Origin of the sequence: Roseovarius litorisediminis, assembly GCF_900172295.1 — a bacterium.
Classification (GTDB): Bacteria; Pseudomonadota; Alphaproteobacteria; order Rhodobacterales; family Rhodobacteraceae; genus Roseovarius; species Roseovarius litorisediminis.
Genome location: NZ_FWFL01000001.1, coordinates 569132 through 625164, shown reverse-complemented (window position 1 = coordinate 625164; position 56033 = coordinate 569132). Strand labels below are relative to the sequence as shown.

Below are 56033 nucleotides of genomic sequence, written 5' to 3'. Positions count from 1 at the left end.
TACGGGCATGTGAAACAGGCGATACGCGGCAGTTGGGACAACGGGTTTGACACCCAGCTGGATTTTGAAGCCAAGCTGCAGGGAGCCTGTGGAAAATCCCGTGATTTCAAAGAGGGCGTCGTTGCTTTTCTGGAAAAGCGCCCCGCGAAATACGAAGGGCGGTAAACCTGCCCTGCTAGCGGCCCGAACTTGGATAAGTATCCGGAACAACAAAGGCCGACCCAATCAGGGCCGGCCTTTGTTCTGCGTAAACTGTGATTCTCAGCGGTTTTCGATATCCACGTAATCGCGCATCGTAGACCCATTATAGAGCTGACGAGGGCGGCCGATTTTCAGTTGTGGATCACCGATCATTTCTTTCCACTGCGAAATCCAGCCGACCGTACGGCTGAGCGCGAAGATGGGCGTGAACATCGAGGTCGGGAAACCCATCGCTTCCAGAATGATGCCGGAATAGAAATCGACATTCGGGAACAGCTTTTTCTCGGAGAAATACGGGTCGGCCAGCGCCTGTTTTTCAAGTTCTTTGGCGACCTGCAGGATCGGGTTGTCATCAATCCCCATCAATTCAAGAACTTCGTCGGCGGACTGTTTCAGCACCGTCGCGCGGGGGTCAAAGTTTTTGTAGACCCGGTGGCCAAAGCCCATCAGGCGGAACGGATCATCCTTGTCCTTGGCACGCGCAATGAATTCGGGAATCCGATCGGGGGTGCCAATTTTCTTGAGCATTTCAAGACAAGCCTGATTTGCGCCCCCATGTGCCGGGCCCCAAAGGCAGGCAATACCAGCGGCGATACAGGCAAACGGGTTTGCCCCCGAACTGGACGCCAGACGGACCGTGGACGTCGACGCATTTTGTTCGTGGTCGGCATGCAGGGTGAAAATCCGGTCCATGGCACGGGCCAGGATCGGATTCACTTCGTAATCCTCGGCCGGGACAGCAAAGCACATCTTGAGGAAGTTCGAGGCATAATCCAGATCATTACGCGGATATTCGAAGGGTTGCCCGATGGTGTATTTATAAGCCATCGCTGCAATGGTTGGCATCTTGGCGATCATCCGGATCGAGGCCACTTCGCGCTGCCAGGGGTCGTTGATGTCTGTTGAGTCGTGATAGAAGGCTGACATTGCACCGACCACACCCACCATGATCGCCATCGGGTGCGCATCACGGCGGAACCCGCGGAAAAGGTACATCATCTGCTCGTGGATCATTGTGTGGCTGGTCACCCGAGATTCAAAATCCTCGAGGTGGGCGGGTGATGGCAGTTCACCGTAAAGCAGCAGATAACAAACTTCGAGATAATGCGATTTGCTTGCCAGTTGATCAATCGGGTAGCCGCGGTGCAGCAGTTCGCCCTTGTCACCGTCGATATAGGTAATGGTGCTGTCACAGGCCGCGGTCGAGGTAAAGCCCGGGTCGTAGGTGAAAACCCCTGCCTGCGCATAGAGCTTGCGGATGTCGACAACATCCGGGCCCGCAGTGGGTGAAAAAATCGGCAATTCGTATTTTTTGCCGTCAATCTCAAGCGTTGCGGATTTCGTGCTGTCTGCCATGAGGCGGTCTCCCTCTCTAAGCCCGCGCATTCAGCGCACTGGGCTACATATTTCAGTTGGCCTTTCGAGAAGGTTAAACATTCTCGCAGGCAGCGTCAGTAAGCCGGGCAATCGTCTCGCCACGTCCGAGAACCAACATCATGTCAAACACACTTGGTGTCGCAGTCCGTCCGGCCAGCGCGGCCCGAAGCGGGCCGGCAAGCTTTCCAAATTTAATACTATTATCTTCAGCGAACTGCATTGCAATCGCTTCTAGATCTTCGCGAGACCAACTAGCATTTTGCAACTGCGGCGTCAATTCCTTCAGTATACCACGGGATACAGAATCAAGCAGGGCTGCGGCTTTCTCATCCGGAACCACTGGTCTGGAAGTGAGGATAAATTCTGCTTTATCAATTAGTTCGGGGAATGTCTTTGCGCGTTCCTTTAGGCAGTACATTCCTTGTTCCAACAGAATAATTTTATCGTCAGACAGCGCAGGTTGGTCCGTTGCGGCAAGGAATCCAACCAGTTCATGCAGCAGTGCAGCATCTTCTGAAGCCGCGATATGCTGGCCGCACAGATTTTCAAGCTTCTTGAAGTCAAACCGTGCCGGGGATTTGCCGATACCCGACAGGTCAAACCATTCCCGGGCCTGTGCGTCGGTAAAAAATTCGTCATCACCATGGCTCCAGCCAAGCCGGGCGAGGTAGTTGCGCATGCCTGCTGCCGGATAGCCCATGTGCTGGTATTCCTCGACGCCAAGCGCGCCGTGGCGTTTGGACAGCTTTTTGCCATCGGGCCCGTGGATCAGCGGGATATGGGCATAGACCGGCAGGGGCCAATCCATTGCTGTGTAGATCATCATTTGTCGCGCGGCGTTGTTCAGGTGATCGTCGCCCCGGATGACATGGGTAACCCCCATATCATGATCATCCACCGCCACGGCAAGCATGTAGACCGGCGTGCCGTCGCTGCGCAAAAGTACCATGTCGTCAAGCTGATCGTTGCGGATGGTGACATCGCCCTGAACCTGATCCCGGATCACCGTGCTGCCATCGCGCGGGGCTTTGATACGGATGACATATGGCGCATCGGGGTGTTGATCTGGTGTGGAATCACGCCAGGGGCTGTGGAACAGGGTCGAGCGGCCTTCGGCGCGGGCGGCATCGCGAAAGGCCTGGATTTCGTCCTGTGTCGAGAAACACTTGTAGGCTTTTCCCTGTGCCAGCAGGTCGCGTGCCACCTCGGCGTGGCGGTCGGCGCGCTGAAACTGGCTGATTGCCTCGCCATCGTGATCCAGTCCCAGCCAGGTCATCCCATCCAGAATTGCCTGGGTTGCCTCAGGCGTTGAACGGGCGCGGTCGGTGTCTTCGATCCGCAGCAGGAATTTTCCACCGCGCCCGCGCGCGTAAAGCCAGTTGAAAAGCGCGGTGCGCGCGCCGCCGATATGCAGATAACCGGTGGGCGAGGGGGCAAAACGGGTCACGACCTGTTGGGACATGGGGTAAATTAACCTTTCGGTAACGATGTGGGGCGTAGCGTTCAGAACTGTCTATCGGCCCGCTGGAGGGGTGACAAGAGTTGGGCGTCTGGCAAAACCTGCTGAGCATCTGGATGGCCCAACGCGGCCATCTGTTTCCCTGGGTGCCGGTATGTCTGGGGTGCGGTGTGGGGCTGTATTTTACCATCAGGTCCGAGCCCTCGGTCGGGCATCTGTTAGGGGGCGCGGCAGCGGCATTGGGGCTGGCCGCGATGGTGCCGCGGACCAACGCGACCGTCACGCCGATTCTATGGGCGCTGGCGCTGTGCGCTGCAGGGTTTTCACTTGCCGGATTTCGCGCCCATAAGATGGCTGAGCCAGTGCTGGGCTGGCGCTATTACGGGCCGGTGGAAGGGCGTATCGTGAATATCGACCGATCAGCATCGGACGCGCTACGCCTGACGCTGGATCGCGTTGTTTTGCGCGATGTCCCACCAGAAAGCAGACCGGAACGGGTGCGGATTGCCCTGCATGGGCCGCAGGGATTCATCACCCCTGAGCCGGGTTTGCGGGTTATCATGACGGCGCATGTGTCCCCACCCGGCGGCCCGGTAGAGCCGGGGGGATTCGATTTTCAGCGCCATGCCTGGTTTCTGAAACTGGGTGGGGTTGGGTACACGCGCACGCCGGTTCTGGCGATTGCCCCCCCCGACGGCACACAGGTTCTGTTCAAGGCAAGGATGGCGCTTTCGGCCCATGTGCAAAGCATTCTGTCGGGGGAAGTTGGGGCCTTTGCCGCTGCCATCATGACCGGTGATCGTGCAGGAATGGGGCAGGACACGCTGGAGACGTTGCGAATTTCCAACCTTGCGCATCTTCTGGCCATTTCCGGCCTTCACATGGGGCTGTTGGCAGGTTTTGTCTTTGCAGCCGTACGTCTGGGATTTGCCGCTGTTCCCTTTGTTGGTCTGCGCGTCCCTGCCAAGAAGATATCGGCCTTTGTGGCACTTGTCGCTGCGGCCGGATACCTTGCCCTGTCAGGGGGAAATGTGGCCACTGAACGGGCCTTTGTCATGGTTGCCGTGGCGCTGATGGCGGTGATGTTCGACCGTCGGGTTTTCAGCCTGCGGGCGGTAGCGGTGGCGGCGGTGATCGTGCTTTGCCTGCGCCCCGAGGCCCTGCTGGGCCCCGGGTTTCAGATGTCATTCGCAGCCACCACGGCGCTTGTCGCCGTGTTTGGCTGGCTGCGGGATCACGAGGTACCGCTTGGGCCGGGATGGATGCGGCCGGTCAGCGCGGTTGTGATCTCGTCTTTCGTGGCAGGGGCGGCCACGGCCCCGGTTGCCGCGGCGCATTTCAACCAGTTTGCGCATTTCGGGTTGATCGCCAATCTTCTGAGCGTGCCGTTGATGGGGGTTCTGGTAATGCCAGCGGCCGTTCTGGCGGCCTGCCTTTTGCCTTTCGGTCTTGATGCGGCCGCGTTGTGGCTGATGGGGTTGGGGCTGCGGTGGATTCTGGGGGTCGCGCACTGGGTGTCCGGGCTGGAGGGGGCGCGCGGCGCCGTTTTCAGCCCCGAACCGCTGGTTCTGCCGGTTTTGGCGCTTGGTATGCTTGTGGTGATCCTTTGGCAGGGCAGGTTACGGATTGCCGGCATGATTCCTGCCACATTGGCGATTGTGCTTTGGACACAAAGCGAACGCCCGGATGTGCTGATTTCCGAAGACGGGTCGCTGGTAGGGGTGATGACCGATCAGGGGCGCGCCCTGAGCAAAGAGCGTGGGACAGGTTTTGTTGCGATGAACTGGCTGGAGAACGACGGGGATGCCGCCCTGCAAAAGGCCGCGGCGGCCCGCTGGCCCAAGCGTGCACCCGGGGCGATACCGGTTACAGCGCTACGTGGCAAACGGGAAGCGGCGGCATTGCTGGTGTGCGACAAGGGTGAATGGGTGGTGTTGAATGTCGATCCCCCCAAAACGGCAGATAAAAATCTGCCTTGTACGGTACTGCACCCGAAAAAACTGCGCCAATCCGGGGCTGTGGCGCTTTTTGACACGCAAAAGGGGGTAAAAGTTGTGACCGCGCGCCAGATCACCGGTGCGCGGCTGTGGAATTCTCAGTAGGTACGGATCAGCCCAACCAGTCGGCCCTGAACCTTGACCTTGTCTTCGGGCAGGAGGCGGGTTTCATAGGCCGGATTCGCGGCCTCAAGCGCGATGACATTGCCCCTGCGGAAAAACCGTTTGAGCGTTGCCTCGTGATCTTCGACAAGGGCCACAACGATATCGCCATTGTCCGCCGCCGATGTTTCGCGGATCACCACCACGTCACCATCGTTAATGCCCGCGTCGATCATGGAATCGCCCTTGACCTCAAGCGCGTAATGTTCGCCTGGGCCACTGATCATTGCGCCGGGTACAGCGACGTTGTGCGACGCATGGGCAATCGCCTCGATCGGGACACCGGCGGCGATCCGGCCCATCATCGGCAGTTCAATCGCATGGGCGGCTTCAACCGGTTGGGCATTGGCAGGCTGTCGTGCAACGGGCCGGTCGCCCTGAATGACGCGCGGGTTGAAGCCGTGGGTCGCTTCGCCGCCAAGGCTTTCGGGTAGTTTGACAATTTCCAGCGCCCGGGCGCGGTGCGCCAGACGGCGGATGAAGCCACGTTCCTCAAGCGCTGTGATCAGCCGGTGAATGCCGGATTTTGAGCGCAAATCCAGCGCTTCTTTCATTTCATCGAAACTGGGTGGAACCCCGTCACGTTTGACGCGTTTGTGAATAAATTCCAGCAAATCCAACTGCTTCTTGGTCAGCATGGGGCACATCCTTTGGTCAATGCGTTTACATTTGTTCTACGCATGTTCCCGTTTTGTGTCAACTGACTTGTGGATAAGTTCAGATTGGAAGGTATTCCACAATCTCGCCGGCCTGGCGTGGTCCGTCTCCCCGCGGCCGGATCAGCAGGGCATTGGCATCGGCCAGCACATTAAGCAGTGCACTGTCTTGTCGCTCATACGCTGTGATGCCTGCATCTGCTACATGCGCACGCATATAATGTTCGCGCGGACCGTTCGGTGGTAGATCGTTGGCGAGAGGCGCCGTCAGGCGCGGGGTGCGGGCCCGGCCCAGACCCAGCATTGCCCGCACGACGGGTGCCAGAAACACATGACCGCAGACCATGGCCGAGACCGGGTTACCCGGCAGACCGACCATAACGGCCCCGTTCATGTGACCCGCCATCAACGGTTTTCCCGGGCGCATGGCGATTTTGTAGAACGCGCGTTCCATTCCCAGACCAACCGCAACGTCACCAACCAGATCATGGTCCCCCACCGAGGCGCCACCGATGGTCACGATCAGATCGGCGTCTTTGGCCAGATCAAAGGCGGTTTCCAGCGAGGCAACCGTATCGCGGGCAATGGGCAGGATTCGCGCCTTTGCGCCGATGCTGTCCAGCATGGCCTTGAGCCCATAGGTGTTGGACGCGATAATCTGATCCGGGCCCGGAGTTTCACCCGGCATCACCAGTTCATCCCCTGTGGAGATCAAAGCAATGTCCGGTTGGCGAAAGACCGAAACCTCGGCAATGTTCATGGAGGCGAGCAAGGCAATGTCAGACGGGCGCAGCAGACGCGGTGCTGCGATTTCGTCGCCACAGCGGAAATCGCTGCCTGCGGGGCGGATGTTGACAGAGTCACCAAGCCCGTCTTTTACCGTAATGCGATCGCCGTCGCGTTCGACATCTTCCTGAATGATAACCCGGTCAGCCCCCAGCGGCAGGGGGGCGCCGGTGAAAATCCGCACCGCCTTGCCTTTGGTCACGCTGCCGTCAAACCTATGGCCTGCGGCGGCCTCTCCTACAACATCAAACCGGGCCCGGGGTTCGACGGTATCGGAGTTGACCGCATAGCCATCCATGGCTGAGGCGGCGAAAGGGGGTTGATCGCGTTTTGCGGTGACAGTCCGGGCCAGAACCCGCCCCGAGGCCTGCGCCAGTGGCACGGTTTCGTGATTCAGCGGGGTGACCATTGAGAAAAGCTGCTGCAGCGCGTCATCAACCGAAATCATTGCGCCTTGTACCGCCCTGATTTTCCACCATCTTTCAGGATCACGTGAATGCCGCCAATCTCCATCGCCTTGTCAACGGCCTTGGTCATGTCATAGACGGTCAACGCGGCGGTGCTGACGGCCGTCAGGGCCTCCATTTCAACGCCGGTCTGGCCGGTGGTTTTGACGGTGCCCTCGATCCGTACGCCGGGCAGATCGGGGTCCAGCGTCAGGTCTACCGCAACCTTGGTGATGGCAAGCGGATGGCACAGCGGAATCAGGTCGGATGTTTTCTTGGCACCCATGATGCCGGCCAGACGGGCCACGGCCAGAACATCCCCCTTCTTGGCGCGACCTTCGGAAATAATATCAAAGGTTTCCCGGGCCATCCTGATGTAGCCGACCGCAACGGCGATACGCGCCGTCGTTGCCTTGTCCGAGACGTCAACCATATGGGCGTCGCCCTTGCCATCGAAATGCGTAAGGCCCGGCATTTACATGCCCCCGGCGGTCAGCGGTGCTGACAGCAGGTCGCGCGTGGCAGCCTCGACGTCATCGGCACGCATCAGCGTTTCGCCAATCAGGAAGCTGCGGGCGCCATAACGCGCCATGTCGGCCAGATCTTCGCGCGTAGACAGGCCGCTTTCGCAGACGATCATCCGGTCCACCGGCACCAGTTTCGACAAATTGCGCGTGGTATCAAGGCTGGTCTCGAAGGTATTGAGGTCACGGTTGTTGATGCCGATCATTTTGGATTTCAGCCGCGCGGCGCGTTCCAGTTCGGCTTTGTCATGCACTTCGATCAGGGCATCCATGCCCCATTCTGTGGCGGCGTTTTCAAGCTCTGCCGCCTGATCGTCGCTGACGCTGGCCATGATAATCAGGATGCAATCGGCGCCCCAGGCGCGGGCCTCGGCAACCTGATAGGTATCATACATGAAATCCTTGCGCAGCACCGGCAGATCACAGGCGGCGCGGGCCTGTTCAAGAAACTCCGGCGCGCCCTGAAAACTGGGGGTGTCGGTCAGCACCGAAAGACAAGTCGCGCCACCCGCAGCATAGGCCTGAGCCAGGTCTGCCGGGTTGAAATCAGCGCGGATCAGGCCCTTGGACGGGCTGGCCTTTTTGATTTCGGCAATCAGACCGTAGCCCTGTTTGCTGGCCTGCAACAGGGTATCGGCGAAATTACGGACAGGGCTGGCCTCGCGGGCGACGGCCTCGACATCGGGCAGGGGGCGCTCTGCCTTGGCCGCGGCGATTTCATCCAGCTTGTAGGCTTTGATTTTTTCCAGAATGGTCGGCGTGCTCATGTGGCCTCCGATGTGATTTTTGCAAGGGCGTTGATCTTGGCCAGGGCTGCGCCACTGTCGATGCTTTCGGCAGCCTGCGCGACGCCGGTTTTCAGATCTTCAGCGTGTTCCGCGACAACCAGAGCGGCGGCGGCATTCAGCAATACAGCATCACGATACGCACCCGGTGCACCATTCAGCAAGGCCCGGAAGGCGGCGCCGTTTTCTTCAGGAGTACCGCCAAGGATGTCTTCAAACGGGTGCACGGGAAGACCAAAATCTTCGGGATGCACCTCGGCCTCGCGAATGCTGCCATCGGTTTCGAGTGAGGCGATCCAGCTGATGCCGGTGATGGTCAGCTCATCCGTGCCGTCGCTGCCATGGACAAGCCAGGCGTGCTCTGACCCCAACTGGCCAAGCGTTTCTGCCATCGGTCGAATAAGATCGCGTGAAAACGCCCCGGTGAGTTGCCGTTTAACACCTGCCGGGTTGGTCAGGGGGCCAAGGATGTTGAAGATTGTCCGGGTGCCCAGTTCGGCACGTACGGGCCCGACATGGGCCATGGCCGGGTGATGCATCGGCGCCATCATGAAGGCGATTCCAACCTCGGCCAACGCCCGTTCGACAACATCTGCGCCGACCATCACATTAATCCCCATCTGACCCAGGGCATCGGCGGCGCCTGATTTCGAGCTGAGGTTGCGGTTGCCATGTTTGGCCACCGGCACCCCGGCACCGGCGACCACAAAGGCCGTCGCGGTTGAGATGTTCAGCGTGCCTTTGCCGTCGCCACCGGTGCCGACAATATCCATGGCCCCGGCAGGGGCTTTCACGGCGTTGCACTTGGAGCGCATCACGGCGGCAGCGGCGGCATATTCATCCACCGTCTCTCCCCTTGTGCGCAGCGCCATCAGCAGCCCGCCGATCTGGCTGGGCGTTGCTTCGCCTGCAAACAGGATTTCAAATGCTGCTCTGGCTTCGTCCCGGGTCAGGGGGCGGTCGGCGGCGGCGTTTATCAGCGGTTTTATTGGGTCACTCATGCGGGGACCTTCATCAGGTCAAGAAAGTTTTTCAACAGGGCATGGCCGTGCTGCGAGGCAATTGATTCGGGGTGGAACTGAACCCCCTGAATGGGAAGTTCGCGGTGTTGCAGACCCATGATCGTTCCATCGTCAAGCTCGGCGGTGATTTCCAGAACATCCGGCAGGCTGTCGCGTTCCACCACCAAAGAATGATAGCGTGTTGCCTCGAACGGCGAGGGCAGCCCGGCAAAAACACCTTTGCCCTGATGATGCACCTGACCCATCTTGCCGTGCACGATCTCGGAATGGCGTACAACCTTGCCACCAAAAGCCTGACCGATCGCCTGATGGCCAAGGCAGACACCCATAAGCGGTGTTTTGGTCTCGGCCGCAGCGAGCGTCAGGGCAAGGCAAATGCCCGCCTGATCCGGGTCGCAGGGACCGGGCGACAACAAAATGCCGGCCGGCTTCATCGCCATTGCCTCTTGCACATTCAGGGCATCGTTGCGTTTAACGACAACGTCGGCCCCCAACTCGCCCACATAATGGACCAGATTGTAGGTGAAACTGTCGTAGTTATCTATCAATAGCAGCATCTTGCCAGTCCTTGGCATTTGGGGGCTGGAGCCCCGGTACATGGTCGCGGTATACATGTTCAGTCTTGTAAGGCACCGTCAAGGGGCGCTAGGCGTTGAAACAGGCAAATTGAGGAGCAATCGCAGTGGCACGCGGAGTTTTTGGCGGCTTTGTCGCAGGCACTTTGGTTTCTGGTGTTGTGTTTGGTACGGTTTCTGTTCTGACCCCTGTACCCGGCGCAGACGCCCCAGAGGCGACCGCTCTGGAGGTTCCTGCGGGGTCCGAATTCAATCAATCGCTTGAGGATACCCAAGCCAGCCTGCCTGCGCTAGAGGTTGTGCCGGAAGGGCCTTCTGTTCCAAGAATTGCAGCGCCTGAACCGGATGATATCAAGTCGTTGCAGATGGCCGATACAGCGCCCGCAGCCCTACCTGAAACGGGGCCGGGTGACGCAACACTTGAATCGCCTGCCGCCGAAGCACGTGAAGGAGGCATCGACGTTTCCGTAGAAAAGCCCGTTCTGCCCAGCCCGCAGGCGGTTGCACCGAAGGCGCCAGCGGATGAGGAAAACCTGTCTATCTCTACCGAACCAGCGCAACCGGTTCAGCCGGAAGTGGCCGAGCAGGACACCGCGTTTTCCACGGTCGATGAGCCAGAGATAACCGAAACCCAGACGCCAGAGACAACAGAGGCCGATACCGCAGAAAACGAGATCGCTGTTTTGACAGAACCTGAGCAACCCGCGTTGCCGGTCATAGAAGAAGAGAGTTCTGCGTTCCCGAAAGAGGACACGCCGGAACCGCAAGCGGTTGAGACTGAATCGTCAGTTGAAGTGCCCGCGACCGGGCCGGAAACCGTAGAGCCGAGCGCGCCGGAAGCTGGCGATGAAGAAAACCTGGTCGTGGTTGATGGAATCGTCGAGGTGCCACCTCAGAATCCGGTCGAAGAGGCCCCCAAGACAGCAACAGAACCCGCTACGGAAGCCGGAGCTGAAGAAGAAACATCCAGTGTTGTCAGTAATTTGGCACCAGACGTTACAACCGACCGGTTGCCGTCGGTCAATAGTGACGCCGAAGCTGAGCCGGCTGCGGTTGAGGATGACATCCGCGGGGAAGAAGAGAAAGATTCAGAGTCGCTTCCGGCAATTGAACGTTTCGCGGCTGAATTTGAAAACCCCGACAATAAACCCATGATGTCGATCATTCTGATTGACAACGGCACCAGCCCCATCGGCCTGGATGCGCTTAAAAGCTTTCCCTACCCGTTGAGTTTTGCAGTGGATTCCGCCTGGCCCGGTGCGGGCGAAGCGGCGAAAAAATACCGTGACGCAGGATTTGAAGTACTTGCGATGGTCAATTTGCCGGAAACAGCCAATGCCCGAGATACAGAAGTGGCGATGCAATCCTACTTTGAAGCATTGCCCGGGGCGGTGGCGGTTATGGAGGGCGAAGGGACGGGCCTTCAATCCTCGCGTGCTGCCAGTGACCAACTGGGACCGATCCTGCTGGAAAGTGGTCACGGGCTGGTGATGTTTCCAAAAGGGTTGAACACGGCGCAAAAACTTATTGCGCGGTTGGGTGTGCCTGCGGCATCGGTCTTTCGGGATTTCGACGCAAGTGGTCAGGATGCGTCGACAATCCGGCGGTTTCTGGATAAGGCCGCGTTCAAGGCCTCGCAGGGGGATGCGGGCATTATAATGGTTGGCCGGTTGCGTGCCGACACGATCAGCGCCTTGTTGCTGTGGGGTCTTCAGGACCGGGCCAACCGCGTGGCGCTTGCACCGGTTTCGGCGGTTCTGCTGGCCCAATGACCTGATGATTTTCAGCAATTTTCCAGTGTTCGGGCCTGATCGCCTGTGCGCGCTCAGGCATCACGCCATTTGCCATTGTCGAGCCCATCCAGCGTCCAGTCGCCAATCCGGTAGCGAATGAGGCGCAAAGTGGGGTGGCCGATATGCGCAGTCATCCGGCGAACCTGGCGATTACGGCCTTCGGTAATGGCGATTTCCAGCCAGCTATCGGCGATGTTCTTGCGGTAACGAATCGGTGGATCACGCTTCCAGACATTTGGCGCGTTCATGCGGCTGACCTGGGCCGGTCTTGTGGGGCCGTCCTTGAGGGTCACCCCCTGCCGCAGGGCGGCAAGCGCTTGTTCGTCCGGGGTGCCTTCGACCTGAACCCAATAGGTTTTGGGTGTTTTAAATCGGGGGTTTGCAATGCGTGCCTGAAGCTTGCCATCGTCAGTCAGCAGCAACAGCCCTTCGCTGTCTCGATCCAGTCGACCAGCGGGATAGACCTGAGGGATATCAATATAGTCGGACAGGGTTGCCCGAGGGCTGTCAGCATTTCCCTGATCGGTGAACTGCGAGAGTACGCCAAATGGTTTGTTGAAAAGGATCAGGCGGGCCATGGTGTGAACCCTTACTGGGCGAAAAAGGGGCTCTGCCCCCGGTTTTCAGCGGTTGCCGTCGCCGTTGAAGCGCGCCGCATCGGCGGCTGCGCGGCGGATGGCGTTGGATTTGTGGACCGTTTCCATATATTCGGACTCGGGGTCGCTGTCATAGACAACACCGCCACCTGCCTGAATATAAAGCTTTTCGTCCTTTACCACAGCGGTGCGCAGGGCGATGCAGACGTCCATATCGCCGTTTGAGCTGAAATAGCCGACGCCGCCGCCATAAACGCCGCGCTTTTCGGGCTCCAACTCGTCGATGATTTCCATCGCGCGCACCTTGGGAGCACCGGATACCGTGCCCGCAGGCAGACCCGCCAACAGGGCACTTAGCGCATCCTGATCTTCGGCCAGTTCGCCGACGACGTTGCTGACGATGTGCATGACATGGCTGTAGCGCTCGATGACAAACTTTTCTGTCGGGTGAACCGTGCCGATCTTTGACACGCGCCCGGTATCATTGCGGCCCAGATCAAGCAGCATCAGATGTTCAGCCAGTTCTTTCTGATCGGCCATCAGATCAGCCTCGTTGGCGCGGTCCTCTTCGGGGGTGGCCCCCCGCGGACGGGTTCCGGCGATGGGGCGTATCGTGACCTCATTGCCAAACACGCGCACCAGAATTTCGGGACTGGCGCCGACAACCTGAAAGCTGCCAAAGTTAAAATAAAACATAAAGGGCGACGGGTTTGTACGCCTCAGGGACCGATAGAGCGAAAACGGCGGTTGGCGGAACGTCTGGGTCCAACGTTGCGAGGGCACCACCTGAAAAATATCACCTGCGCGAATGTAGTCCTTGGCCTTTTCCACGGCGGCTTTGTAGCCGTCACGGGTAAAGTTCGAAACCGGCTTGGCGTCTTCATGGGCCTCGCCCAGATTTCGGCTGGCCTGGGGCAGGGCGCGTTCAAGGTCGCGGACCGCGTCCATCACCCGCTCGGCCGCCTGCGCATAGGCCGCTTTGGCGGACTGGCCTGAACTGACCCAGGCAGGGGCAACCACAGTCACCTCGCCCTTCACGCCGTCCAGAACCGCCACCACCGACGGGCGTAGCATCAGCGCATCCGGCAGACCAAGTGGGTCGGGGTTTACATCCGGCAGATGCTCGACCAGGCGGATCATGTCATATCCCAGATAGCCGAACAGGCCTGCACTGGCGGCGGGCAGGTCATCGGGCAGGTCAATCCGGCTTTCCGCGATCAGAGATCTGAGGTTTTCAAGCGGATGGCCAGGTTCATCTTCGAAGGTTTCAGTGTCATAGCGGGCCTGCCGGTTTATCCGGCTGGTTTCTCCGTGGCATTGCCAGATAAGATCGGGTTTCATTCCGATGATCGAATAGCGACCGCGCACTTCGCCGCCTGTGACCGATTCGAGCACAAAGGCGTCTTTTGCAGCGCCCGTGAGTTTGAGCATCAGGGAAACGGGGGTATCAAGATCAGCCGCCAGACGGGTGTAGACCAGGGCGTTCTGGCCGGCGTCATACCGCTGGGCAAAATCGTCAAAGGAGGGTGTCAGTTCCAACTTTGCCGTCCCTTACTGAAAGTTTGCATGCACGGCGTTCAATGCCTGCTGGTTCAGTTGGATTCCGACACGGCCACGAATATCGTTCGCCATGGCCTGAAACAGATCCTGTGACAGATCGCCTGCGGCCTGATCCTGAAGCGCCTTGCGGAGTTGCTTTACGTCGTCGCTGTTTTCGTCAGGCGGCTGGATGTCATCAAGGCGCAGAATGAATACCCGACCGGTTCCGTCGATGATCCGGGTTGCACCCTTTTCCATACCGAATACGGTTTCGATGAAATCCGCCGGTGTCCCCGGCTGAAACCCTTGTCTGGTCAGGTCCTGAACTTGATTTGTCAGCATGCCCAGATCTTCGAAAGACGACCCTTCGTTGAGTTTCAGCAGATCGGCCTCGGCCTGCGCGTGCAGGGCTTTGACCGTTGCCTGCCTGCGCCAAGCTTCGACCACCTGATCACGTATATCTTCCAACGGGCGCAGGGCGGGTTCTACCACCTCATCAAGGCGCATGGCGAAAATGCCGCCATCATCAAGCTGAACGACTTCGGGGTAATCACTATCGCTGAGTGCCGCCGCGGACGCCTGAAAGGCCTCGTAGGCGCCGATGCCGTCATCCTTGTCGGCGTGCCAGTCGATCTGGCCAAGCTCCAGGTCCGTTTCTTTGCTCAAATCCTCGATTGTGGCGCCCCCGGCGAGCAGATCATCAATGCCGTCGATCTGCGCCTCGATGACCCGGCGGGCGCGGTCGCTGGCCAGTTCATCCCGCAATTGCGGAAGTGCCTCTTCAAAGGTGGTCTTATGCGCCTTCAGAACCGCATTGACCCGAAACAGGGCGGGGCCGACCGGACTGTCTAGCGGTCCGGTGATTTCACCGACTTCGGCAGCAAATACATCTTCACCAGCCGCTTCAAGTTCGGCGATCCCAACGTCGCCCATATCAATGTCGGTCAGGTCCAGTCCGCGCTCAGCTACAATATCTTCGAAACTTTCGCCGCCGTTGATCCGGTCCAGGGCCGCTTTGGCTGCGGCCGCATCGGGAAAGGCAAGGCGCTCCAGAAGGCGACGCTCGGGTTGGCTGAACTCTTCCAGGCGCTCTTCATAGGTCGCGCGCAGAGAATCCTCGTCGACTTCGATGGTGTCGACGATCATCTCCGGCGTCAGCCAGGCATAGGTGATGCGTTTCACCTGGGGGCTGGTGAATTCCGCCTTGTTTGCCTGGTGATAGGCGATCAGGTCTTCGTCGGTGGGGGCTGGCAGGCCGGTCACAAGGTTGTCTCGTTCCAATACCGCCCATGTAATGCTGCGACGCTCTGCCAGGTATGACAGGAGCGCGTCGGTATAGGTGTCGGGTGTGTTGACCCCGGACACAACAGCCGCTTGCAAAAGCGTCCGGGCGGATTGCGCGCGCGTTTCTTCTTCGAATTGCGCTTCGGTCAGGCCGGCCTGTTCAAGCGCGAATGTATAGGCTTCGCGGTCGAATTTGCCATCAAGACCCTTGAATGCAGCGATATCAACGATCTGGCTGCGCAGGTTTTCATCGCCAATGGATATGCCCATCTGATGGGTTTCGTCATCCAGCGCGGCGATGGCTACAAGACGCGACAGAACGTTCTGATCCACGCCTAATTGCTGTGCCTGCGCAAAACTTATTGCCTCGCCACGTTCAGCTTCCAGCGCACGAATTTCAGTTTGCAGCGCTCGGGCATACTGGTTGATGTCGATTTCAGAGTCTCCGACCGAACCGACAGACCGGACCGTGCCTGAAAGGTTTGTCACACCAAAGCCACCAAGCCCGAGAATGAGCATGCCCATCAGGATCCACACCAGAGATTTCGAGATACCTTTGCCCGCCATGTGGCCCCCTGTCTTTCGGGTGAAACTTTTGCTTGCGCGACTGTCTACGCGTTGACACCGGCAGGGGCAAGAGGCCAGCGCAGCGCCTCTAACCGGTCAAAGAGGTCGCCAATCTCGGCACGGTTGACATTGGCGAAAGCAATCCTCAGTTGGCGCGCCCCTGAAGGGTCATTTGCAGGTTGGAACATCGTTCCGGGCAGCAGCAGAATACCGGCCTCGGCCACAAGTTTTTGGGCCAGCTTATCCGATGGCATATCAAACGGATGCTGCATATAGGCAAAATAGGCACCGCAACCCAGCAATTGCCAGCCCTGCGCCGAAAGGCGGGGCATGTTGTCGTGAATGGCGGCGCGTCGATCCAGAATCTCGGCGCGTTCTCCGGCCAGCCACTGGCCAAGGTTCTTCATTCCCCAAAGGGCCGCAATCTGACCCAGTTGATTGGGGCAGATGGTGACCGTATCAAGAAACTTTTCGGCCTCGCCCAGGCGTTCCGGGGCTGCCACCATGGCGCCCACGCGATGACCAGTCAGCCGGTAAGCCTTGGAAAAGGAATAAAGCTGGATCAGGGTGTCGTGCCAGTCAGGATCCTTGAAAAGATCATGCGGAGCACCGGGGCGCGCGTCAAAATCGCGATAGGTTTCATCCACGATCAGAGCGATACCGCGACGGCGGGCAAGTTCAAAGAAGGCATGTACCAGATCGGCAGGGTATTCCACGCCGCCGGGGTTATTTGGGGTAACCAGTGAAATGGCGCGGGTCCGGTCGGTGATCAGGGCTTCGGCCTGACCGGGGTCGGGTAAAAGTTCCGCGCCAGCGGGCAATGGAACGGTCTTGACCCCGACCATGTCCAGCCACATTTTATGGTTGAAGTACCAAGGGGTTGGAAGGATAACCTCATCCCCTTCGGCGCAAAGTGTGCTGATCGCCGCACAAAACGCCTGATTACACCCTGACGTGATTGCAACGTTGCTGGCCGAGATTTCGCCCTCGTAAGCAGCACACCATTGGCTTGCCACTTCTTCGCGCAGAGCGGGCAAACCCAGAACCGGGCCGTAGAGGTGCGCCTCGGGCGTGTTCAGGGCGGCCTCGGCAATCACCTGACGCAATAGTTTTGGCGGCGGATCAACCGGGGCGGCCTGACTGACGTTGATCAGCGGGCGTTCGGGCGGAAATTCTACGCCCTCCAGCCAGCGACGCGCCTCCATGACCGGCGGGAAAAAGGTGGTTGCGGTGCGCGGCAGATGCATTTTCGTCTCCTGAGGCGGGTTTGAATGGCCGCAAACATATGTGTCATTAGCAGGGCTGGTTATCTGCCGGAAAGTTCGAAATTACGTTCCGCGATAGGGTTCGACGTATTGCAGGGCCATATCCCACGGAAAGAATATCCAGGTATCCTGGCTTACTTCGGTGACGAATGTATTGACCTGACTGCGGCCCATCGGTTTGGCATAAACCGTCGCAACATGTGCCTTCGGCATTTTAGCACGAACCACTTCGAGTGTTTTGCCGGTGTCCACAAGGTCATCTACAATCAAAACGCCCTCGCCATCGCCAATGATATCCATATCCGGTGATTTGATCACCCGCGGTTCGCTTTGGGTTTGATGGTCATAGGATTTGACGCTTATCGTATCGACGGTGCGAATATCCAGTTCGCGCGCCACGATCATCGCGGGCGCCATGCCACCCCGGGTGATGGCCACCACGGCGCGCCAACCGCCTTCGGGGGCTACACCCTGAAGGCGCCATGCCAGAGCACGGGCATCCCGATGGATTTGATCCCAACTGACGTGAAAGCCCTTTTCATGAGGGAGTCGATCGTTCATTCGTGTCACCTGTCCAGCAAAAGTTTCAGCCCCAATGCCCCCAAAAGCATTGCGGCCATTCTATCCACAATCGGTTTAGCCCCCAGATAGGCTTGCCGCGCCATCCGTCCGCTTACCAGAAACGCAAAAAGGGCGTAGAAAAGGACCTCAACTGCTATGTGGTTGCCTACGATCAAAGTGATCTCTGCCGCGCTTAATCCCTTGGGGAAGACGACAACCAGCACGGCGGCTGCGAACAGGACCGATTTGGGGTTGCCCAGGTTGATCAGCATACCATCCTTAAAGGCGCGACCGCGGGGTCTGACACTATTGCCGACAGGCTTGCTCGCAGATCGCCAGACGCTCCATGCAATGTAGAGAAGATAAAGGGCGCCGCAAATCTTCATGCTCAGATAAGCCCAGGGAAACTGCAAAAACAGGCTTTCCAATCCCAGCAGCGCCGCTAAAGTCCACAGGCCAGCCATGACGGCCAGACCAGCACCTGCAGCGAAACCTGCCGCCCGGCCGTCGGACATGGCGGTGCGCAGGGAAAACAGCAGGGCGGGGCCAGGGCTAATCAGGGCCGCGGCCAGAATGATGTTGAACGCAATAAGATCCGCCGCGGACATCGCCGGTTTCCCTTGTTATGTTGCGTCGATATCGGGGGCGTCCACTGCTTTCATACCGACGATGTGATAGCCCGCGTCGACATGCAGATTCTCGCCGGTGACGCCACTGCCCAGATCGGACAGCAGATAAAGCGCTGAATTGCCGACGTCGTCGATGGTTACGTTCCGCCGCAGGGGCGAATTAAGCTCGTTCCACTTCAGAATATAACGAAAATCCCCAATGCCGCTGGCCGCTAGTGTCTTGATCGGGCCGGCGCTGATGGCGTTGACGCGAATACGGTCCTTGCCCAGGTCCTCGGCCAGGTATTTGACCGATGCCTCAAGGGCAGCCTTGGCCACGCCCATAACATTATAATGCGGCATGACCTGTTCGGCGCCGTAATAGGTGAGGGTCAGCATTGAGCCGCCATCGGTCATGAGTTTCTCAGCGCGCTGTGCGACGGCGGTGAAGGAATAGACCGACACATCCATTGTCATCACAAAGTTTTCACGGCTGGTGTCGATGTAGCGCCCGCGCAATTCGTTCTTGTCGGAAAAGCCGATGGCATGAACCAGAAAGTCGATTTTCCCCCAGACCTTTTCGATTTCGGCAAAGGCTGCATCAATTGAATCGGGGTCGGACACGTCACAATCAAACAGATTGGTTACACCCAGTTGCGCCGCCAATGGCTCGACCCGTTTCTTGAAGGCATCGCCCATATAACTGAAGGCAAGCTCTGCACCCGCGTCAGCGCAGGCCTTGGCAATACCCCAGGCAATTGACTTGTCATTGGCCAGCCCCATGATCAGTCCGCGTTTGCCTGCCATCAAATTGTTCGACATATCTTGCCCTCGGCCTTTTGGTTAATCCATTTCCTTTAGGCGATCAGCAGTGACGCATCAAGGGCAAGGCGCAAAAGGTGGGATGCTGTTTCAGCGATACAAACATGGACTTGAGAGATGAAAAGTGATGAGGTTGCGCTAAATTTCAATTTTACCATGGCGCATCAAAATGGAACGAGACGGAATTTTCGCTGGGGACAGCCCATTTACGATCGCACGCCGCTGGCTGAGCGAGGCAGAGGCGAGCGAAATAAACGACCCAAATGCTGTTGCTCTGGCAACCGTTGACCCAACGGGATTGCCGAATGTCCGCATGGTTCTTTTGAAAGAGATCGAAGACGCGGCCTTCGTTTTTTATACGAATTACAACAGTGCAAAAGGACAGGAAATTGAGGCCAGTGGCAAAGCCGCCCTGGTGCTTCACTGGAAATCTTTGCGTCGTCAAATCCGGATTCGTGGTACAGTGACGCGTGAAGAAGGGATTCAGGCGGACGATTATTATGCGTCGCGATCTCTCAAAAGTCGGTTGGGGGCCTGGGCATCAAGACAGTCGCAGCCACTGGGGTCGCGTGCGGAGTTAATGGCGAAGGTTGCAAAGGTGACTGCACAAAAAGGAACGAATCCGCCACGGCCATCCTTTTGGGGAGGTTACAGAATCAATCCAGTCGAGATTGAATTCTGGGCAGATGGCGCATTCAGACTACATGACCGGATTGTTTGGCGGCGCGAAACATGTGAAGAAGAATGGGAAATCTTGCGTTTAAATCCGTGACATTCGCGTTACGTAAAATGCAACGCATTGAATGGTATGGGGATTTTCACCTTGCATGCGGGCACCGAATTGGAGCAAGAGTGGTTATGGTCTTGGGGATGAAGACTAGTGGGTAGGACGAAGTGAACAAAGAGAATGAAGAAATTCGCAGAGTAAAAGGGCGCGTCAAGTGGTTTGACCCGGTCAAAGGTTTCGGGTTCGTTGTCGCCGAAGAAGGCGGTCCTGATATTTTGCTTCACGCAAATGTTTTGCGTAATTTCGGGCAGAGTTCTGTCGCGGATCGCGCAGGGGTTGAGCTGGACGTTCAGGATACCGAGCGTGGTGTCCAGGCGATCGAAGTTCATGTGATTGAACCGCCAGAGGATATCGAAACCGCAGGCCTGGCCGATCTTGACGAAATAGACCCCGAGGTTATCCGCGCCGCACCTCTTGAACCTGCGCGGGTTAAATGGTTCGATAAAGGCAAGGGATTTGGATTTGCCAATACATTTGGCCGGAACGAGGACGTCTTCGTTCATGTCGAGGTTTTGCGCCGGTCCGGTCTTGCAGATTTGCAACCGGGCGAAGCACTGGCTATCCGGGTTATCGAAGGTAAAAGGGGTCGCATGGCGACCGAGGTGTGTGGATGGGAAACAGCGGTCAAGCTACCCTTAAAGTAGTGCTTACAGCTCTCTGGGCCGTGATCGGAACAACCTCGTTTTCGGGTGAATGCCGCGATGATCAGGTCTATCTGCGGGGCGATTGGGGGCAGGCCAGGTTCTCGGTTGAACTGGCTGATGACAAAGAAGAACGCGCCAAAGGACTCATGCACCGGGAAAGCCTGCCCAAAAGCAGCGGGATGCTTTTTGTTTACCCGGTACCGCAGGTTGTCGGTTTCTGGATGAAAAATACGCTGATTCCCCTGGACATGATATTCATCGACAAGACCGGCACCGTGCAACGGGTTCACCATATGGCCAAGCCACTGGATGAATCGCCGATTTTCGGTGGCAACAGCATTCTTGCGGTTCTGGAAATAAACGGCGGTTTGGCCGAAATGCTGGGTATCGTTGAGGGTTCGCAGATGCGCCACCCGGCTTTTGACGCAGAAGTTGCCGCATGGCCCTGTTAGGGCTTTTCAATTCCCCGAAAGACATTTAGACAGGCGCTCGGTCCGGGGCGTAGCGCAGTCTGGTAGCGCACCTGTTTTGGGTACAGGGGGTCGCAAGTTCGAATCTTGCCGTCCCGACCATATTTTCCACTGCATATGAATTGTGGCCGGGAGGCCATAGTGCTTCTGGATTTCCGGTTCAGCGCTTGCTTCAGCGTGTCAGTGATTTTTTTTTTGGAAGCGCTTCGTTCAAAAGCCCAATGCGTCTTTTTGCGAAAATCAAAGCTGCATGCGATACCAGTGTCTCGGCATAAACCTGCCGAAAATAACACCTTTCGGGATTTATCAACAAGCCGGTCGTTTTTGACCGGGTGGTTAAATGAATCACGCTGCCGTGAACGCCAGCGTCCGGGCGGCTCCAGTCAATGGTTTTTTCCGCGATTTTACAAAAATTTTTCGTTGACCGCCTATGGGTAAATACGCCAGATTGTGCGAGCAGGTCGACAAGCCACAACATATAGTGGTCGAGGCCAGGCAGGGACAATAACCCGACATATCCGGCCTTTAAGCCGGAAGTTATCTTCTGCGAGGCGTGCTCCTTGCGGGGACGGTCAGTTCTGCCGGTTTTAAAGTCTGCAGGGTCCGCAAGGCCGGCCCCGACGAATGGAAATGCTGGAAATGAGGCAGCTGATATGAAGATCGAAAGAAAATTCACCACCGCCGGGCAGGATGCTTATGCCACGCTGGACTTTGTGACCACCAGTTCCGAGATTCGTAACCCTGACGGAACCGTTGTGTTCCATCTGGACAATGTCGAAGTTCCTGCAAGCTGGAGCCAGGTTGCCAGCGATGTCATCGCGCAGAAGTATTTTCGCAAGGCAGGCGTGCCCGCTCGCCTGAAAAAGATTAAGGAAAAGGGCATTCCCGAGTTTCTGTGGCGCTCGGCACCTGATGGCGACGATGTGGAAACCAGCGGTGAAACAAGCGCCAAGCAAGTTTTCGATCGGCTTGCGGGGGCCTGGACCTATTGGGGCTGGAAAGGCGGCTATTTTTCAACCGAGGCTGATGCAAAAGCCTATTTTGACGAAATGCGTTTTATGCTGGCCAAGCAAATGGCCGCCCCAAACAGCCCACAGTGGTTCAACACTGGTCTGCACTGGGCTTATGGTATCGATGGCCCCAGCCAGGGCCACTATTACGTCGATTACAAATCGGGCGAGCTGACCAAATCGAGCAGCGCCTATGAACATCCGCAGCCCCATGCCTGTTTCATCCAGTCAGTGGGCGACGACCTGGTAGGTGACGGAGGTATCATGGATCTTTGGGTGCGCGAGGCGCGCCTGTTCAAATATGGCTCAGGCACCGGAACCAACTTTTCGTCCTTGCGTGCTGCCAATGAGCCGCTGTCGGGCGGCGGCAAATCTTCGGGTCTGATGGGTTTTCTGAAAATCGGCGATCGGGCTGCCGGGGCGATCAAATCGGGCGGGACCACTCGTCGCGCCGCCAAGATGGTGATTTGTGATGCCGATCACCCTGATATTCAGGAATTCATCAACTGGAAGGTCAAGGAAGAGCAAAAGGTCGCCAGCATTGTTGCCGGCTCAAAAATGCACGAGGCCAAACTGAACGATATCTTCAGTGCGATCCGGGCATGGGATGGCAGCAGTGAAGATGCTGTTGATCCCAAGAAAAACGAGCAGCTGAAGGACGCCATTCGCGGGGCGAAGAAAACAGCAATCCCCGAGACCTATGTGAAGCGTGTGCTGGACTATGCCAAGCAGGGCTATGACAGCATCGAGTTTCCGACATATGACACGGATTGGGACAGTGAAGCCTACGCATCCGTCTCGGGGCAAAATTCGAACAACTCGATCCGTGTGACCGATGCCTTCCTTCAGGCCGTCAAGGACGATGCTGACTGGGCTTTGCTGAACCGTACTGATGGTTCCGTTGCAAAGACCATCAAGGCGCGCGATCTGTGGGAAGATGTGGGGCATGCTGCCTGGGCCTGCGCCGATCCCGGTATCCAGTACCATGATACGGTCAATGCCTGGCACACCTGCCCAGAAGATGGAGAGATTCGCGGCTCAAACCCTTGTTCTGAGTACATGTTCCTTGATGACACTGCGTGCAACCTGGCGTCGATGAACCTGCTGACCTTCTTCAAGAACGGCGAGTTTGATGCGGACGGTTACATGCACGCTACACGCCTGTGGACCGTGACGCTGGAAATCTCGGTGATGATGGCGCAATTCCCGTCGAAGGAAATCGCGCAGCTTAGCTTTGATTTCCGCACGCTGGGGCTGGGGTACGCGAACATCGGCGGCTTGCTGATGAACATGGGCCTTGGGTATGACAGCGATGAAGGCCGGGCGATGTGCGCGGCGCTGACAGCGATCATGACCGGTGTGGCTTATGCCACCAGCGCTGAGATGGCGGGCGAACTGGGCCCGTTTGCGGGCTACAAGCGGAATGAAAAGCACATGCTGCGGGTCATCCGGAACCACCGTAATGCGGCCTATGGCGCCACGGAAGGCTATGAAGGTCTGGCAGTAAAGCCGGTGCCGCTTGATCTGAAGAACTGCCCTGACAGCCGCCTCGTGGATCTGGCCATGGCCAGCTGGGACGAAGCGTTGAAGCTGGGTGAAAAACACGGCTATCGCAATGCGCAGACCTCGGTGATCGCCCCGACAGGTACGATTGGTCTGGTGATGGATTGCGACACCACCGGGATCGAGCCTGATTTTGCGCTTGTGAAGTTCAAGAAACTTGCCGGTGGCGGGTATTTCAAGATCATCAACCAGTCGGTTCCCGCAGCTTTAGAAAAACTGGGCTATGGATCGGCACAGGCTGAAGAGATCGTATCCTACGCCGTGGGTCACGGTACCATTGGCAATGCGCCGGGGATCAATCACACGTCTCTGATCGGCCATGGTTTCTGTGCCAACGAGTTGGAGAAAATCGACGCGGCCCTGGGGAGCGCCTTTGATATCCGGTTCGTTTTCAACCAATGGACCCTGGGCGCCGAGTTTTGCACCAACGTCTTGGGCATCCCGGAAGCCAAACTGAACGATCCGACGTTCGATCTGCTGGCCCACCTGGGGTATTCGCGTGCTGATATCGACGCCGCCAATGACCATGTCTGCGGAACAATGACACTGGAAGGTGCACCGCATCTGAAGGCCGAGCATTATCACATCTTCGATTGCGCCAACCCCTGCGGCAAGAAGGGCAAGCGGTATCTGGGTGTCGAAAGCCACATCACCATGATGGCCGCTGCGCAGTCCTTCATCTCGGGTGCGATTTCAAAAACGATCAACATGGCCAACGATGCCACGATCGAAGATTGCCAGAAAGCGTATGAACTCAGCTGGTCCCTGGGTGTGAAAGCCAACGCCCTGTACCGGGATGGCTCGAAACTCAGCCAGCCGCTGGCGGCGAGCCTTGTCGAGGATGACGATGAAGCCGCGGAAATTCTGGAAAGCGGATCGGCGCAGGAAAAAGCAGCAACCCTGGCCGAAAAAATCGTCGAGAAGGTGATCATCAAGGAAATCATCAAATCGCAACGCGACAAGCTGCCCGAGCGGCGCAAGGGGTATACCCAGAAGGCAACAGTCGGTGGCCATAAGGTGTATCTGCGCACCGGTGAGTACGAAGATGGCCAGCTGGGCGAAATCTTTATCGACATGCATAAAGAAGGTGCCGGGTTCCGCGCGATGATGAACAACTTTGCCATCGCGGTGTCGGTTGGTCTGCAATATGGCGTACCGCTGGAGGAGTTTGTTGATGCCTTCACCTTCACCAAGTTTGAACCGGCGGGCATGGTGCAGGGCAACGACAGCATCAAAAGTGCCACGTCGATCCTTGATTATATCTTCCGCGAACTGGCCGTGTCTTATCTGGACCGTACTGATCTGGCCCACGTAAAGCCATCTGGCGCCAGCTTTGACGATATCGGGCGCGGCGAAGAGGAAGGCGTCAGCAATATCTCGGAGATGAGTGATGCCGCTGCCAGCAAATCGCTGGAAGTGTTGAAGCAGATCAGCTCGACCGGGTATCTGCGTAAACGCCTGCCACAGGAGCTGGTGGTGTTTCAGGGTGGTCAGGCCGTCGGTGGAATGGCGCTTGGCGGGGTTGCTGATCCGGTTAGCGCGCTTGAAACGCTGGTGCCCGCGACGGGTGCAACGGTTACCGCGGCGATGACAAGCACCACAACCACAGCAATGGCGTCAGGCACTGTCAGCATGGATGCCCGCACCAAGGCCAAGATGCAGGGTTATGAGGGCGAAGCCTGTGGGGATTGCGGCAACTACACGCTGGTGCGCAACGGCACCTGCATGAAATGCAACACCTGCGGGGCGACCTCGGGTTGCAGTTAAAGGGATCGCGCCCCTTAGGGGACGTGTAGGGGGATACGGTCAGAGATGACCACCCCCGACGAAACAGGGTGGGGGCGGACTTTGTGCTCTGGCCCATCCTTACACGGGGCGGGTGCGCTCGCCCCCGACGACACTCAGGCCGCAGGCAAAAAACCGGGCGGTACATAAATAGTGAGCCTGAGTGGCGAAACTACCGGGGGGCCTTGGCCCCCCGTTTTTCTTCTGAACCGTGAATGAAGTTCTAGAAAGTCGCTTTTTTGACCAAAGGCTTTGAAGTTGTGGGTCAGTGTCTGCGTGTCAATTGCCACTTTTTCGTTTTATGGTCATAGCGGATCAGCCTGTCGGCCTTTTTGCCCGGTACGAAACGCTTGGCAAACTGCCGGTGCAGCAGGGCATGGAGACGTTCAAACACAGATGGCTTGCGCCGGATTGAGCGTAGTTCCTTTCGGTAACCGCCAGGAATACTTTTCGACAATTGGTCCGGTTCGACAGTGAATGACCCCAATTGAGCGTTGACGACGTAGAGTTCGTATTTCTGCGCCATTGAACGCCAAAGGAAATAGTCACCCGCCAATTTGAGTGTTTTGAGCATCTCGAGGTCAAGATCATCATTCAGGGCTGTTCGCCAAAATGTGCTTTCCTGTTGAACTGCCATCAGTCGTGTGCCGTACATCCCGCAATCCAGAAAATGCCGTCTGATCGGGTGCGGTAGAAGCGAATCTGTTATCTCACCAGGTGCATTTCTCGTGACCGCGCGCCCGGTCAGCCAGGCGATATCCGGGTAAGTGCCAAAAATCTGAGACACGATGGAAAAGGCATGGATGTCAAATTGCTCACCCGCAGGCAGATAGCAGGTAACATCGCCCCGGGCTTCTTTCAGCCCTTTGGCAAGCGCATCATACATGCCGCTGTCGGGTTCACTTAAGACCTGTATCCGCCCGTCGGAAAACGCGTTCACATAATCAAGGGTGTCATCTGTTGAGGCACCGTCGACGACAAAGCAGTGAAACCGATCCCGCCCCTCCATGACCGAGCTTTGCGAGACGATGCTTTGGATCGTCTGCTCAATCTTCTGCCCGGCGTTATAGACGGGAATTATGATGGTGAATTCCACCGCCTACCCAGTTTGTTCTGTTGCAACAGGGCAGGGCGTAAGTGCGCAATTCACCCCTGAATCAAGCATCGCCGATCTTTTTTCACCGGTCGGCATTAAATGCGGCCGTTCGCTTGAAATGAAAAGTTCAGGCATCCGCTCTGGGCTCTGTTATCTTGGAAAGCATGGATATGTTCAGAAGCGACGTTTCACGCAATACGCGCCTTTTATGTGTCTGCATCCGGGGAAACAATGCTGCTAGAATACGGGCCTGAATTGATTGGAATGCAGTATTGCCGTAATGGCCACGCGCCACGCGCTCTAGCTGTTCAAGATGTTGATTTACCTCGGAATTGCGCCTGTCAGACAAGTTCGTTGCCCGGAGCAGGCGCATAAACTCCTGACCGAACCTGATGTGCTGTCCCTTATTCCAACGGCCGCCATGGTCGAGATGCCAAACATCTACGCCGTTCGCAGACACAAATTCGGCATCGCGCCATAACAACGCCAAAGGCAGATAATGGTCCCACCAAGGCATTCCGAACACCAGCTTTCCGCAGTCCAGGCCCCTAAACGCTTTGTGACCAGCCCCCAGCAGGTCAATGCCACCGGTATAGGGTATTTCGGATGCAGACTTGTCGCCCCTATGATCACGCCTGTGTACGCCAATAGCTTGGTTCGAACCCAGACTGTGCAATCTTGTTTTCGCTTCTGCGTCCAGATCAAGTTCAATATCGGCATTCACAATAAACGCGCGTTCTTGTCCCAGTTCAATCGCTGCATCCAGCAGATCACTGAGGAATACATGGGGTCGCCCGGTAAGATCGGATGCATCAGTCGGTACACGCATGACCTTTACACCCAGTTCGGTGATCACTGGATGCAAATCTTCATTCTCTGAATTCACAGTGACGGGGGTGAAACCGCAATCCCGCCAAGATTGGATGCAACGGGTCAAATAGGCTGTACCAATTTCATTGCCCTTGGCATCCTTCCGCACGAAATAGGGAGGAATAGATGTAATGATCGGGCTGGGCATGCTGTTTTATCGACATCCTGAAAAATGCCTTTGATAAATGACAGAATACACTAGGGCGTTCAAGTTTGGAGTGCCACGTGGCGATGAACGCTTTACGAAATACCCGGCCAAATTTTGAAATATTCAGCATTCGGGACCGGACACCGTTACATTTCTGGCGGAAACAGCACTGAAACCTAAACTTGGTTCAGTAGCATCGCATCGGGGGCCGATGACAATGGCCATGTATTGATCACACAAGATCATGTTGGCGCCGATTGAGGTCATGACTCTCGCGACGATGAGCGCCCCTTGGGTTTTGGCCACAGCAAGGACTCGGTCAGCAATGGCCTTCAGTTGGTTAGTGCGTTCCATGTCACCACAGAACATCATCGCCACGTTTACAAGACTAATGGTGTACAGCATGGAATTCCCGCTGCTGCGGCCGAGCAGGCCGTCAACATCTGCACGCCGACGATGATCAGGACGGGGCATTGCTAATGCCGGATACCATGCCGCTTTGAATAGTTTGCCAAAAAATTCGCAACTTAGGCGCACAATGCTTACGACAACCACGCCCCACCTGGAGTATTTGTTTCCCGTACCTTACATCATCCGACGGAAAATTTCCGGATGCGCATCGGTTATCTCGGTGCTGACCCGAACACCGCTGTTTTGGTCGGATAGAAATGCCGGATCAGCCCCGGTGCGTTTGTTTGCAAAATTATTGGGTTGCCCTCTGGAGCATACCAAACAGATCGCGTGGTTCATCGGGGTCTGCAAGAAGGTCCAGATCCATGAAAAACTCGGTGTTTTGGATATGGTCGCGCACGAACCGCAGGGCGCTGAAATCCTCGATCGCAAAGCCGACGCTGTCAAAAAGGGTTATCTGCTGATTGCTGGTGCGGCCTTTTGCTGTGCCATTGATGACTTCCCACATTTCAGTCACCGGAAAGTCCTGGGGCATCTGTTGAATTTCGCCTTCTATCCGGGTCTGCGGCGGGTATTCGACAAACACGTCTGAACGAGCGAGAATATCCTTGTGCAGTTCGGTCTTGCCGGGGCAATCGCCGCCGATGGCATTAATGTGAACGCCTGCGCCAATCATGTTGTCAGTCAGAATCGTGGCGTACTGCTTGTCGGCGGTGCAGGAGGTGATAATCTGGGCACCTTCCATGCTTTCCTCGGCGGTCTTGCAACTCACCACGTTCATGCCCCAGCCTGCCAGGTTAAGTGCTGCTTTTGCTGTCGCTTCGGGGTCGACATCATAAAGGCGCACGGAATCAACACCACAGATTGCCTTCATTGCAAGGCTCTGAAACTCGGATTGAGCACCATTGCCGATCATCGCCATGGTGGTGGCGCCTTTGGGTGCCAGATATTTTGCCACCATGGCCGAAGTCGCCGCCGTGCGAAGCGCCGTCAGAACGGTCATTTCAGACAAGAGCACCGGGTAGCCATTACTTACATCGGCCAAAAGCCCGAAGGCTGTTACGGTTTGCAGGCCTTCCTTCATGTTTTTGGGGTGGCCGTTGACATATTTGAACCCATAAACCTCGCCGTCTGAGGTTGGCATCAGTTCGATCACACCTTCGGCTGAATGCGACGCGACGCGCGGAGTCTTGTCAAACAACTCCCAACGTCTGAAATCGGCCTCGATATAATCGGCCAGGCCGCGCAGCATAGGCTCGACTCCGATATGATGTACCAGTTTCATCATGTTATCGACAGAAACAAACGGCACCAGCGCCTTGTCCGAGGGGTTCATGTTAGTCATGTCCGTGTTCCTTTATTGTTGGGGCGGCGGGCCAGATGCAGCCCGGCGATCATGCAACGGGCCGATCCACCGGCGCTTTCGATAATGGGCAGGTCAAGCGGGACCAGCCGGACCGATTTTTCCAGAACGGCGATCTGATCAGGGGTCAGCGCGGCCATGGCGCGGGCCGACAGGGCCAGGATCAGCCCGTCGGGCGTTTCAAGTTCGATCGCGTTGCCTGCGAACTCGGCAATCTGGTGGTGGCTCAGCGCAATCACCTCGCGTCGGGTTTCCTCCAGCCGCTCGGCGATCGTGGCGCGGCGCTCGTCGTTCGGCACCATGTCCAGTCCGACCATCGCCATCTCGGTGCCGATTCCCATCAGCACGTTGGTGTGATAGACCGGCGTGCCGTTCGCATCCACCGCGTCAAAAACGATGGGCTCGTAGCCAAAGCGGGTGCAGAACCGTTCCAGCAGGATCGGATCGGCCCGGTGCGAGCGGGCGACAAAGGCCAGCCGCCCGATATGGTCCAGCACCATCGCCCCTGTACCCTCCAGCGACAGACCGTCGGGTTCTAACCCCGAATAATCCGTCACCTCGGCCACCCGGTAGTCGCTTTTCAGCATCTCGATCACGTCCCAGCGGCGTTCACGCCGTCGGTTTTCCGCATACATCGGATAGATCGCCACATGGCCGCCCGAATGGGTCGAGAACCAGTTGTTCGGAAAGATCGAATCCGGCGTGTCGTCGCGTTCGTCCTGAAACACGTGTACGTTGACCCCCGCCTCGCGCAGCTGCGCCACTGCGCCGTCGAATTCGGCCTGGGCGCGGGCGGCAATCTCGTCCGCGCTGAGGTCGGGGGTCGACTGGAACACGTTGTCGCCCGCGGTTTCCGGATTGGGTTGAAACCGGTTGGGCCGGATCATCACCACGCTGGAAGGCGATTGAACGCTCATGAAAAGGCCCTTGTCGGGCGATCAAATACGCGTCGGCCAAGCGCAGAAGCGGCCAGATCGACCATTACCTGTGCGGTGCGTCCGCGCTCGTCCAGAAAGGGGTTTAGCTCAACCAGATCAAGCGATGTCATCAGGCCACTGTCGCAAATCATTTCCATGGCCAGATGCGCCTCGCGCATGGTGGCGCCACCGGGGACGGTCGTGCCGACGGCCGGTGCAAAAGACGGGTCCAGAAAATCAACATCAAGTGACACATGCAGATCACCGCCCGCCTTGGCGACCAGATCAAGGAATGCAGCGAGGGGCCGGGCGATTCCGTTTTCATCAATAGCGCGCATGTCGGTGCAGTGAATGCCGGTCGCCTGCAGTTTTTCTCGTTCGGGCTGATCGACCGAACGTAAACCGAGCAAACAAATATTTTCCTGCGGCACGACATTTTGCACTTTGGGAAAGCCATCGAACCCGTCCAGCCCGGCAAAATATCCCACAGGTGTGCCATGCAGGTTGCCCGACGCGGTAGAGTAGGGGGTGTGGTAGTCGCTGTGCGCGTCCAGCCACAGAACGAATTGCGGGCGGCCCACTTTCGCGGCATGGTTGGCCACGCCCGTGACGCTGCCCAGGGAAAGACTGTGATCGCCGCCCAGAAAAATCGGAAGCCCGTTTTTCATCGCGTCCTGTGCGGCCTCTTGCAACGTCAAGGTCCAACCGATGGTTTCTGCGGGCATGTGCAGGTGTTTTGGCGCGTCTTTGGGTGTATCCACCTCGGTAGGGCTGAGGTTGCCCATATCCAGAACGTTTTGGCCAAGGTCGGCCAATGCCTCGGCAATGCCGGCCACACGATAGGCGTCAGGCCCCATCAGGCAGCCACGTCGTTTCTTACCACTATCAACCGGCGCGCCGATCAGGATACAGGACTTTTGAGTCATCAGGGCCTCTTAAGATTTCAGGAGTTGACGTGAGATTCTTTCCAAAATGAGTTGAAAAATAGAGCCTATTTTGCACTAAATGGGTTCCTTTTGTTCGTAACGGAGGCTAAATCTGCCAGAATGGATGAAATCGATCAAAAACTGATATCCGAGTTGCGCCATAATGCGCGCGCTTCTTTATCTGATCTGGCGCTGGCCTTAGGGGTCTCTCGTACCACCGTGCGGGGCCGGATCGAACGGCTGCGGCGGTCTGGGGACATTGTGGGTTTCACAGTTGTTCTGAAAGGCGATGCGGCATTCGATCCGGTGAGAGGGCTTATGATGCTGGGGATCGAGGGTCGGGGGACAGACAGGGTCATCCGCCAGCTCAATGGCCTCAGTGCCGTGCGCGCAACACATACCACCAATGGCCGGTGGGATGTTATCGTTGAAATCGGAACAACTACATTAGAAGATCTTGATGCCGTATTGGCCCAGATCAGGCGTTTCGACGGCATTGCCAATTCCGAAACCAGCCTGCTGCTCAGCACACGTAAATCGGCCCGCTGAGCACGGCGCTCTGGTCTGATATGAACAGGGGCTGTCAGTTCTGGCGCAGCGCCATCATCCAAATCATGGCCAACCCCAAAGAAACAACCCCGTTCCAGCTGGCCATCGAGAGGCCAAACATTTCCCAGGGCACCTCGTCGCATCTGACCAAATGGGCTGCCATGATCTGGTCAAACAGGTCATCTGCGGACATGCCCGAGCTGCCCGAGGAGGTGCAGGATGTCGGCCCTTCCCACCAACTTCTTTCAACACCGGTGTGATAGAAGCCGATACCGGCGGTTGTCAGGGCGGCCACAGCCCCGGTCAGGATCAGAATGGCCCGTGGCCACGCCAGTGCGACAAGCCCGATGGCAATTGCAATGACATGCGGCCAACGTTGCCAGATACAAAGCTTGCAGGGTGCCATGCCACCGATATGCTGAAAGGCGAGGGCACCCAGCATCATAAACGCCGAGCCACCAGCGGCAATGAGGATGAGCTTCCGACGAGTGGGCGCTATCATAGGTGTCTCACAAGGTAGAAACCGCCGAATAACAACACCACAAAAATGATTGTCAACAAGCCCAAACGCTTCTCGATGAAATCACGAACCGGGGCGCCAAATTTCCAGAGCAATCCGGCAACGATGAAAAACCGTAAGCCGCGCGCAAGAATTGATGTTGCAACGAAGGTGAAAAGCGGCATGCCGGTCCATCCGGACATGATGGTGATAACCTTGTAGGGAAAGGGCGTTATGCCGGCTGCAAGAACCGCCCAGAAACCAAAGTCATTGAAGCGCTCGCCAAAGGCTTCCACAGCGTCACCTTTGCCAAGGCTTTCAAGAATCGGCTGACCAATCTCCTGATAGGCCAGCGCGCCGATGGCATAGCCGAGCAAACCGCCAATGACAGATGAAAGCAACGCAACAAATGCAATCAGCCAGGCCCGGCTGGGGCGTGCCAGGATCATCGGGATCATCAGAACATCCGGCGGGATCGGAAAAACCGAACTTTCCACGAATGAAACCACGGCAAGCACCCACAAAGCGCGCGGGTGATCGGCCATCCGGATTGTCCAGTCGTAGAGGCGTCGCAACATTATTTTGGAACTTTCGACAAGTTATGTACTGCCTCTGACCATGTCGCGCAGATCGGGTCAAGTCTTGCGGTCTGGCGAAAGGCAAAAAACGCGCAACAGGTACTGGACGTCGCGCGCGCGCTTCGCTAGAGGTTCAAACCGGGCCCAAGTGGCGGAATGGTAGACGCAGGGGATTCAAAATCCCCCGGTAGCAATATCGTGCGAGTTCGAGTCTCGCCTTGGGCACCACCCCGCACTCGATTTCTGAAAATTAAAGTCTGACACCTTTAGCGCCGCGGCGCCTTTTGGCCGAGATGCAGGCCCATTGAAGTTATCTTGAAAGATCAGGCAACCAGTTTTGTTTGGCCCATGTTGTCTGCAATACAATGCCGTGCCAGGCGCTGCACCGGTATCTGGCCATCTGAATAGGCACCGGGAACAACAGACAGAATTTCGGTGCGCTGCGCCTTTTGCAAAGAATCGACGACTGAACGCCCCAGATGAAAGCTTTCGGTCCAGGTGTTTTCCGAAAGGATGATTTCGTGTTGCTCGAACAATAAATGGAAATACTGAATCCCTGCTCCTGTGACTTTGGTGATCCCCGGTTGTCCGACAAGTGCCCGTGCTTCGATCAGCGCTTCGGGCTCCTCGAGATTGGACAGAATTGCCTTGTCAGTGGTCAACACCCGGTGGCGCGGCGAGATTCTCATGTCCTTCTCGGGAAGTCCGGGACCAAGCGCACCAGCTTTTATCAAAATCGGGCTATGGTTGGTGTCTGTCGGAATCTCTTCCGGGCATAGTTTGCGGGATCCAACCCACAGAATGGGTTGAAATCCCCGGTCCCGGGTCAAAACCTTGTCTTCGGCACGCAGAGTTTCCACGGGTAATTTTCCGCGAAGGGTTGTGATGGCAGTGCCGGACGTAAAACAGGTGACCGCACTTGTTGTACCCGGTGTTCTTTGGGTTTCTGTATTGATCCGCATGGTAACCTATTACTCAACGACTTGTTATTCTCAGGCGCCGGTGCGCTGTCGGTTCGGACTGACCGAGTTAAGCTGCCTGGCTATTGTGTTTATCTACTTGGTTTGTGGCCTTTCTTGGGGCATTCCGGGGTCAGGTTTTGACCCTTTTTCCGAATTGCAACCCTAAGCGGATATTTCCTTTTCGCGAAGGTTGTGGCGTAAGGGATGGGAATGACGGCAATACGAGATCTGGAGATTGGTGATGGAAATGAATTTGGGAATGCGACCGGAAAATGAAGCGCTGCTTGCGCGTGTTGCCAACATTGTTCGGGAGGAAATCATGCCTCTTGAGGCAGAGTATCACGCCGAGGTCGCAAAAGGAGAGCGTTGGGAATACACGCCGCGGCAGTCCGAGATACTTGAAGGGCTGAAAGCCCGCGCAAAAGCAGAAGGCTTGTGGAATTTCTGGTTGACGGACAGCGCGCGCGGATTTGGCCTCACTACCGTTGAATATGCCTATTTTGCTGAAGAAATGGGTAAATCCCCAATGGCAGCCGAAGTGTTCAACTGCAACGCGCCCGATACGGGCAATATGGAAGTATTTGAACGATACGGCAATGAGGCGATGAAAACCCGCTGGTTGACCCCATTGCTAGAGGGTGTGATCCGCAGCGCTTACCTGATGACAGAACCGGATGTCGCCAGTTCGGACGCCACCAACATTTCCATGTCCTGCATCCGCGACGGTGATGACTATGTGCTGAACGGCGAAAAATGGTGGGCCACTGGCGCAGGAGACCCGCGCTGTGCCGTTTATATAGTCATGGTCAAAACCGGTGACGACGCTTTGCCGAAGCATCAGCGCCATTCCATGATTGTTGTGCCCGCCGACGCGGCAGGAATTGAAAAGCTGCGTCCGATGCAGGTTTACGGCCATGACGATGCGCCGCACGGGCACATGCATATTAGGTTTACCGATGTGCGGGTGCCTGCCGAAAACATGTTATTGGGAGAAGGCCGAGGATTTGAAATTGCGCAGGGACGGCTTGGGCCTGGGCGGATCCATCATTGCATGCGTGCAATCGGGCAGGCCGAAACGGCGCTGGAGTTGATGTGCAGACGCAGCCTGCAACGCGAGGCGTTTGGCAAGAAAATCGCGCAACTGGGAGCGAATTACGATATCATTTCCGAATGCCGGATGGAGATCGAGCAGGCACGTTTATTATGTCTAAAAGCAGCGTGGATGATGGACCAGGGTGATGCGCGTTCCGCTGCACCGTGGATCAGCCAGATCAAGGTTGTGGCGCCCCGCGTGTCGCTTAAGGTGATTGACGAAGCCGTGCAGATGTTTGGAGCGCAGGGTATCAGTCAGGATGTGCCATTGGCCGCAATGTGGACACACGTGCGGACTCTACGTCTGGCAGACGGCCCTGACGCCGTGCATCGGCGGCAGGTGGCGCGGACAGAGTTGCGCAAATACACTCAGGAAAAAATCTGACACTTCGCAGGCACGAGACATGCCTGCTTTGGTGGATTCAGCATTTGCGCGCAACAAGGTCTGCGCCAGAACACCAAACTCACGCTTTGGTGAACGGCAGGGTGGTTTTTCTGCAGTTGATTGAGGCTTAACTGATCGGTGAACTCAACACTGAAGGAGATAGTTCGTGACTGCAGAATATAAAATTCAGACCGCCCCTGTCAGCGATGCGGAAGCCAACGGGCAGGCCAGCGAATTGCTTGAAGGCGCCCGCGCCAAACTGGGATTTGTACCTAACATGTACCGTGGTATGGCGATCAATCCCGGCCTGTTGTCTACCTATTTGCACGGGTACGCTCAGTTTCGCGAGTCGGGCAATTTCACGCCGCCAGAACAAGAGGTTGTGTTTCTGACTGCCTCAGTCGCGAATGGCTGTGATTATTGCGTTGCGGCACATTCGATGCTGGCCGTGAATGTTTCCAAGTTGTCCCGCGAAAACACCGAAGCCTTGCGTGAGGGCAGGCCGCTGGATGACGAAAAGCTTCAGGCGCTGCGCGTATTCACCCATCAGATGTGGGAATCTCGTGGTCTGCCGACGATCCAGCAAGTTGAGGCCTTTAAGGCTGCTGGATACGGTGATGCTCATTTGCTTGAAATCATTCTGGGCCTCGCAGTCAAGACGATTTCGAACTATTCAAACCACGTAAACCATTCCGAGCTGGATGACGTGTTTGCAGCCCACAAAGTGGGCAAAGCGGCCTGAAAGCTGTCCTCTGGATAAAGCGGGGCTTTTAGATTCTGCGCGCCTAAATTTCTGGTGCGCAGAATAAATCATAGACGACCTCAATAATCCGGCGTGGGCGATCATCGGCCAGACTGTAGAAGATGGCCTTGCCATCGCGGCGCGTGGTGACAAGACCCTCAAGCCTCAGTCGCGACAATTGTTGTGAGACAGCCGCCTGTCGTGCTGAAAGCAATTCTTCCAGTTCGGTAACTGATTTCTCACCGGATGCCAGATGGCAGAGAATCATCAACCGGCCTTCGTGGCTGATTGCCTTCAGAAAATTTGATGCCGTCGTCGCGTTTTCAACCATGCGGTCCATTTCGGCGTCATCGATAGTGCTGTTTAATACAGGAAGGGGCATTTTGCGCATGATCCATCAGATTGGTGGAGAATGTACTAGTCCGATTTTAACCATTCTGCAAAACCGGAATTAACAAATGCTCATTATTGTGTCTGTGATGCACGATACCGTTTGCGAACGAATGATCACCCATTGGAACAAAATCATTTCGCGCTCTTGCAGCCCGTTGGGCGCAACACTAAGACTCCCTTAGGACCTGATCACTAAGGATCGGAAAACTTCAGCAGGCAGGCAGATATGCAAGACCCATATGAGACATACATGAACACTCTCGTCCCGATGGTTGTGGAACAGACAAGCCGCGGTGAACGGGCCTATGATATTTTTTCCCGACTGCTGAAAGAGCGGATCATCTTCCTGAGCGGACCGGTACATGATGGCATGTCCAGCCTGATTGTCGCGCAGTTGCTTCATCTTGAGGCCGAGAATCCTTCAAAGGAAATTAGCATGTATATCAACAGCCCCGGTGGTGTGGTCACCAGTGGCTTGTCGATCTACGACACGATGCAATATATCAAACCCAAGGTCAGTACGCTGGTCATCGGTCAGGCAGCAAGCATGGGCTCGCTGCTGTTGACGGCCGGCGAGAAAGGCATGCGGTTTTCGCTGCCAAACAGCCGGGTTATGGTACATCAACCTTCGGGGGGGTATCAGGGACAAGCGACGGATATCATGATCCATGCGCAGGAAACCCAAAAGCTGAAAACCCGGCTGAACGAAATCTATGTCAAGCACACCGGTCAGACCTTGAAAAAGGTGGAAGAGGCACTTGAACGCGATAACTTCATGTCGCCTGAAGAGGCCAAGAGCTGGGGCCTGATCGATGAAATCGTCGAAAACCGCGTCAAAGGCGATGACGAGGAGAAATAATTGGTTGCCCGGCCTGTGCTAATGCCGGGCATTTTCACGTTGTGGACGTTCCGCACCTGTCCTAAGCTTAGCGTAAGCAGGAGTGATTTGAAGCCAGAAATGGTGGAAAAGCGGCGGCGCAGTGCCCGAAAGGTAAGTTATGGCGAATAACTCAGGCAGCGACAGTAAGAACACCCTTTACTGTAGTTTTTGCGGCAAAAGCCAGCATGAGGTGCGCAAATTGATTGCGGGCCCTACTGTGTTCATCTGCGATGAATGCGTTGAATTGTGCATGGACATCATTCGCGAGGAAACCAAATCCGCGGGCCTGAAATCCAGTGAAGGCGTTCCGGCACCTCGCGATATTTGTGATGTGCTGGATGACTATGTGATTGGCCAGGCGATGGCCAAACGGGTTTTGTCGGTGGCGGTGCACAACCATTACAAGCGGCTGAACCATTCTGGAAAAGCTGGTGAAATTGAACTGCAGAAATCAAATATTCTTCTGATCGGCCCAACTGGTTGTGGTAAAACCTTGCTGGCACAAACGCTGGCGCGGATTCTGGATGTGCCCTTTACAATGGCAGATGCCACCACCCTGACCGAAGCAGGGTATGTGGGCGAAGACGTAGAAAATATTATCCTCAAGCTTCTGCAGTCGTCCGAGTACAATGTTGAACGCGCTCAGCGCGGCATCGTCTATATTGATGAAGTTGACAAGATAACCCGCAAATCCGAAAATCCGTCGATTACCCGCGACGTTTCGGGCGAGGGTGTGCAGCAAGCTCTTTTGAAGCTGATGGAGGGCACGGTGGCCGCTGTCCCGCCGCAGGGAGGGCGCAAACATCCTCAACAAGAATTTCTTCAGGTGGACACGACAAACATCCTGTTTATCTGCGGCGGGGCCTTTGCGGGTCTCGACAAGATCATCGCGCAGCGCGGCAAAGGTTCGGCCATGGGGTTTGGTGCCGATGTGCGTGAGGTAGACGCCCGTGGCGTGGGGGAGATATTCACTGACCTTGAGCCTGAGGATCTGTTGAAATTTGGCCTTATTCCCGAATTTGTTGGTCGTCTGCCGGTAATCGCAACGCTTGAGGATTTGGATGAGGATGCCCTTGTCACAATCCTGACCAAACCCAAGAATGCCCTGGTCAAGCAGTACCAGCGCCTTTTTGAGCTTGAAGACGCGCAATTGTCCTTCACCGAAGACGCGCTGAGCGCGATCGCCAAACGAGCCATCCTGCGTAAGACCGGCGCCCGGGGCCTGCGGTCAATTCTGGAAGATATCCTGCTGGACACGATGTTCGAATTACCCAGCATGGAGAATGTCGAAGAGGTCGTAGTGAATGAAGAGGCCGTCAACTCGGATGCGTCACCGCTGATAATCTATGCTGATGCCCAAAAAGAAGGCGCCAGTGCGGGCTGATCTGACACACATTGCCCTGTCTGGTGTTTCATAAAGCCCGTGGTTCTCGCGGGCTTTTCCTTTCAGTGATCGCGACCGTCCGAGGGCAGGGGCAACCAATAAATCAGCGAATTTTCTTTGCAAAGAAAATGAAGGCGCAAGTTAAAGGCCGGGTGGACATGAAACGCGCATCATGCGGAATGGTAGCGGCGAAGCTGCACAATCAATTGCCGGTTTCAAATGGGTTCGTATTACGCTAGGGCAGATCTAAAAGTTTTCGAAGAGCGCTTTTGGTTTCACGTGCAAGTTTCGCAGCGTGAACCGTTAAAAATAACGTGGTCATAACCATTTCAAAAGACAAGCCGGGCGCACTCCAAGGCAAGGCAAAACACCCCTATATGAAAAGAAAACTTTTTCTGGACCAAGAAAATTGGAAAGGCCTAAAGGGGGTGTAGGGGGCAAATGTTGTTTCCGTGGCGTCTGGACCTTTGGTAAAAGATGCTGCATAGAATGGGTGAAATTGCGGAGGCTTTGATGGGCATTCTGAACACGCTTTTACGCTCAGTGACCTGGTGGAACAGCCAGACACTCAACACCCAATTCTACACCTGGCGCAAAGGTGTCAAAGTTGGTGAAGATGAGCAGGGTAATATTTATTATCGCACCCGGGACAGCAAGCGCCGGTGGGTGATTTTCAACGGAGAGGCCGAAGCCTCCCGCGTAAGTCCTGACTGGCACGGTTGGCTGCATCACACTTTCAACGACCCGCCTACGGATAACCCCCTGGCGCACAAGTCTTGGGAAAAACCGCACGAAGAAAACCTGACAGGTACATCCTTGGCCTATGCGCCAGCAGGCTCGATCCGCCGCAAAGCCCCTGCTGAGCGGCGCGATTACGAGGCCTGGAGCCCAGAATAGCACACGCAGATGTCTGAAAACACAACAGAAGTTCTTGTTGGTGGTGCCGTTCTGGCCGCCGCTGCGGGTTTCCTGATCTATGCCGGGCAACTGACCGGGGTATCGGGAGGCCAGACAGAATATCAGCTTAGCGCCAGTTTTCGATCAGCTGATGGGATTGACATCGGAACCGATGTTCGGATGGCTGGTGTCAAGGTTGGTCGGGTCACACAGGTTGAATTAGATCCCGCAACTTACCGTGCCAAAACAATTTTCACTGTCCGCGATAGCATTGAAGTGCCTGACGATAGCGCTGTTCTGGTTTCTTCGGAGGGGCTACTTGGCGGCAATTTCGTAGAAATTCAGCCGGGAGGGTCGCCGTTCTATTTGGCGGCTGGTGACGAGATCGAATTCACCCAAGGCTCGGTCAGTCTGATATCGTTGTTGATGAAATTCGTCGCTGGCAATCCGGATGCTACCGAATGAGGGCAATCTTACTGGGCGTCATGCTTGTGCTTACCGGCCAGGCTTGGGCACAGCAGGAAGTGTCAAGCGGCACCGGTGCAGAGTTGCGTGGGGTCGATAAAGTCGATGGCCAGATTTCAAATCTGGAACTTTCAAATAAAGAGCAGGCTGAACTTGGGCGTCTTACTGTTGAGCTGCATGAATGTCGATATCCGGCCGATGACCCCGCCGGTGATGCCTACGCTTTTCTGACAATACGCGACACGGAAACCAAGAAGATTCTGTTCTCAGGCTGGATGGTGGCATCGTCACCCGCGCTGAATGCGCTAGAGCACCCGCGTTACGACGTTTGGGTGTTGCGTTGCAAAACAGAATAGGGATTTTTACACAGCGGACAGGCATCTATGGATGCTGGCCGCTTTAGGGCGTCTTCCAGCAGCAATTTATAAGCCGCCCGGTTGATTTCCACGGCGCCCAAGGACGCTAGATGTGGTGTGATAAACTGGGTGTCGAAAAGGGTAAAGCCACAGCGCCGCAGGTGGTCGACCAGATACGCTAATGCCAGTTTTGATGCATCGGTTTGGCGCGAAAACATACTCTCGCCAAAAAACGCAGCACCAATGGCCACGCCGTAGACCCCCCCGATCAGGCTTTCGTTTTGCCGAATCTCGATTGAATGTGCACACCCCATTTGATGCAACTGGCAGTATAGTTCGCGAATTTCTGTGTTGATCCACGTTTCGTCCCGGTCCGCGCAGGCATCCACGACTCCAGAAAAGTCTTTATTTATTTCAACTGAATACAGGCCCTTCTTCAACTTGCGTGCAAGGCTGCGCGAGATATGAAACCCGTCAAGCGGAAGTATCCCCCGGCGGCGCGGGTCTACCCAGAAAATCTCGGGGTCATGTCGGCTTTCTGACATCGGGAATATCCCGGCCGTGTAGGCATGCAATAAAAGCTCTGGGGTAATTGAGAATTCAGACTGGCTCATTCAAATTCAATACGCTTTTCTGGTGCTGCAAAAAAGTGGGGGTTTTGGCACAGGTCAGCGGTTTAGCCGGATAATGGTGGGTGCGCGGATGGTCGTAGATGCTCAGATTTGCCGCACGGTCCTTACGAGCGCCGCCCAGAGTTCCATCCGGATTTGATCGGGTCAAAATTCTGGCGTGGAATATGATCGCGGGAACCGAAAAACTTTCATTACGTGCGAGGGGGTTCATCCGCGAAGATTGTTTTCCAGCCAACGTTCGAGCCAATGGATATTGTAATTGCCGGATTGGATATCTTCTTCCTGCAACAATGCATCGAAAAGCGGAACCGTTGTATCCACACCGTCAACAATCAATTCTCCAAGCGCCCGGCTCAGGCGCGCCAGGGCACTGGGCCGGTCGCGACCATGCACAATGAGCTTGCCGATAAGTGAATCGTAGTAGGGTGGGATCGAATAACCATCATAGAGTGCTGAATCCATCCGCACGCCCAACCCGCCCGGGGCGTGAAATTGTGTAATCTTGCCAGGGCGAGGCGAGAAGTCGGGCAACTTTTCAGCGTTGATACGAACTTCAATCGCATGCCCGTTAATCTCCAGGTCATCTTGGGTAAAGGACATCGGCAGCCCTTCGGCCACACGAATCTGTTCCTGAACCAGATCAACGCCAAAGATGGCTTCTGTTACCGGGTGTTCAACCTGAAGTCGGGTGTTCATCTCGATGAAGAAGAACTCTCCATTTTCGTAGAGGAACTCGATGGTGCCGGCGCCTGTATAATTTATGCGCGCGACAGCATCGGCACAGGTTTTCCCAATCCGGTCGCGTTCTTCAGCTGAAATGCAGGGACCCGGTGCTTCTTCGAAAACTTTCTGGTGGCGCCGCTGGAGGGAACAGTCGCGCTCGCCCAGATGAACCGCCTTGCCTTTGCCGTCGCCAAAGACCTGAATTTCAATATGGCGCGGCGTGGTCAGGTATTTCTCGATATAGACCTCGTCATTGCCAAACGCGGCCTTACCCTCGGAGCGCGCGGTCATAAACGCGCTTTCCATTTCATCGGCGTTCTGGGCCACTTTCATGCCACGGCCGCCACCGCCTGCGGTGGCCTTGATAATGACGGGATAACCCATCTCTTCGCCCAGTTTCCGGGCTTCCTTCAAGGTGGACACGCCCCCGTCCGAACCTGGCACACAAGGTACACCAAGCGCTTTCATCGTATCTTTGGCGGTGATCTTGTCACCCATTATCCGGATGTGTTCGGCCGTAGGTCCGATAAAGGTCAGGTCGTGGTCTTCGACAATCTGTACGAAATTGGCGTTTTCACTGAGAAAACCGTAACCCGGATGGATCGCTTGGGCGCCGGTCACTTCGCAGGCCGCGATGATGGCTGGGATCGACAAGTAGCTGTCGGTGCTGGACGGAGGGCCAATACAGACCGATTCATCCGCCATGCGAACATGCATCGCATCGGCATCCGCAGTCGAATGAACCGCAACCGTCTGAATGCCCATTTCGCGCGCAGCGCGGATGACACGAAGGGCAATTTCGCCCCGGTTGGCCACAAGGATCTTGTCGAACATCTGTTTGGCCTTATTCGATAATCATCAAAGGGGAGCCATATTCGACCGCTGCCCCATCGTCGACCAGTATACGTTTCACTGTTCCTGCGCGGGGCGCAGGAATGTGGTTCATGGTTTTCATGGCTTCGACGATCAGCAATGTGTCACCCTCTTTGACCTGATCACCAACGCTCACAAAGGACGGCGCGCCAGGTTCAGCCTGCATGTAAATCGTGCCGACCATGGGAGAAGCAACCACACCCGGGTGGCTGGCAGGGTCGTCTGCGGCCTCACCGGCCGGGGCAGCAGGGGAAGGTGCTGCGCCAGCGGCAACCGGGGCTGCAGCGGCAACCGGGGCGGCCGCCATTTGCGCCACCACTTCCTTGCGGCGGCTTACCCGCACTTTCAGGCTGTCATCGGCGCCATATTCCCGTTTGACCTGCAATTCTGTCAGATCGTTTTCGTTCAGCAATTCCGCCAGAGCCTTGATAAAGGCCACGTCCGTTTCATGAGATTTGTTTGGCATCTGGTTCCTCGACCGGTTGCGAAGATCCCCGCACATGCGTCACCCTCGCGTTATTTTCGTCGCTTATAAGCCAACCCGCAGCCTTAGAAAAGCGGGCATTTGACAAGCAAAATGGGATATTAGTTGCCAAATTACGAGGAGAAAAATCAAAAACTTGACCAGACGTCGAGATCACAGTGACATGATTGACGGTTTTGCCACCAGTTCAGCCAGCTTGCGGGCCTGAAACCTGTTCGGGTGGCGCACGATAAAAGTCAGGTTTTCCGACGTCATGGCATGTATGTGCCTTGCGTTTTCGGCGGGCAAAGCGGTTTGTGTGTTTCAACGCAATTGATTGACGGGGCAATGGATGTTTCTGTGGTGGCAGAAAACAGGGGACACGCATGAACATCGCAATTTTGCTGGAACGTATTGCGAAGGTAGACCCGGCACGTCCGGCGATTTTTTTGGGGTATGACTGTGTGGCGGACTATGGTCAGTTCCACAATCGCGCCGCTCGATTTGCAAGCTGGTTAGCGGGACAGGGCGTTCAACCCGGCAACCGGGTGGCGATTTTTATGACGAACTGCCCGGACTATCTGATTGCCATGTGCGGCATCTGGTATGCAGGGGCCGTAATTGTTCCGATAAATGCGAAACTTCACGGCCGCGAGGCGGCATGGATCATTGAAAATGCGGGCGCCAGCTTTACGGTGACATCTCGGGGCTTGGCTGAGGCGCTGTTAGAGGCCGGTGCGTCCGGTCGGGTTGTTGACATCTCCGGGACAGACTATGCGCAGGCCTTGCGGGGGCCGCCTTTGGCACAGGTTACGGCGCGCGCGCCCACGGATCTGGCATGGTTGTTTTACACTTCCGGCACCACCGGGCGCCCCAAGGGGGTTATGATCACTCATCGCATGCTGATCGCGATGTCATTGGTTTATCACGTTGATGTCGACCCGGTCCGACCCTGTGATGCCACACTGTATGCCGCCCCAATGAGCCACGGCGCCGGTATCTATGCGATGCTGCATGTGCAGATGGGCGCACGCCATGTCTGCCCGATATCCGAAGGGTTTGACGAGGCTGAAATCCTTGATCTGGCGCGTCATCATCGCGACATTCACTTGTTCGCCGCCCCGACCATGGTCAAGCGATTAACGGCCTATGCAAAGGCATCAGGCGCCACTGGTGAGGGTTTGCGAAGCCTGGTGTATGCCGGTGGCCCGATGTATTTGGCCGATATCATCGAGGCCGTTGATCACTTTGGCGACAGGTTCATCCAGATTTACGGTCAGGGTGAATGCCCGATGTCCATAACGGCGCTGTCCCGCAAAGATATAAACGACCGGGGCCAGCCACGTTGGCGCGAGCGCCTGGGGTCGGTGGGACGTGCGCAATCTGTGGTCGAGGTCATGATTGGTGGTGCCGAGGGCCATGAACTGCCACGCGGCACAGCTGGCGAGATCATGGTGCGTGGGGATACTGTGATGCCAGGATATTGGAACAACCCCGAAGCAACGGCAAAAACTCTGGTGAACGGCTGGCTGCTGACTGGCGATGTGGGCCATATGGATGAAGATGGCTATGTTACACTGCAGGACCGTTCGAAAGACATGATAATTTCGGGCGGATCAAACATCTATCCGCGTGAAGTAGAAGAGGTTTTGCTAACACATCCATCGCTCAGCGAGGTGTCCGTGGTTGGCCGCAAGAGCGCCGAATGGGGGGAAGATATTGTTGCATTCGTGGTGCTTGCAGAAGGGGCGGGTCTGGACCGGGAAGCGCTTGACACCCATTGCCTGGAGCAGATCGCCCGGTTCAAAAGACCAAAAGACTATTTTGTGCTGCCTGAACTGCCCAAGAACAATTACGGCAAGGTTCTGAAAACCGAATTGCGTGCCAGATTGCACGACGGCTAAAGCGTTTCATAATCAACTTGCGAAACAGGTTTTTTTTCGAAGCGCTCGCAGTATCAATAGGGTACGCACATTTCGAGACAACCCCATGAGTCAGGTTTATCTTGGAATGCTTTTGATCCTGAAAATGGCGGGATATGGCATTAGCCCGCAGTGGCCCTGGCCTTGACGTGGCTTGCCAAACTATTCAGGACAATTTAGATGGTTCGCCTGGCGGTCGCAGCCTACCCGCCCATAGCTAAAACAAGGACTGGAAAATTGAATACGATTGTCATCTGCTCGGGCGGGCTCGATTCCGTATCGCTTGCGCACAAAGTTGCTGCTGAAAATACGTTGAAGGGGCTTTTGTCCTTCAACTATGGGCAACGTCACTCCAAGGAGCTGGACTATGCTGCGGCTTGCGCTGCGCGTCTTGGGGTGCCGTTCAAGGCAGTTGATATTCAGGCAGTTGGCGCGGCTTTGACCGGGTCGGCTCTGACTGACAACATAAATGTGCCGGATGGGCATTATGCAGAGGAAACGATGAAACTTACCATCGTGCCCAATCGCAATGCGATCATGCTGGCAATTGCCTTTGGTATGGCAGCAGCGGAAAAGGCCGATGCCGTCGCCACGGCGGTACATGGTGGCGATCATTTCATTTATCCCGACTGCCGGCCTGCCTTCATCTCTGCGTTTCAGGCGATGCAGGATCAGGCGCTGGACGGATACGCAACGGTTCGGCTGTATACGCCTTATGTTGATGGGTCCAAGGCCGATATCGTGATCGATGGCGCCCGTCATAACACCCCATTTGCGCAGACATGGTCATGCTACAAGGGCGGTGAACGTCATTGTGGGCGTTGCGGAACCTGTGTCGAGCGGCGCGAGGCGTTTCATCTGGCGGGCGTGAATGACCCCACTGAATACGATGATCCTGATTTTTGGCTGACCGCTGTCAACAAGGCGGGTGTGTGATGTACCGGATCAGCAAGGAATTTCACTTTTCCGCTTCTCACCAGCTGAAGGGATTGCCGGAGGATCACCAATGTGCACGCCTTCATGGCCACAACTATGTTGTTGTAATTGAGCTGCAAAGTGAAGCGTTGAATGCAAATGGTTTTGTGCGTGATTATCTGGATCTTGCAGCGCTGAAGCGGTACATCGACGAAACCCTCGACCACCGGCATCTCAATGATGTTCTGGGCGATGACCGGGTCACAGCCGAACACTTGGCCAGACATTTTTACGACTGGTGTAAAGCGCGCTGGTCCGAAGTATCTGCGGCGAAAGTCAGTGAAACCCCAAAAACATGGGCGGAATACCGGCCGTGAAAGTTGATGAAAAAATCCGCGTGTCGGAAATATTCGGACCTACCATTCAGGGCGAAGGGGCGCTTATCGGGGTGCCCACGGTGTTTGTCCGAACAGGCGGCTGCGATTATCGGTGCCGTTGGTGTGACAGCCTGCACGCCGTTGATTCTGAGTACCGTGAGTCATGGAAAGCGTTTACTTCACAAGAGGTTATAGACGAAATTTCACGTCTTTCAGGAGGCGTTCCGTTGATGGTGTCGCTGTCCGGCGGCAACCCGGCAATCCAACCCTTGGGTGGTTTGATTGAATTGGGCCATGCCAAGGGCTATCGCTTTGCGCTGGAAACTCAAGGCTCGGTTGCCAGAAGGTGGTTTGCGGACCTGGATTTGTTGGTGCTCAGCCCCAAGCCACCCTCAAGTGGAATGGAGACGGATTGGGGTCTTTTGCAGGACTGCAGGAACGCTGCGCAAGGTACTGATACCATTTTAAAAGTAGTCGTTTTTGACGAGGCGGATTATGCTTATGCCCGCGAAGTCGCAAAGCGGCATCACGACCTTCCGATGTATTTGCAGCCTGGCAACCATACGCCGCCGCCGCCAGATGATGACAAAGCGGTTGTGGATCAGAACGGCATTGATGAGCGCATGCGCTGGCTTGTGGATCGCGTGACCGCCGACAAGTGGTTTGAAGCGCGGGTCTTGCCGCAATTGCACGTCATGTTGTGGGGCAACAAACGCGGTGTCTGATTGAGAGTGGATAAAATGAACGACGACAATATCTATAAGAATCTCAAACAGTTGGGGGGTGAAACTAAACTTCCTGACAGTCCCGAAAAGGCCGAACTGGAAAAGGTGCCGAACCCGCAGGCGGACGTGGCCTATAACGTACGTTTTGTGGCGCCGGAATTTACCTCGCTTTGTCCGATGACGGGGCAGCCGGATTTTGCCCATCTGGTAATTGATTACGTACCGGGGGCCTGGTTGGTTGAAAGCAAGTCTCTGAAATTGTTTTTAGGCTCATTCCGGAATCACGGCGCGTTTCACGAGGATTGCACCGTTTCCATCGCCCGCCGGCTGGCGGATTTTCTGGACCCACAATGGCTACGAATTGGTGGCTACTGGTACCCACGCGGCGGCATTCCGATCGATGTCTTTTATCAGACAGGGCCGATGCCAGAAGGCGTCTGGATACCCGATCAGGGCGTGCCGCCTTATCGCGGGCGCGGGTAAGCCTAAAGCGCTTCGAGATCAAGGTGATCCGCAACCTGATCTCGAAACGTCCACACCATCGATAGCGACCGGGGTTGAGCCTTATGGTGCTGAGTGCACAATAAGTCGAAACGCTTTAGCCACAACGTCTAACCCGATATCTGCCGTCGCCATTGTTGTAGGCACATTCGTTGGTGCGGGTGTTCCTGGCCACCAATGCGCCGATTGCCGCCCCCGTGAGGGCTGTTAGCACAATCCAGTCACTGTCTGCGTCAAATACCTTGGCCGTGATAAACCCCGCACCAGCACCAATCACCGCGCCGGTGAGAATACGTTCGTCCCGGGCATCCATGCAGCCCGCCAAGGTTAAACCTGCAGTGCAAGCGAGTATAATAAGTAACTGTCGCATATGAACACTCCTATCGTGATGTCGTGCAGACAGCGCTGCCTGCCAAACCAAGTTTAGCAGAACGTTCTCTTTGCGGGATTGATATGGGTTAATTGCAGTCTGTGAAATATTCCGGATGCGGAAGGTTTCAGATGATCGTTACGGGTGGCTTCCGGCGGGCACCGGTCAGGGCATTTCCCACAATTGCAGCTAATAGGACGACACCGCCAATTAAAGTATTTGTTGTGGTTGTTTCACCCAAGGCAAGCCAGACCCAGAAAGGGGCGAGTACAACCTCGGCCAGGGATAACAATGTCAGTTCGGCCGCCGGCACGGTCTTGGAGCCAATTGTATAAAGCACCAGGCCCGCACCCACCTGAAAGATGCCCATGCCAAGAGCGATGCCGCCATCAAGCCGGGAAATGATCAATGGAAGCCCGAGTACCGCACATATACCCGTCATGATTACGATGGCAAAGATACCAGATAAGAAGACCGCCGGCATCATTTCCCCGCTTTTTCCCCAACGCAGGGCGATTGTGAAAACGGCAAAGCCGAACGCCGACCCAAGTGCTGCCAGGCTGCCTGAAACAGCTGAGCTATCGGAATTGTCCCAGACCATGACGCTGATCCCGAAAAAGGCAAAAGCTATCGCAATCCATGTGGCGCGACGCACCCGTTCGCCCAGCACCAGAAGGCCCAGGATTGCGGCCATGAAAGGCGCACTGGCAAACAGTATCATCGCGTTGGCGACCGACGTGTTTTGGACAGCGTAAATACCGCCCGTGTAGGCTGCAACCAAAGACAGGCCACCAATCACGCCGGGAAGACCCGAAGCCCTGGCCAGTTTGAACGGATCGCGCCCGGTTCGTATGCGGATCACGATGTACAACAGCGCGGTCAGACTGAGCGATCTGTACAACAAAATCTGCCAGACCAGTGAATCCTCGATCAGCCGGATACCCAAGCCCACAGTTGACCACAGGACACCAGCCAGGAATACAAGCACATAGCCACCTGCGCGACGCTCGGACGGCATGCGGGTCACAAGAGGTTCTCGTCGTCGGGAATATTCGGAAGCATGGGGCCACCGGGGACAAAGGCAGCTTCGGCCATGACAGTGGGTTCATCATGCCGACGCGCGGCGCGAATCTCGCGAAATCCAACGTAGAGCCCACTGAGGATGATCAGGGCCATGCCGACAAGGGTATTTGAAGGGGGGATTTCAGACCACATGAAATAGGCAACACCCGCGGCAATCGGCAGGTAGGTATAGTCAAAAGGTGCGACCAGGCTGGCATTAGCCACCTGATAGGCCCGCGACAGCAGTATCCAGCCCAGCATTCCCACAAAGCCCAGAAGCATCAAATCCAACCAGTCCCGCGCCAGGGCGGTGGGCCAGGTCATACGCAGGTGCTGAAACTCGGGCCCGATTGTAATTACCTGATTGGTCAACCACCCCAGTGGCAGGATCAGTAGCCCCATGAAACTGATGGTTTGCAGCCCAGCTGTCAGGCTGGATTCGCCCTCGCCAATCTTGCGGGCAATAATTTGTGAAATGGCGTAGGTCAGAGCGCACAACAGTGGCAGGATTGCCACCCAGGTAAAGCTGTCGCCGACTGGATTCATCGCGATAACGACCCCGATGAATCCGATGATGAGTGCCGCGATCCGATGCCAGCCAATGGTTTCGCGTAAGAAAACTGCGGCCAGAAGGGCTGTCATCAGCGGGGCGGAAAAGAAGATTGTTGTAACCTCAGCCAATCCCATGAACGGAAAAGCTGCGTAGAACAGCGAAAAACCAGCGGCAAGCAAAACTGCGCGCGCAAAATGTAGGGGCCAGAGGGGTGTGAATATCCGGTGGGGTGGGCCCAGCCACAGCATGACCGGCATAAGCAAAACTAGCGTCACGACTGAGCGGACAAAAATCAGGTTCCAAACCGGGTGCGTGTTCAGAAGTGATTTCATCAACACGTCCTGAATTACGAAAAACACCATTCCCGCTTCAACGCACAAAATACCTTCAAGCGCGCGAGACGGTATATTGGTTCTTTCCGTAGCCAGAGAAGACATGAGTTGCGACGGTCCAAAAATTCCATACGCGCCGAAATTGGCGGAATATCCGGAACAGGCTGCTTAGTTGCACATTGAATGTCTTGCCTGTTTGCGACCGCCTGTCGCAAACAAACCCCGCAAGGATGAGCCTTGCGGGGTGAAGTAATTGAAACGGATGAATTAAATACGTCAGCTCCGGTTCATGCGGTTTTCGATCAGGTCATCTACTACGGCGGGCTCGGCCAGGGTTGAGGTGTCCCCAAGTGCGCCGTAATCGTTTTCGGCGATCTTGCGAAGGATACGACGCATGATCTTGCCGGAACGGGTTTTCGGTAGGCCAGGGGCCCATTGAATGAGGTCCGGCTTGGCAATCGGGCCAATCTCGGTCCGGACCCATTTTTCAAGCTCCTTGCGAAGCTCTTCGGTGGGCTCGACCCCGTTCATCAGGGTGACATAGGCATAGATGCCCTGACCTTTGATGTCATGCGGGTAACCAACCACGGCGGCCTCGGCGACCTTTGCGTGGGCCACAAGCGCGCTTTCGACTTCGGCGGTGCCCATCCGGTGGCCGGAAACATTGATCACGTCATCAACCCGGCCAGTGATCCAGTAATAGCCGTCCGCATCGCGGCGGCATCCGTCCCCGGTGAAGTAATAGCCTTTGTAATCCGAGAAATATGTCTTCTCGAACCGCTCGTGATCGCCGTAGACGGTGCGCATCTGGCCCGGCCAACTGTCTTTGATGCAGAGCACGCCTTCGGCCTCGGTCGTGGTGATTTCTGCCCCGGTTGTCGGTTCCAGAATGACCGGCTGAACCCCAAAAAAGGGCAGGGTGCAAGAGCCAGGCTTGGTCGCGGTGGCGCCGGGCAGGGGGGTCATCAGGTGACCGCCGGTTTCGGTTTGCCACCAGGTATCGACGATCGGGCAACGGCCCTTGCCAACTACCTCGTTGTACCAGTTCCAGGCCTCGGGGTTGATCGGTTCGCCTACGGTGCCCAAAACCTTGAGATCTGAAAGATCGCATTTTTCAACAAAGGAATTGCCCTGGCCCATCAAGGCCCGCAAAGCTGTTGGTGCGGTGTAGAACTGGTTGACTTTATGTTTCTCGCAGACCTGCCAGAAACGGCTGGCGTCGGGAAAGGTCGGTACGCCCTCAAACATCAATGTGGTGGCACCATTGGCCAGCGGGCCGTAAACGATATAGCTATGACCGGTGACCCAGCCCACATCGGCGGTGCACCAATAGACATCACCATCGTGATAGTCAAAGACCAGTTCCTGAGTCATCGCAGCATAAACAAGATAGCCGCCCGAAGTGTGCACGACACCCTTGGGCTGGCCGGTGGAGCCTGAGGTGTAGAGAATGAACAGCGGATCTTCGGCGTTCATCTCCTCGGGGGTACATTCTGTCGCGGCGGCAGACATCAGCGCGGTGCAGTCATAATCGCGGTCGGTCCAGGTGGTCTGGCCGCCGGTCCGTTTGACGACAAGGCATTTTACCCTGTCATCGCAATGCAAAAGCGCCGCATCGGTGTTGGATTTGAGCGCGGTCTTGCGCCCGCCACGTGGGGCCTCGTCGGCGGTGATCACCACCTTGGCGTCCGACCCGTTGATCCTTGCACCAAGCGCGTCGGGCGAAAAGCCCGCGAACACGATAGAATGTATCGCGCCAATACGGGCACAGGCCAACATGGCGTAGGCAGCCTCGGGTATCATTGGCAGGTACAGAACAACCCGGTCGCCTTTCCCGACGCCAAGATCCCTGAGGACGTTGGCCATACGGCAGGTATTTTCATGCAATTCCCGATAGGTGATGTGCCGGGCGGCATCGTTGGGATCGTCGGGCTCCCAGATGATGGCAGTCTGATCGCCGCGGTTTGCGAGATGCCGGTCAATACAGTTGGCAGAAACGTTCAGCGTGCCGTCTGCATACCAGTTGATTGATACATTGCCGAAATCATAGTTGACATCCTTGACCTGGGTATAGGGTTTGATCCAGTCGATGCGCTTGCCCTGCTCACCCCAGAACGCGTCCGGATCATTGATCGAGGCAGCGTACATATCTTTGTATCTGGCCGCGTCGATATGGGCGTTCGCGGAGAATTCGGCGGAGGGGGGATAGGTTTTATCGGACATGTCGGACCTTCTCATCATGGGTCTGTCAAAGTTTAGTAGCCCGCCCGCCAAACGTATATCAAGATAGCGAGCGGGCAAATCCGGCTTAGATGGCCAAATATTCAGCGCGCAGTTCTTCGTTCTCCAGAACTTCGGCAGCGGTGCCGTCAAAAACGATTCCGCCGGTATCAAGGATAACCGCCCGGTCAGCCAGTTCCAGAGCCCGCACGGCGTTTTGTTCGACAATGACAGTGGTGATGCCCTGCTCTTTGATAACGCGCAGGGTTTTTTCAATCTCGTCCACGATCACCGGGGCCAGACCTTCGTAGGGCTCGTCCAGGAGCAGAACCTTGATGTCGCGCGCAAGCGCCCGGGCCACGGCCAGCATCTGTTGTTCGCCACCTGACAGGGTCACACCCTCTTGGGTGCGGCGTTCTTTCAAACGCGGAAACAACTCGTACAAACGATCTAGTGACCAGCCAATGGGCGGCGCGATCTGGGCCAATTGCAGGTTTTCCTCGACCGAGAGGCCGGGAATAATGCAGCGATCTTCGGGCACCAGGCCGATACCTGCGGCGGCGGCCTCGTGGCTTTTCATGGTGTGCAAGGGCTGGTGATCCAGCCAGATCTCGCCATGCTGAAGCTGAGGGTCATCCATCCTGGCAATCGAGCGAAGCGTGGTGGTCTTGCCCGCGCCGTTACGGCCCAGCAGGGCCAGAATTTCACCCTCGTGCACATTAAAGCTGATGCCCTGAACGATGTAGCTTTCGCCGTAATAGGATTGCATATCCCATACCGAAAGAAAGGCAGGGGCGGTCTCGGCGTGGCTGTGGCCTTTTGAAAAGTCTGGTTTGACGTTCATGTTCGTATTCCCTTTTAAGCCGATTCACCAAGATACGCTTCGCGCACTTTGGGATGACCCCTGATTTTATCCGGCGTGTCTTCGACCAACGGTGAACCCTGTGCCAAAACGGTGATCCGTTCAGCAAGGCTGAAAACCACGTGCATGTCGTGTTCGATGATCGCGATGGTAATGTCACGCTCGTCCTTGATCTGCTTCAGCAGGTCGATGGTGTTGTTGGTATCGGCGCGTGCCATGCCCGCTGTCGGTTCGTCCAGCAGCAAGAGCCGCGGATTTTGCGAAAGACACATGCCGATCTCGAGTCGGCGCTTGTTGCCGCGCGACATTGAGGCAGAGTGATCGTGCCGCTGATCAGCCATGTTCAGGCTTTCCAGCATATGTTCCGCCTGTTCGATGATCTCTTTCTCGTTTGCGGTGCTTTCCACGGCGTGCATCCGAAAGGCGCCGTCGCGCTTGGCAAAGATCGGGATCATCATGTTTTCCAGCACGGTCAGGTCACCAAAGATTTCGGGGGTCTGAAAAACGCGGGAAATACCCATCTGACAGATCTCGAAAGGTTTGCGACCCAATACCGATTGGCCGTCAAACATGACCGAGCCTGTATCGGGAATAAGCTTGCCGATCAGAACGTTCAGCAGCGTGGATTTGCCGGCGCCGTTTGGACCAATGATGGCGTGAACGCTGTTTTCTTCAACGCTGAGGTTTACATCGCCCAGGGCCTGCAGACCGCCGAAACGTTTGTTTACGTTTTTGACTTCAAGGATACCCATTGTTCAGTCTCCTTATTCCGCAGGGGTGGATTGAGTGGTTTTTTCCGCGTCGTTGTCGGATTTTTTACCACGGAGCATGCGCATTATTCGTTGACCGCCTTCAACCAGCCCGCCGGGCAGGAAGATCACGACCATCATGAAAAGCACGCCAAGGGTCAGGTGCCAGCCGGAGCCAACGAAATGTTCAACAACCCAGACAACGGCGTTTTCAAGTCCGTCGGGCAGGAAGCCAAACCATTCATGAAGAACGTTCTCATTGATTTTCGAAAAGATATTCTCGAAATATTTGATGAAACCTGCACCTACGACGGGGCCTATCAATGTACCAGCACCGCCAAGGATAGTCATAAGAACAACCTCGCCTGACGCGGTCCACTGCATCCGTTCAGCGCCGGCCAGAGGGTCCATCGAAGCAAGCAGACCTCCAGCCAGACCGGCATACATACCGGAAATCACAAAAGCGGCCAGTGTATAGGGTTTGGCGTTCAGACCCGTATAGTTCATCCGGGTCTGGTTGGATTTGACGGCCCGCAGCATCATACCGAAGGGCGAGCGGAAGATGCGTATCGAGAGATAGAACATCAATACCATCAGAACTGCACAGAGGTAGTAACCTGCATTGAAATCGAACGACCATGCGCCCAGTTCCATTGTGTAGGTAGAGCGCATCTCGACCAGGCCAAAAAGGTGCGGAACGGTTTCCCAGTCGTCGATCAGATACTGTGGATCAGATGTATAGACCTGCAAGCCGGTTTCGCCGTTGGTGATCGGTGTCAGAACCGAATAGGCGAGGTTAAAGCTCATTTGAGCAAAAGCCAGTGTCAGGATCGAGAAATAGATGCCCGAGCGCCGCAGACTGACATACCCGATCACGACCGCGAAAAGCCCGGCCACGATTACACTAAGGATGATCCCTGGAACAATGTTGTAGTCCAGCAGTTTGAACATCCATACCGTCGAATAGCTGCCGACCCCAAGGAAGGCGGCGTGACCAAAAGAGAGATAACCGGTCAGGCCAAAAAGGATGTTGAAGCCGATGGCGAAGATCCCGAAGATCACAAAACGCTGCATCAGGTCCGGGTAGCCCGCATTGAACTGCGCCATGGCGCTGTCCGTGGGGAACGGGTTAAGCAGGAATGGCGCCAGCATGGCCAAAGCTGCAACGATCAGCAGCATTTTCATGTCGTGTTTGTTCAGACCTAACATGGCTTAGTCCTCCATCACGCCCTTGCGGCCCATCAGGCCACGCGGACGTGTCAGTAGAATGATAATTGCGACGACATAAATGATGATCTGGTCGATGCCCGGAAGCAGCGATTTGATCTCGTTCATGGAGGCGAAACTTTCCAGGATGCCCAGAAGAAACCCTGCGGCGACGGCCCCGGGTAAGGACCCCATGCCGCCAACAACGACAACCACGAAACTAAGCACGAGGAAATCCATTCCCATGTGATAGTTGGGAGAGTTTATCGGCGCGTACATGACCCCGGCAAGCCCGGCCACTGCGGCCGCAATTCCAAACATGATGGTAAAGCGCTTGTCGATGTTGATGCCCAGAAGCCCAACGGTTTCCCGGTCAGCCATCCCTGCGCGTACGACCATGCCAAAGGTGGTAAATTGAAGGAAGGCAAACACCGTCCCGATGATCACTGCCGCAAAGGCGAAGTAGACCAGCCGCCAGTACGGATAGATAATCACGTTTGGATCAAAGCCCAAAAGCGTGCCGAAATCAAAGCTGCCTTTAAATACGTCCGGTGCCGGAGTAGGTATCGGGTTGGCGCCGTAGTAATGCTTGATGATTTCCTGCATCACAATTGCCAGCCCGAAGGTCACCAGGATTTGGTCGGCATGGGGGCGTTTGTAGAAATGCTTGATCAGACCGCGCTCCATAATGAAGCCGATACCGATCATGATGGGAATGGAAAACAGAATCGCAAGCGGGACCGCCCAGTCGATGATGCTGGCCCCAAGTTCGGGTCCGAACCAGCTTTCGATATAGGCTGTCTTAACCTTAAGCGGATTACCCAGAAAGTCGGTCTGGGTTTCATCGATGGTTTCGAAGCTGAGGTTAAGAATCTTTGACAAAGAGACCGCGCAGAAAGCGCCAATCATGAACAGTGCCCCGTGGGCAAAGTTCACCACGCCAAGCGTGCCGAAAATCAAAGTAAGCCCAAGCGCGATCAGCGCATAGGCCGAGCCCTTGTCGAGCCCGTTGAGAATTTGAAGGATGACTGCGTCCATTGTTCCCACCCGTGGGTTAAGAAAAGTAGCCGTAATTTAATTATTTACGGTAGGGAAACGGCCGCGCATAGCGCGCGGCCGAAACCATAGGGTTTAGGCGCCTGGGTTACACTTGCCCAGTTCCCCACCAGCAAACATCGGATGATCCGGCGCGTATTCCACTTGGGCGCGCGGTGTCACCTCGACGATTTCCAGTGTGTCGTACTGGTTGGTCGGGTTTTCTTTACCTTTCATGACCAGCACGTCTTTGAAGCACTGGTGATCATCAGCACGGTAAAGGGTCGGACCATTGCCCAGACCATCGAATTCAAAC

Annotated in this window: 58 protein-coding genes and 2 tRNA genes (2 of these 60 running past the window's edge); 22 read left to right on the top strand and 38 right to left on the bottom strand. The window is 56.0% G+C overall.

Translation table 11 applies throughout. The annotated features are described in order from the left end of the window. Nucleotides 1-165, top strand: the final stretch of a protein-coding gene (locus tag PEL8287_RS03025; protein ID WP_085890853.1) for an enoyl-CoA hydratase-related protein. Its footprint begins 615 nt before the window's first position; 165 of the gene's 780 nt are visible here — the last part of the coding sequence; its start codon lies off the left edge, out of view; it ends in the stop codon at nt 163-165. A 96-nt stretch (nt 166-261) separates the two neighbouring features. Here the strand turns inward: PEL8287_RS03025 and gltA are convergent, their stop codons facing one another. Both gltA and gltX read right to left on the bottom strand, forming a co-directional pair. Then, entirely contained in the window at nt 262-1557 is a 1296-nt protein-coding gene (gene gltA / locus PEL8287_RS03020) for a citrate synthase (protein WP_085890852.1), read from the bottom strand. A 73-nt stretch (nt 1558-1630) separates the two neighbouring features. Then, complete coding sequence (gltX, locus tag PEL8287_RS03015; protein WP_085890851.1) at nt 1631-3040, bottom strand: glutamate--tRNA ligase; 1410 nt, start codon at nt 3038-3040, stop codon at nt 1631-1633. Nucleotides 3041-3153: 113 nt separating this feature from the next. On the opposite strand from gltX, the gene PEL8287_RS03010 reads away from it, so the two are divergent. Next, nucleotides 3154-5139, top strand: a complete 1986-nt coding sequence (locus PEL8287_RS03010; RefSeq protein WP_085890978.1) for a ComEC/Rec2 family competence protein — start codon at nt 3154-3156, stop codon at nt 5137-5139. Here the strand turns inward: PEL8287_RS03010 and lexA are convergent. The 6 genes from lexA to PEL8287_RS02980 all read right to left on the bottom strand — a co-directional run bounded on the left by lexA (nt 5133) and on the right by PEL8287_RS02980 (nt 9972). Then, complete coding sequence (gene lexA / locus PEL8287_RS03005; protein WP_085890850.1) at nt 5133-5834, bottom strand: transcriptional repressor LexA; 702 nt, start codon at nt 5832-5834, stop codon at nt 5133-5135. The genes PEL8287_RS03010 and lexA overlap by 7 nt on opposite strands. Nucleotides 5835-5913: 79 nt before the next feature. After that, nucleotides 5914-7086 carry a molybdopterin molybdotransferase MoeA gene (locus PEL8287_RS03000; RefSeq protein WP_085890849.1) on the bottom strand — a complete coding sequence of 391 codons (1173 nt, stop codon included), beginning with the start codon at nt 7084-7086 and terminating at the stop codon, nt 5914-5916. After that, on the bottom strand, nt 7083-7559 hold the full coding sequence (gene moaC / locus PEL8287_RS02995; RefSeq protein WP_085890848.1) for a cyclic pyranopterin monophosphate synthase MoaC: 477 nt from the start codon (nt 7557-7559) through the stop codon (nt 7083-7085). Before moaC ends, PEL8287_RS03000 begins: the two co-directional genes overlap by 4 nt. Continuing rightward, complete coding sequence (gene trpC / locus PEL8287_RS02990; RefSeq protein WP_085890847.1) at nt 7560-8375, bottom strand: indole-3-glycerol phosphate synthase TrpC; 816 nt, start codon at nt 8373-8375, stop codon at nt 7560-7562. Next, nucleotides 8372-9394 (bottom strand): anthranilate phosphoribosyltransferase, encoded by a 1023-nt coding sequence (trpD, locus tag PEL8287_RS02985; RefSeq protein WP_085890846.1) that lies wholly within the window; start codon nt 9392-9394, stop codon nt 8372-8374. Before trpD ends, trpC begins: the two co-directional genes overlap by 4 nt. Continuing rightward, nucleotides 9391-9972 (bottom strand): anthranilate synthase component II, encoded by a 582-nt coding sequence (locus PEL8287_RS02980; protein WP_085890845.1) that lies wholly within the window; start codon nt 9970-9972, stop codon nt 9391-9393. The genes trpD and PEL8287_RS02980 overlap by 4 nt, the downstream gene beginning before the upstream one ends. A gap of 125 nt (nt 9973-10097) precedes the next feature. On the opposite strand from PEL8287_RS02980, the gene PEL8287_RS02975 reads away from it, so the two are divergent. Next, nucleotides 10098-11762 carry a divergent polysaccharide deacetylase family protein gene (locus tag PEL8287_RS02975; protein ID WP_085890844.1) on the top strand — a complete coding sequence of 555 codons (1665 nt, stop codon included), beginning with the start codon at nt 10098-10100 and terminating at the stop codon, nt 11760-11762. Nucleotides 11763-11815: 53 nt separating this feature from the next. Here the strand turns inward: PEL8287_RS02975 and PEL8287_RS02970 are convergent, their stop codons facing one another. The 7 genes from PEL8287_RS02970 to fabI form a co-directional block, all read right to left on the bottom strand. Next, nucleotides 11816-12361 carry a pseudouridine synthase gene (locus tag PEL8287_RS02970; RefSeq protein WP_085890843.1) on the bottom strand — a complete coding sequence of 182 codons (546 nt, stop codon included), beginning with the start codon at nt 12359-12361 and terminating at the stop codon, nt 11816-11818. A 45-nt stretch (nt 12362-12406) separates the two neighbouring features. Then, complete coding sequence (gene trpE / locus PEL8287_RS02965) at nt 12407-13918, bottom strand: anthranilate synthase component I (protein ID WP_085890842.1); 1512 nt, start codon at nt 13916-13918, stop codon at nt 12407-12409. A 12-nt stretch (nt 13919-13930) separates the two neighbouring features. Continuing rightward, on the bottom strand, nt 13931-15769 hold the full coding sequence (locus PEL8287_RS02960; RefSeq protein ID WP_085890841.1) for a peptidyl-prolyl cis-trans isomerase: 1839 nt from the start codon (nt 15767-15769) through the stop codon (nt 13931-13933). A gap of 44 nt (nt 15770-15813) precedes the next feature. Beyond that, nucleotides 15814-17016: an aminotransferase gene (locus tag PEL8287_RS02955; protein ID WP_085890840.1), complete on the bottom strand. Its 1203-nt coding sequence runs from the start codon at nt 17014-17016 to the stop codon at nt 15814-15816. 81 nt (nt 17017-17097) lie between these two features. Continuing rightward, nucleotides 17098-17595 carry a xanthine phosphoribosyltransferase gene (gene gpt, locus PEL8287_RS02950; protein ID WP_085890839.1) on the bottom strand — a complete coding sequence of 166 codons (498 nt, stop codon included), beginning with the start codon at nt 17593-17595 and terminating at the stop codon, nt 17098-17100. Between the two features lie 5 nt (nt 17596-17600). After that, entirely contained in the window at nt 17601-18203 is a 603-nt protein-coding gene (locus PEL8287_RS02945) for a LysE family translocator (protein ID WP_085890838.1), read from the bottom strand. A 15-nt stretch (nt 18204-18218) separates the two neighbouring features. After that, nucleotides 18219-19025: an enoyl-ACP reductase FabI gene (gene fabI, locus PEL8287_RS02940; protein WP_085890837.1), complete on the bottom strand. Its 807-nt coding sequence runs from the start codon at nt 19023-19025 to the stop codon at nt 18219-18221. A 169-nt stretch (nt 19026-19194) separates the two neighbouring features. On the opposite strand from fabI, the gene pdxH reads away from it, so the two are divergent. From pdxH to PEL8287_RS02920, 4 genes are all read left to right on the top strand, one after another. Then, on the top strand, nt 19195-19797 hold the full coding sequence (pdxH, locus tag PEL8287_RS02935; protein ID WP_085890836.1) for a pyridoxamine 5'-phosphate oxidase: 603 nt from the start codon (nt 19195-19197) through the stop codon (nt 19795-19797). Nucleotides 19798-19919: 122 nt separating this feature from the next. Next, nucleotides 19920-20456, top strand: coding sequence for a cold-shock protein (locus PEL8287_RS02930; protein WP_085890835.1), 537 nt, complete (start codon nt 19920-19922; stop codon nt 20454-20456). After that, nucleotides 20423-20908: a DUF192 domain-containing protein gene (locus tag PEL8287_RS02925; RefSeq protein WP_085890834.1), complete on the top strand. Its 486-nt coding sequence runs from the start codon at nt 20423-20425 to the stop codon at nt 20906-20908. The genes PEL8287_RS02930 and PEL8287_RS02925 overlap by 34 nt, the downstream gene beginning before the upstream one ends. A 43-nt stretch (nt 20909-20951) precedes the next feature. Beyond that, nucleotides 20952-21028, top strand: a tRNA-Pro gene (locus PEL8287_RS02920). A gap of 70 nt (nt 21029-21098) precedes the next feature. Here the strand turns inward: PEL8287_RS02920 and PEL8287_RS02915 are convergent. Beyond that, the gene (locus PEL8287_RS02915) at nt 21099-21602 is read right to left on the bottom strand and encodes a hypothetical protein (protein ID WP_176228536.1); all 504 of its coding nucleotides are present in this window, start codon (nt 21600-21602) and stop codon (nt 21099-21101) included. Between PEL8287_RS02915 and PEL8287_RS02910 the strand changes: the two genes are divergently transcribed. Further along, nucleotides 21580-25266, top strand: coding sequence for a vitamin B12-dependent ribonucleotide reductase (locus tag PEL8287_RS02910; protein ID WP_085890832.1), 3687 nt, complete (start codon nt 21580-21582; stop codon nt 25264-25266). The genes PEL8287_RS02915 and PEL8287_RS02910 overlap by 23 nt on opposite strands. 283 nt (nt 25267-25549) lie before the next feature. Here PEL8287_RS02910 and PEL8287_RS02905 read toward each other — a convergent pair whose 3' ends face one another. The 6 genes from PEL8287_RS02905 to rocF form a co-directional block, all read right to left on the bottom strand. Continuing rightward, the gene (locus PEL8287_RS02905) at nt 25550-26380 is read right to left on the bottom strand and encodes a glycosyltransferase (RefSeq protein WP_085890831.1); all 831 of its coding nucleotides are present in this window, start codon (nt 26378-26380) and stop codon (nt 25550-25552) included. Nucleotides 26381-26507: 127 nt separating this feature from the next. After that, complete coding sequence (locus PEL8287_RS02900) at nt 26508-27398, bottom strand: hypothetical protein (protein WP_085890830.1); 891 nt, start codon at nt 27396-27398, stop codon at nt 26508-26510. Between the two features lie 123 nt (nt 27399-27521). Continuing rightward, the gene (locus PEL8287_RS02895; RefSeq protein WP_085890829.1) at nt 27522-27872 is read right to left on the bottom strand and encodes a Na+/H+ antiporter NhaC family protein; all 351 of its coding nucleotides are present in this window, start codon (nt 27870-27872) and stop codon (nt 27522-27524) included. A 229-nt stretch (nt 27873-28101) separates the two neighbouring features. Then, nucleotides 28102-29154: an ornithine cyclodeaminase gene (gene ocd, locus PEL8287_RS02890; RefSeq protein ID WP_085890828.1), complete on the bottom strand. Its 1053-nt coding sequence runs from the start codon at nt 29152-29154 to the stop codon at nt 28102-28104. Continuing rightward, complete coding sequence (gene ctlX, locus PEL8287_RS02885; RefSeq protein WP_085890827.1) at nt 29151-30089, bottom strand: citrulline utilization hydrolase CtlX; 939 nt, start codon at nt 30087-30089, stop codon at nt 29151-29153. The genes ocd and ctlX overlap by 4 nt, the downstream gene beginning before the upstream one ends. Then, nucleotides 30086-31015 (bottom strand): arginase, encoded by a 930-nt coding sequence (rocF, locus tag PEL8287_RS02880; RefSeq protein ID WP_085890826.1) that lies wholly within the window; start codon nt 31013-31015, stop codon nt 30086-30088. The genes ctlX and rocF overlap by 4 nt, the downstream gene beginning before the upstream one ends. 120 nt (nt 31016-31135) lie before the next feature. Here rocF and PEL8287_RS02875 point away from each other — a divergent pair, with 120 nt between their 5' ends. Continuing rightward, entirely contained in the window at nt 31136-31564 is a 429-nt protein-coding gene (locus tag PEL8287_RS02875) for an Lrp/AsnC family transcriptional regulator (RefSeq protein WP_085890825.1), read from the top strand. 34 nt (nt 31565-31598) lie between these two features. On the opposite strand, the gene PEL8287_RS02870 is transcribed toward PEL8287_RS02875, so the two are convergent. Both PEL8287_RS02870 and PEL8287_RS02865 read right to left on the bottom strand, forming a co-directional pair. Beyond that, nucleotides 31599-32066 (bottom strand): disulfide bond formation protein B, encoded by a 468-nt coding sequence (locus PEL8287_RS02870; RefSeq protein ID WP_085890824.1) that lies wholly within the window; start codon nt 32064-32066, stop codon nt 31599-31601. After that, nucleotides 32063-32641, bottom strand: coding sequence for a YqaA family protein (locus PEL8287_RS02865; protein WP_085890823.1), 579 nt, complete (start codon nt 32639-32641; stop codon nt 32063-32065). Before PEL8287_RS02865 ends, PEL8287_RS02870 begins: the two co-directional genes overlap by 4 nt. Before the next feature lie 142 nt (nt 32642-32783). On the opposite strand from PEL8287_RS02865, the gene PEL8287_RS02860 reads away from it, so the two are divergent. Further along, nucleotides 32784-32869, top strand: a tRNA-Leu gene (locus PEL8287_RS02860). 95 nt (nt 32870-32964) lie between these two features. Here the strand turns inward: PEL8287_RS02860 and PEL8287_RS02855 are convergent. Then, nucleotides 32965-33603: a Hint domain-containing protein gene (locus PEL8287_RS02855; RefSeq protein WP_085890822.1), complete on the bottom strand. Its 639-nt coding sequence runs from the start codon at nt 33601-33603 to the stop codon at nt 32965-32967. Nucleotides 33604-33844: 241 nt separating this feature from the next. Here PEL8287_RS02855 and PEL8287_RS02850 point away from each other — a divergent pair, with 241 nt between their 5' ends. Both PEL8287_RS02850 and PEL8287_RS02845 read left to right on the top strand, forming a co-directional pair. Then, nucleotides 33845-35080, top strand: a complete 1236-nt coding sequence (locus PEL8287_RS02850; RefSeq protein ID WP_085890821.1) for an acyl-CoA dehydrogenase family protein — start codon at nt 33845-33847, stop codon at nt 35078-35080. Between the two features lie 166 nt (nt 35081-35246). Continuing rightward, nucleotides 35247-35822 (top strand): carboxymuconolactone decarboxylase family protein, encoded by a 576-nt coding sequence (locus PEL8287_RS02845; protein WP_235862136.1) that lies wholly within the window; start codon nt 35247-35249, stop codon nt 35820-35822. A gap of 43 nt (nt 35823-35865) precedes the next feature. On the opposite strand, the gene PEL8287_RS02840 is transcribed toward PEL8287_RS02845, so the two are convergent. Beyond that, nucleotides 35866-36204 (bottom strand): ArsR/SmtB family transcription factor, encoded by a 339-nt coding sequence (locus tag PEL8287_RS02840; protein WP_085890976.1) that lies wholly within the window; start codon nt 36202-36204, stop codon nt 35866-35868. A gap of 237 nt (nt 36205-36441) precedes the next feature. On the opposite strand from PEL8287_RS02840, the gene PEL8287_RS02835 reads away from it, so the two are divergent. From PEL8287_RS02835 to PEL8287_RS02815, 5 genes are all read left to right on the top strand, one after another. Beyond that, the gene (locus PEL8287_RS02835) at nt 36442-37074 is read left to right on the top strand and encodes an ATP-dependent Clp protease proteolytic subunit (RefSeq protein ID WP_085890820.1); all 633 of its coding nucleotides are present in this window, start codon (nt 36442-36444) and stop codon (nt 37072-37074) included. 139 nt (nt 37075-37213) lie between these two features. After that, nucleotides 37214-38479 (top strand): ATP-dependent Clp protease ATP-binding subunit ClpX, encoded by a 1266-nt coding sequence (gene clpX / locus PEL8287_RS02830; RefSeq protein ID WP_085890819.1) that lies wholly within the window; start codon nt 37214-37216, stop codon nt 38477-38479. A 513-nt stretch (nt 38480-38992) separates the two neighbouring features. Next, nucleotides 38993-39376 (top strand): NADH:ubiquinone oxidoreductase subunit NDUFA12, encoded by a 384-nt coding sequence (locus PEL8287_RS02825; RefSeq protein ID WP_085890975.1) that lies wholly within the window; start codon nt 38993-38995, stop codon nt 39374-39376. Nucleotides 39377-39385: 9 nt separating this feature from the next. Continuing rightward, nucleotides 39386-39841: an outer membrane lipid asymmetry maintenance protein MlaD gene (gene mlaD, locus PEL8287_RS02820; protein WP_085890818.1), complete on the top strand. Its 456-nt coding sequence runs from the start codon at nt 39386-39388 to the stop codon at nt 39839-39841. Then, a complete protein-coding gene (locus PEL8287_RS02815) occupies nt 39838-40197 on the top strand; it encodes a DUF2155 domain-containing protein (RefSeq protein ID WP_085890817.1) in 360 nt (119 codons plus the stop codon). The genes mlaD and PEL8287_RS02815 overlap by 4 nt, the downstream gene beginning before the upstream one ends. Here PEL8287_RS02815 and aat read toward each other — a convergent pair. The 3 genes from aat to accB form a co-directional block, all read right to left on the bottom strand. Then, on the bottom strand, nt 40161-40811 hold the full coding sequence (aat, locus tag PEL8287_RS02810) for a leucyl/phenylalanyl-tRNA--protein transferase (protein WP_085890816.1): 651 nt from the start codon (nt 40809-40811) through the stop codon (nt 40161-40163). The genes PEL8287_RS02815 and aat overlap by 37 nt on opposite strands. Before the next feature lie 225 nt (nt 40812-41036). Further along, a complete protein-coding gene (gene accC, locus PEL8287_RS02800; protein WP_085890814.1) occupies nt 41037-42386 on the bottom strand; it encodes an acetyl-CoA carboxylase biotin carboxylase subunit in 1350 nt (449 codons plus the stop codon). Between the two features lie 10 nt (nt 42387-42396). Then, complete coding sequence (gene accB, locus PEL8287_RS02795) at nt 42397-42891, bottom strand: acetyl-CoA carboxylase biotin carboxyl carrier protein (protein WP_085890813.1); 495 nt, start codon at nt 42889-42891, stop codon at nt 42397-42399. Between the two features lie 383 nt (nt 42892-43274). Here accB and PEL8287_RS02790 point away from each other — a divergent pair, with 383 nt between their 5' ends. The 5 genes from PEL8287_RS02790 (at nt 43275) to queF (ending at nt 47310) form a co-directional block, all read left to right on the top strand. Beyond that, nucleotides 43275-44792: a class I adenylate-forming enzyme family protein gene (locus PEL8287_RS02790; RefSeq protein ID WP_085890812.1), complete on the top strand. Its 1518-nt coding sequence runs from the start codon at nt 43275-43277 to the stop codon at nt 44790-44792. 255 nt (nt 44793-45047) lie between these two features. Beyond that, the gene (queC, locus tag PEL8287_RS02785; RefSeq protein ID WP_085890811.1) at nt 45048-45746 is read left to right on the top strand and encodes a 7-cyano-7-deazaguanine synthase QueC; all 699 of its coding nucleotides are present in this window, start codon (nt 45048-45050) and stop codon (nt 45744-45746) included. After that, nucleotides 45746-46102: a 6-carboxytetrahydropterin synthase QueD gene (queD, locus tag PEL8287_RS02780; RefSeq protein ID WP_085890810.1), complete on the top strand. Its 357-nt coding sequence runs from the start codon at nt 45746-45748 to the stop codon at nt 46100-46102. The genes queC and queD overlap by 1 nt, the downstream gene beginning before the upstream one ends. Then, entirely contained in the window at nt 46081-46827 is a 747-nt protein-coding gene (gene queE / locus PEL8287_RS02775) for a 7-carboxy-7-deazaguanine synthase QueE (protein ID WP_085890809.1), read from the top strand. The genes queD and queE overlap by 22 nt, the downstream gene beginning before the upstream one ends. 15 nt (nt 46828-46842) lie before the next feature. Then, complete coding sequence (queF, locus tag PEL8287_RS02770) at nt 46843-47310, top strand: preQ(1) synthase (protein WP_085890808.1); 468 nt, start codon at nt 46843-46845, stop codon at nt 47308-47310. Between the two features lie 115 nt (nt 47311-47425). Here the strand turns inward: queF and PEL8287_RS02765 are convergent, their stop codons facing one another. From PEL8287_RS02765 to PEL8287_RS02725, 9 genes are all read right to left on the bottom strand, one after another. Beyond that, complete coding sequence (locus PEL8287_RS02765; protein ID WP_085890807.1) at nt 47426-47698, bottom strand: YMGG-like glycine zipper-containing protein; 273 nt, start codon at nt 47696-47698, stop codon at nt 47426-47428. Between the two features lie 127 nt (nt 47699-47825). After that, nucleotides 47826-48716 (bottom strand): DMT family transporter, encoded by an 891-nt coding sequence (locus PEL8287_RS02760; RefSeq protein ID WP_085890806.1) that lies wholly within the window; start codon nt 48714-48716, stop codon nt 47826-47828. 5 nt (nt 48717-48721) lie between these two features. Continuing rightward, nucleotides 48722-49750, bottom strand: coding sequence for a DMT family transporter (locus PEL8287_RS02755; protein WP_085890805.1), 1029 nt, complete (start codon nt 49748-49750; stop codon nt 48722-48724). Between the two features lie 171 nt (nt 49751-49921). Continuing rightward, entirely contained in the window at nt 49922-51868 is a 1947-nt protein-coding gene (gene acs, locus PEL8287_RS02750) for an acetate--CoA ligase (RefSeq protein WP_176228535.1), read from the bottom strand. An 85-nt stretch (nt 51869-51953) separates the two neighbouring features. Continuing rightward, the gene (locus PEL8287_RS02745; protein ID WP_085890803.1) at nt 51954-52709 is read right to left on the bottom strand and encodes an ABC transporter ATP-binding protein; all 756 of its coding nucleotides are present in this window, start codon (nt 52707-52709) and stop codon (nt 51954-51956) included. Nucleotides 52710-52723: 14 nt separating this feature from the next. Continuing rightward, nucleotides 52724-53479 carry an ABC transporter ATP-binding protein gene (locus PEL8287_RS02740; RefSeq protein ID WP_085890802.1) on the bottom strand — a complete coding sequence of 252 codons (756 nt, stop codon included), beginning with the start codon at nt 53477-53479 and terminating at the stop codon, nt 52724-52726. Between the two features lie 12 nt (nt 53480-53491). After that, nucleotides 53492-54685 (bottom strand): branched-chain amino acid ABC transporter permease, encoded by a 1194-nt coding sequence (locus PEL8287_RS02735; protein ID WP_085890801.1) that lies wholly within the window; start codon nt 54683-54685, stop codon nt 53492-53494. Nucleotides 54686-54688: 3 nt separating this feature from the next. Beyond that, complete coding sequence (locus tag PEL8287_RS02730) at nt 54689-55720, bottom strand: branched-chain amino acid ABC transporter permease (protein ID WP_085890800.1); 1032 nt, start codon at nt 55718-55720, stop codon at nt 54689-54691. A gap of 93 nt (nt 55721-55813) precedes the next feature. After that, nucleotides 55814-56033, bottom strand: partial view of a substrate-binding protein gene (locus PEL8287_RS02725; RefSeq protein WP_085890799.1) — the final stretch only. It continues 1127 nt past the right edge of the window; 220 of the gene's 1347 nt are visible here — the last part of the coding sequence; its start codon lies beyond the right edge, outside the window — the gene reads right to left on this strand; it ends in the stop codon at nt 55814-55816.

Bases quoted from the DNA above. Each gene is read 5' to 3' on its own strand.
- gltA (WP_085890852.1), bottom strand. From the start codon at position 1,557: ATGGCAGACAGCACGAAATCCGCAACGCTTGAGATTGACGGCAAAAAA.
- gltX (WP_085890851.1), bottom strand. From the start codon at position 3,040: ATGTCCCAACAGGTCGTGACCCGTTTTGCCCCCTCGCCCACCGGTTAT.
- PEL8287_RS03010 (WP_085890978.1), top strand. From the start codon at position 3,154: ATGGCCCAACGCGGCCATCTGTTTCCCTGGGTGCCGGTATGTCTGGGG.
- lexA (WP_085890850.1), bottom strand. From the start codon at position 5,834: ATGCTGACCAAGAAGCAGTTGGATTTGCTGGAATTTATTCACAAACGC.
- PEL8287_RS03000 (WP_085890849.1), bottom strand. From the start codon at position 7,086: ATGATTTCGGTTGATGACGCGCTGCAGCAGCTTTTCTCAATGGTCACC.
- moaC (WP_085890848.1), bottom strand. From the start codon at position 7,559: ATGCCGGGCCTTACGCATTTCGATGGCAAGGGCGACGCCCATATGGTT.
- trpC (WP_085890847.1), bottom strand. From the start codon at position 8,375: ATGAGCACGCCGACCATTCTGGAAAAAATCAAAGCCTACAAGCTGGAT.
- trpD (WP_085890846.1), bottom strand. From the start codon at position 9,394: ATGAGTGACCCAATAAAACCGCTGATAAACGCCGCCGCCGACCGCCCC.
- PEL8287_RS02980 (WP_085890845.1), bottom strand. From the start codon at position 9,972: ATGCTGCTATTGATAGATAACTACGACAGTTTCACCTACAATCTGGTC.
- PEL8287_RS02970 (WP_085890843.1), bottom strand. From the start codon at position 12,361: ATGGCCCGCCTGATCCTTTTCAACAAACCATTTGGCGTACTCTCGCAG.
- PEL8287_RS02960 (WP_085890841.1), bottom strand. From the start codon at position 15,769: ATGGCGGGCAAAGGTATCTCGAAATCTCTGGTGTGGATCCTGATGGGC.
- PEL8287_RS02955 (WP_085890840.1), bottom strand. From the start codon at position 17,016: ATGCATCTGCCGCGCACCGCAACCACCTTTTTCCCGCCGGTCATGGAG.
- gpt (WP_085890839.1), bottom strand. From the start codon at position 17,595: ATGAACGATCGACTCCCTCATGAAAAGGGCTTTCACGTCAGTTGGGAT.
- PEL8287_RS02945 (WP_085890838.1), bottom strand. From the start codon at position 18,203: ATGTCCGCGGCGGATCTTATTGCGTTCAACATCATTCTGGCCGCGGCC.
- fabI (WP_085890837.1), bottom strand. From the start codon at position 19,025: ATGTCGAACAATTTGATGGCAGGCAAACGCGGACTGATCATGGGGCTG.
- pdxH (WP_085890836.1), top strand. From the start codon at position 19,195: ATGGAACGAGACGGAATTTTCGCTGGGGACAGCCCATTTACGATCGCA.
- PEL8287_RS02925 (WP_085890834.1), top strand. From the start codon at position 20,423: ATGGGAAACAGCGGTCAAGCTACCCTTAAAGTAGTGCTTACAGCTCTC.
- PEL8287_RS02910 (WP_085890832.1), top strand. From the start codon at position 21,580: ATGAAGATCGAAAGAAAATTCACCACCGCCGGGCAGGATGCTTATGCC.
- PEL8287_RS02900 (WP_085890830.1), bottom strand. From the start codon at position 27,398: ATGCCCAGCCCGATCATTACATCTATTCCTCCCTATTTCGTGCGGAAG.
- PEL8287_RS02895 (WP_085890829.1), bottom strand. From the start codon at position 27,872: ATGCCCCGTCCTGATCATCGTCGGCGTGCAGATGTTGACGGCCTGCTC.
- ocd (WP_085890828.1), bottom strand. From the start codon at position 29,154: ATGACTAACATGAACCCCTCGGACAAGGCGCTGGTGCCGTTTGTTTCT.
- ctlX (WP_085890827.1), bottom strand. From the start codon at position 30,089: ATGAGCGTTCAATCGCCTTCCAGCGTGGTGATGATCCGGCCCAACCGG.
- rocF (WP_085890826.1), bottom strand. From the start codon at position 31,015: ATGACTCAAAAGTCCTGTATCCTGATCGGCGCGCCGGTTGATAGTGGT.
- PEL8287_RS02875 (WP_085890825.1), top strand. From the start codon at position 31,136: ATGGATGAAATCGATCAAAAACTGATATCCGAGTTGCGCCATAATGCG.
- PEL8287_RS02870 (WP_085890824.1), bottom strand. From the start codon at position 32,066: ATGATAGCGCCCACTCGTCGGAAGCTCATCCTCATTGCCGCTGGTGGC.
- PEL8287_RS02865 (WP_085890823.1), bottom strand. From the start codon at position 32,641: ATGTTGCGACGCCTCTACGACTGGACAATCCGGATGGCCGATCACCCG.
- PEL8287_RS02855 (WP_085890822.1), bottom strand. From the start codon at position 33,603: ATGCGGATCAATACAGAAACCCAAAGAACACCGGGTACAACAAGTGCG.
- PEL8287_RS02850 (WP_085890821.1), top strand. From the start codon at position 33,845: ATGGAAATGAATTTGGGAATGCGACCGGAAAATGAAGCGCTGCTTGCG.
- PEL8287_RS02840 (WP_085890976.1), bottom strand. From the start codon at position 36,204: ATGCCCCTTCCTGTATTAAACAGCACTATCGATGACGCCGAAATGGAC.
- PEL8287_RS02835 (WP_085890820.1), top strand. From the start codon at position 36,442: ATGCAAGACCCATATGAGACATACATGAACACTCTCGTCCCGATGGTT.
- clpX (WP_085890819.1), top strand. From the start codon at position 37,214: ATGGCGAATAACTCAGGCAGCGACAGTAAGAACACCCTTTACTGTAGT.
- PEL8287_RS02825 (WP_085890975.1), top strand. From the start codon at position 38,993: ATGGGCATTCTGAACACGCTTTTACGCTCAGTGACCTGGTGGAACAGC.
- mlaD (WP_085890818.1), top strand. From the start codon at position 39,386: ATGTCTGAAAACACAACAGAAGTTCTTGTTGGTGGTGCCGTTCTGGCC.
- PEL8287_RS02815 (WP_085890817.1), top strand. From the start codon at position 39,838: ATGAGGGCAATCTTACTGGGCGTCATGCTTGTGCTTACCGGCCAGGCT.
- aat (WP_085890816.1), bottom strand. From the start codon at position 40,811: ATGAGCCAGTCTGAATTCTCAATTACCCCAGAGCTTTTATTGCATGCC.
- accC (WP_085890814.1), bottom strand. From the start codon at position 42,386: ATGTTCGACAAGATCCTTGTGGCCAACCGGGGCGAAATTGCCCTTCGT.
- accB (WP_085890813.1), bottom strand. From the start codon at position 42,891: ATGCCAAACAAATCTCATGAAACGGACGTGGCCTTTATCAAGGCTCTG.
- PEL8287_RS02790 (WP_085890812.1), top strand. From the start codon at position 43,275: ATGAACATCGCAATTTTGCTGGAACGTATTGCGAAGGTAGACCCGGCA.
- queD (WP_085890810.1), top strand. From the start codon at position 45,746: ATGTACCGGATCAGCAAGGAATTTCACTTTTCCGCTTCTCACCAGCTG.
- queE (WP_085890809.1), top strand. From the start codon at position 46,081: ATGGGCGGAATACCGGCCGTGAAAGTTGATGAAAAAATCCGCGTGTCG.
- queF (WP_085890808.1), top strand. From the start codon at position 46,843: ATGAACGACGACAATATCTATAAGAATCTCAAACAGTTGGGGGGTGAA.
- PEL8287_RS02765 (WP_085890807.1), bottom strand. From the start codon at position 47,698: ATGCGACAGTTACTTATTATACTCGCTTGCACTGCAGGTTTAACCTTG.
- PEL8287_RS02760 (WP_085890806.1), bottom strand. From the start codon at position 48,716: ATGCCGTCCGAGCGTCGCGCAGGTGGCTATGTGCTTGTATTCCTGGCT.
- PEL8287_RS02755 (WP_085890805.1), bottom strand. From the start codon at position 49,750: ATGTCTTCTCTGGCTACGGAAAGAACCAATATACCGTCTCGCGCGCTT.
- acs (WP_176228535.1), bottom strand. From the start codon at position 51,868: ATGTCCGATAAAACCTATCCCCCCTCCGCCGAATTCTCCGCGAACGCC.
- PEL8287_RS02745 (WP_085890803.1), bottom strand. From the start codon at position 52,709: ATGAACGTCAAACCAGACTTTTCAAAAGGCCACAGCCACGCCGAGACC.
- PEL8287_RS02740 (WP_085890802.1), bottom strand. From the start codon at position 53,479: ATGGGTATCCTTGAAGTCAAAAACGTAAACAAACGTTTCGGCGGTCTG.
- PEL8287_RS02735 (WP_085890801.1), bottom strand. From the start codon at position 54,685: ATGTTAGGTCTGAACAAACACGACATGAAAATGCTGCTGATCGTTGCA.
- PEL8287_RS02730 (WP_085890800.1), bottom strand. From the start codon at position 55,720: ATGGACGCAGTCATCCTTCAAATTCTCAACGGGCTCGACAAGGGCTCG.